Raw genomic sequence first — 50,001 nt, forward strand, 5'->3', positions numbered from 1 at the left:
TTTCGGTGTCGGGATGTCGACCAGCGCGTAACCGCCCGTGGTCATTTCGCCCAGACGTGCGCCTACCACGATCAACAGGTCAGATTGCTTCACTGCATCGACCAATACCGGGCCGGCAGCCAGGCCAAGGTCGCCGGCATAGTGCGGGTCGGTGTTGTCGAACAGGTCCTGGCAGCGGAATGACGCCGCCAGCGGCAAATGCTGCGCCTGCACGAAGCGCTTCAGGTCGGCCACCGCCTGGTCGTTCCAGCCACCGCCACCGGCAATCACCAATGGCCGCTGGGCCTTGGCCAGAAGCGCCTGCAGTTCGCCCAGCGCCTGCGGCGCCGGGGCAGCTTCGACACGCTGGGCCGGGCGGGCATCGGCCACTTGTACCAAGTCCGTCAGCATGTCTTCCGGCAAGGCGATCACCACCGGCCCGGGGCGGCCGCTGATGGCGCGCTGGAAGGCCTGGTTGACCAGTTCGGGAATGCGTGCGGCATCGTCGATCTGCACAACCCACTTGGCCATCTGGCCGAACATGCGCCGGTAATCCACTTCCTGGAAGGCTTCGCGCTCGATCTGGTCGCGGGCCACCTGGCCAATGAACAGCAGCATCGGCGTGGAGTCCTGGAAGGCGGTGTGCACACCCACCGAGGCGTTGGTGGCGCCCGGGCCACGGGTGACAAAGCAGATGCCCGGCTTGCCGGTCAACTTGCCGTAGGCCTCGGCCATGTAGGCGGCACCACCCTCCTGGCGGCAGACGATGAGGTCGATTTCATCTTGCAGATCATGCAGTGCATCGAGCACCGCCAGGTAGCTTTCACCCGGTACACAGAACGCACGCTCGACACCATTCACCCGCAGAGCATCGACCAGCACCTGGCCACCACTGCGCTTCACTTCGGAGTTGCTCATTGTTGTTCTCCCTCAGGCGCTGCGGTCAGATGACCGAATCTTCCAGGAACGGCTTGTTGTCGATCACCCGCTGGTAGCCCAGCGCGCCCAGGTCGAGCGAGCGGTAGCCGCCATAGGTGATCAGCTCGGACAGCCCGCGGCCAATGGCCGGTGCCTGCTGCAGGCCGTGCCCGCTGAAGCCGTTGCAGAACAGGAAGTTGTTCACTTCGTTATGCGGGCCAACGATGGCGTTGTGGTCGAGCACGCAGAAGTCGTAGTGCCCGGCCCAGTAGTTGACCACTTTGATGCCCTCGAAGGCTGGCACCCGCTCGGCAAGAATCGGCCATACCTCTTCGTCGAACTCTTCGTGCAGCACGTCGAAGTCTTCAAAGTCCACTTCCGGGTCGTTCTTCGGGTACGTGCCGCCCAGGTAGAACTTGCCCTCCGGGCGGAAGAACACCCCGGTGGGATCGATGGTCAGTGGCACGGTGCCTTCCAGCGGGGTGCGGCAGTCGAACACGAACAGCGAGCGGCGCCGTGGCTCGACCGGAATATCCAAGCCCGCCATGCGCGCGACCTTGGTGCCCCGAGTACCGGCACAGTTCACCAACAGGCCGCAGCCGATGCGCTCGCCGCTGGCCAGTTGAACGCCGGTAATGCGGTCACCTTCACGCTGGATACCCGCCACCTCGTTCTCGATGTACTCGATACCCATCGAGCGCGCCTTGCGGCGGAAGCCGTTGAGCATGCCAAGGCTGTCGAACCAGCCTTCTCCACTCTGGCCATAACTGGCGCCAGCGAGGCTGTCGATGTTCACCCAGGGAAACTTGCGCTGGAGCTGCTCGGGGTCGAGCAGGTGCACATCCGCGCCGTGAGACACCTGGGTATCGTGCAGGCGGCGCAGCACTTCATAGCCCTTGTCGTCGCCAAGGAACAGGTAGCCATTCTCGTGGAAGGCCAAGTCCGGACGGTCGCCCTCCACCTCCATCACGTCGGGGAAGTTGCGCACGAACTCGGCGCCGAACCTGGAGATTTCAATGTTGATCGGGTTGGAGAACTGCTGACGGATGGAGCTGCTGGACAATGCGGTAGCCGACTTGTTGTAGGTCCAGTCGCGCTCGATGACCAGCACCGAGCCCTTGAAGTCCGGGTTGTTGGCCAGGAAGTAGGCGGTGGCGCTGCCGTTGACCGCGCCGCCGACGATCACCACATCGTAGTTCTGTTGTTTAGCGGTGGAAGCCATGGAATTAGCTCTCTTCTGATGTGGGCGTTATTTCGGGTCTTCGAAATGGCCGGCGCCGGCGAAGTTGCCGCCGTGGTAGCGTGCAGCCGGTTCATTCGGGTGCAGTGGCGGGTGCTCGGCCAGGACCTTGTCGCGGTAGTCGTCGGCGCTGTCCTTGGGTACGTAGCCGATCGACGAAGCCAGCCGGTTGTCCCACAGGCTTTCACGGTTGGCCGACATGCCGTAGACGATCATGTGCCCCACCCGTGGCGCCAACAACGAGCGCTCGGTGAGCTGGGCAAAGTCGTCGAACGACAGCCAGGTGGCGAGCATGCGCCGGTCCAGCGGCTCGGGGAACGACGACCCAATGCGCAGGTTGACCGACTCGATGGCGAACTTGTCCCAGTAGTAGCGGCCCAGGTCTTCGGCAAAGCACTTGCTGACGCCATACAGGCTGTCGGGGCGATGCGCGGCGGTGGCATCGATGGTCTCGGTACGGTCATAGAAGCCGATGGCGTGATTGGAGCTGGTATACACCACACGCTTCACACCGTTGCGCCGCGCCGCTTCATAGATGTTGTAGGTGCCGACAATGTTGCCGTTGAGGATCTTCTCGAAGGTGTCCTCCACCGGCACGCCACCAGCATGCACGATGGCATCGACGCCTTCGGTCAGCGGCAGCACATCGTTGAAGTTTGCCAGGTCGCAGCGCACCAACTGTTCATGGGGCGCGGCCTGGCCCATGTCGGCGATGTCGGTCAGGCGCAGCTCATCGGCGAAGGCGGCCAGGTGCTTGCGCAGCACGCTGCCCAGGCGCCCGGCGGCGCCGGTGATCAGCAGGCGTTTGAAAGGCTTGCTCATGTGTTACCTCGATTGCTTGATGGGCTCAGGACAGCGCCGCGAACGCGTCGCGCAACTGCCCCAGGGCTTGTTCCAGTTCCTGCCGCGACGTGGCGAACGACAGACGAATGTAGGGCTCCTGGCCAAACGCCGAACCCGGCACGGTCGCGACTTTGCCGACACGCAGCAGGTAGGTCGACAGGTCGGCATCGTTGCCAATGACCTGGCCATCCGGGGTGCGCTTGCCGATGAAGGCACTGACCTCAGGGAACGCATAGAACGCGCCCTGCGGCATCTGCAGCTGCAAGCCCGGCATCTGCGCCAAGCCTTGCACCACCAGCGCGCCGCGCGCCTTGTATTCACGGTTGGCCTCTCGCACGAAGTCCTGCGGCCCGTTCAGCGCCGCCACGGCGGCCAGCTGCGAAATGCTCGACGGGCAGGTGGTGGTTTGTGACTGGGTCTTGTTCATGGCCACGACCAGGTCTTTCGGCCCGGCGGCGTAACCCAGGCGGTAGCCGGTCATGGCATAGGCCTTGGACACGCCGTTGATCAGCAAGGTGCGCTCGCGCAGTTGCGGGCAAGCAGTGACGAACGACACGAACGGCTCATCGCCCAGCACGATGTGCTCGTAGATTTCGTCGGAGATGATCAGCACGTTCGGGTGGCGCTCCAATACCTGGCCCAACGCCGCGAACTCTTCACGGGTGAAGATCGCCCCGCTCGGGTTGTTCGGCGAGTTGAGCATCACCCAGCGCGTGCGCGGGGTAATGGCCGCGTCCAGCTGCTCGGGCGTGAGCTTGAACCGCTGCTCGGCGCCGCAAGGGATGACCTTGGGCACACCACCGTTGAGCATGGCCATGTCGGTGTACGACACCCAGTACGGCGCCGGGGTGATGACCTCGTCGCCCGGTTCGAGCGTGGCCAGAAAGGCGTTGAACAACAGCTGCTTGGCACCGTTGCCTACGCAGATTTCGTCCAGGCCATAGACCAGATCGTTTTCCCGGGCAAACTTGTCGACGATGGCCTGGCGCAACACCTCCAGGCCATTGGGCCCGGTGTAGTGGTTGTTGCCCGCCAGCATGGCCTGATAGGCCGCCTCGATCACGTGGGCCGGCACGTTGTAGTCTGGCTCACCGAGTGCCAGGTTGATGACCGGTTCGCCCTTGGCCAGCATCTGCTTGGCCAGTACCGACACGGCCATGCTTGGCGAGCTTTTTACCGCGCGCACGCGGCTGCTTTGCACGTCCATCGTCTAGCGCTCCTGAGCGGCGTCAAAGCCGTAGTCGATACGTGCCTGTTCGGCGCTGATGTAACCCGCACGCACATCGCGCTCAACCTGCTTGCGGTCGCGCTGGCGCGGGTCGCCATAACCACCGCCACCGGGCAGGCGCAGCACCAGGCGGCGCTCAGCGGGTACGAATTGCTGGCCTTTGCCGCGCAGCAAGCTGCCGTCATCCAGGCCAACGAAACCTTGGGCGCCCTCCTGGCCGCCCTCCAGGCCGCGTGCCGGGTACTGGATACGGTCGAACATGGCACTGAAGCGGAAGCTGTAGCCTTCGGCCGCCGAGACTTCGATTTCCTGGCCCAGGCCACCGCGCAACTGTCCGGCACCGCCAGAGCCTTCGCGCAGTTCCTTGCGCCAGACCACTACCGGGCCGGCATGCTCGGTGGCTTCCACCGGCATGGTGTGCACGCCGCTGGGGAACGCCGTGGCGCTCAGGCCATCCATCGCCGAGCGGGCACCCATGCCGCCGCTGTTGAACATCAGCATCTCGGCGTTGCGGCCGTTGGGGTTGCTCTCCAGCGGGCGCACGCTCAGGTGCAGGTTCCACAGGGCGCTGGCACCCTCGGCCGGCACTTTGCCTGGCAGGCACTTGTGCAGCGCGCCGAGCACCAGGTCGGGTACGAAATGGCCCAGCACATGGCGCACCGATACCGGCGCCGGGTGCTTGGCATTGAGGATGCAGCCTTCGGGCGCGGTGACGTCGAACGGCGCCAGCGAAGCGGTGTTGTTCGGGATTTCCGGCGCGACGATGCACTTGAGGCCATAGCAGGCATAAGCCTTGGCGTAGCCCAGCGGCACGTTGATGCCGAACTGGCTCATGCCCGAGGTGCCGGTAAAGTCGCTCTTGATACCATCGGGGCCAACCGTGATGGTCACCGCCAGGGTTACCGGCACATCGTAGCCGTCGAGGGTCATGCTGTTGCTGAAGGTGCCGTGGGGGAGCGACTTGAAGCATTCCAGGGTAGCGCGACGGCTGTGTTCGAGGATGAACCCGCCAATGTGCTCCAGGTCGTCCAGCTTGAACTCTTCGAGCATGTCCAGCAGGCGCTTGTGGCCGGTTTCGTTGCACGCCGACAGCGCATAGAAGTCGCCCACTACCCGGTCGCTCTCACGCACGTTGTTGCGCAGGATGTTGATCAGGTCGCGGTTGACCTTGCCGCGCTCGAACAACTTCATGATCGGGATGAACAAGCCTTCTTCGTACACTTCGCGGGCATCGGGGCCGAAGCCCCGGCCACCGATATCGACCACGTGCGCAGTACTGGCGAAATAGCCGATCAGCTTGCCCTTGTAGAAGGACGGCGAAACGATGGTGATGTCGTGCAGGTGGCCAGTGCCCTTCCACGGGTCGTTGGTCACGTAGACATCGCCTTCGAAAATGTTGTCCTCGCCGATGTCATTGATGAAGTGCACCACCGCCTCGGCCATGGTGTTCACATGGCCAGGGGTGCCAGTGACGGCCTGGGCCAGCATGTTGCCGGCTCGGTCGAACACCCCGGCGGACAGGTCGCCGGCTTCGCGCACACTGGTGGAGAAGGCAGTACGGATCAGGGTCAGGGCCTGCTCTTCGACCACCGAGACCAGGCGGTTCCACATCACCTGCATTTGAATGTCGATCAACGTATCGCTCATGGTTCTGGCTTCCGAATTCAGGCGTTAGCGGCGCACGACCAGCAGGCAGCCGTCTGGCTGGACCGTGGCGGTGAAGTTGGAGGTGACGAAGGTCGAGGTTTCGCGCTCGACGATGATCGCCGGGCCGTCGACACGGGCACCGACTTGCAGCTCTTCGCGCGGGTGGATGCCGGCTTCGACAAAACCACCGGCGGCCACGTCGAACACCTGGCGGCGGGAAATCTCATGGGCGCGGTAGGCGGCGCCCACCTCTTCAACCTGCGTGACAGGTGGCAGGGGCGAACTGGCCTTGACCGACCAGCTGACGATCTCGATGTCCGGCCCTTCGATGGGGCGGCCAAAGAAGCGGGTGTAGGCTTCTTCGAAACGGGCTTTGAACGCTAGCGTGTCGGCAGCGCTGAAGGCTTTGAATGGCAAGGCAACCGGGATTTCCCAGCCTTGGCCCACGTAGCGCATGAACGCCGTGCAGTCCATTTCCGGCTCACCGATCGGCATGCCCTGGCGCAGAAAGCCCAGCGATTCGGCTTTCATCTCGTCGATCAGATCATTGACCTGCGCGGCCTCGAACTCGGACAAGCGTACGAACGCACTGCGTACGGCCTCGTAGCCGAATGGCGCACGCAGGAAGCCGATCGCCGAACCCACGCCGGCACCCGCCGGGACGATGAAGCGTGCCACACCCATTTTCTCGCACAGCCGTGCAGCGTGCAGCGGGCCGCCACCGCCAAAGGTGATCATGGTGTAGTCGGCAATGTCCTTGCCGCTTTCCACCGCATGCACACGGCCGGCGTTGGCCATGTTCTCGTCAACCACTTCGCACACGCCAAACGCTGCGGTGTCGGCCAGCATGCCCAACGGCTGGCCGATGACCCGGGCCATGGCGTTGGCCGCGTTGTCGGTGGACAAACGCAGCGCGCCACCGGCGAAGTTGTCTGCATCCAGGCGGCCGAGCAGCAGGTTGGCGTCGGTGATGGTCGGCTCCAGGCCCCCACGGCCGTAACAGGCAGGGCCAGGCTCGGAGGCCGCACTGTGCGGGCCCACGCGAATCTGGCGCATGCTGTCGATGCTGGCGATGGAGCCGCCGCCAGCACCGATTTCGACCATTTCCACCACCGGGATGGAAATCGGCATGCCGCTGCCCTTCTTGAAGCGGTAGGTGCGGGCAACCTCGAAGGTTTTCGCGGTTTTCGGTACTTGGTGTTCGATCAGGCAGATTTTCGCCGTGGTGCCCCCCATGTCGAACGACAGCACGTTCTCCAGCTGGTAGCGGCGGGCGATGTCGGCCGCAAAGATGGCGCCACCGGCCGGGCCGGACTCCACCAGACGGACCGGGAACTCAGCGGCGCTTTGCACCGAGATGATGCCGCCGCCGGAGTGGATCATGAATACCGGGCAATGGGCGCCTTCCTGCTTGAGGGTCACCACCAGGCGGTCCAGGTAAGACTTGATCAGCGGCTTGACGTAAGCGTTGGCACACACGGTATTGAAGCGCTCGAACTCGCGCATCTGCGGCGAGACTTCGCTGGAAATGGAAATCGACAACTGCGGCAGTCGCGCCTGCAGGGCATCGCGCAACTGGCGTTCGTGGGCACCGTTGACGTAGCTGTGAATGAAGCCGATGGCAACGCTTTCGTAGTTGCCTTCGGCAATGCGCTCGACCAGGGCATCGACCTCGGCCTGCGCAGGAGCGATCAGCACCTGGCCTTTGACATTCAGGCGCTCACGCAAGGTGTAGCGGTGTTCACGATCGATCAGTGGCGGCGGCAGGGCGATGTTGATGTCGTATTGCTCGAAACGGTTTTCGGTGCGCATTTCCAGTGTGTCCCGGAAGCCTTCGGTGGTGATGAAGGCGGTGCGCGCGCCACGGCGCTCGATCAGGGCGTTGGTGGCCAGGGTGGTGCCGTGGATCAACTGGTCGATGTCCGACAAGGCCAAGCCCGCCTGCTCCACCACCTGGCGCACGCCGGTGAGGATGGCCCGTTCAGGCAACTCGTAGTCGGTCAGGATCTTGGTCGAATGCAGCACGCCGTTCACGTCCAGCGCGATATCGGTGAAGGTGCCGCCTATGTCCACGCCGACCCGGCATGATGTCGCAGTCATCGTCATATCCCCTGCAATGCTTTGTAGTTGTCTCGACCGGTTGGGGCGGTCTTCATGTAAGTTATATGTTGTCTTACAGGTGGTCAAGCACCTATTTGCTCAAATCTGCATTGCCTGCGCTGGCCTCTTAGCGGGCACAGGCAACACAACTGCCAGATCAACCCGCCGTCTTGACCATCCGCCCGCCACCCACCGCCTGCGCTGTGGGGAACACTTCTAACCGCGACACATCCACTTGCCGCGGCATCTTCAGCGCCGCTAGCAACAGCTGGGCGATATCTACCGGCTGGATCGATTCATAACCGTCATACAGCTCACTGCCTGCCGCCTGCAAGCCCATGGCAGTCTTGTACAGCTGGGTCTGCACCCGGCCCGGGGCTATCTCGGTCACCCGAACGCCGCTGCCCAACAGGTCACAGCGCAAGGCATCGCAGAACAGGCTAACCCCGGCCTTGGACGCACCGTACACCGCTGCGCCCGGGTGCGGCGCTCGGCCAGCACTGGAACCTATGAAGAACAGGTGCCCCCTGCCCCGCCCGACCATGCCTGGCAGCACCTGGCGCGCCAGGTGCAACGGCGCCTTGAGGTTGATGTCGAGCATGTTGTCGATTTCGGCTTCGTCGATGTCCTGGAATGCCGCCCGGGTGGACAGAATGCCCGCGTTGTTGACCAGCACATCCACCGCTTGCCCTTCCAGCGTGGCAGCCAGCGAACGGTAATCACGCACATCCGCCTGCAAGGTGGTCACACCCGGCTCGCAAGCAAGCTCGGCCAACGCCTCAGGGCTGCGGCCCACGGCAATCACTTGCAGGCCGGCATCACGCAGCGCCAGTACGATGGCCTTGCCGATACCGCTGGTAGCCCCGGTCACCAGCGCGCGCTGATAGCCCTCGGGGAATGCGACTTCAGGCATAGATGTAACCCCCGCTGACAATCACGTTTTCACCGGTGGCATAGCTGTTGCGGCTGCTGCCCATCATCACGATCCACTCGGCGATTTCTGCCGGTTCCGCAGCACGGCCCAGCGGGTTGGCTGCCGCCAGCTCGCCGAGGAAGCCCAGCTGTTTGGCGCGCTCGGTGGCAAAACCGGCCGGGGCTACCGAGTTGACCAGGATCTGGTCCTTGGCACAGGCCTGGGCGAACGACTTGGTCAGGCTTACCACCGCAGCCTTGGTGGCGGCATAGTGGGCGTTTTGCGGGTGGGCCTTGAAGGCGTCCACCGACGTCACGTTGACAATACGCCCGGTCACCGCCGGGGCCGCCACGTACTGCTGCATGTGGCGCACCGCGGCGACCATCATGTGGTAGGTGCCCTTGATGTTGACGGCGTTCTCCAGGTCCCACTCGTCGTCAGTGATCTCGAAGATGTCCTTGCGCGGATAGATGGCCGCACTGTTGACCAGGCAATGCACCCGCCCCAAGCCTTCGACGATCTGGGCGAAGGCCGCATGGGCGGTGTCCTTGCGGGCAATGTCGCCTACTGCGATTGCCACTTCTACACCCTGCCCGCGCAGTTCTTCTGCAGCGTGTACCAGCAATTGCTCGTTGCGGTCGATCAGGCCGATTTTGCCGGCACCACGTTTTACCATCAGCCGGGCTGTTTCCAGGCCCAGCCCCGAGGCACCACCTACAATCACCACCGTTTGATTTTCCACAAAACACCTCCGCGATTGAGTCTTTACGTAAGATGCCTGTTGTCTTACATTTGGTCAAACATCAATTCGCCGACAGGTGCTTGCATGCCCGCTTCCAGCCTCTCGCCCGTCCCCACCCCGCACGCTCGGGACCGCTTGCTGGATGCGGCCAGCGCCTTGTTTGCCAGCCATGGCTACCAGGCCATCGGCCTGCGTGACCTGGCCAGCCACCTGGGCCTGCGCGCCGGCTCGCTGTACCACCACATCGAGAGCAAACAGGCGCTGCTGTTCGAGCTGATCGAGTCGAGCCTGACCGACCTGCTGTATGAAACCCGACAATGCCTCAAAGGTGCCCGTACCACCCGTGAACGCTTGCCGTGCTTTGTGCAGGCCTTCGTGACGTATAGCCAGGCCAACCCCGACAAACTGGTGTTGCTGACGCGGGAAGCCATGAACCTGAACACAGAGCAACTGTTGCAAATCGAACAGTTGAAACTGCAATACAGCGGGCTGCTTAGTGACATTGTCGCCGCAGAATGCGGGCTGCCGGCTCGCCGAGCGCGGTCGATTGCCCATGCCGTGCTGGGTTTGCTGTGCGGGCAGGCGCAATGGGGAAGCGTGACCACCGCGAGGGATCAACTGGTGACGTTCGTACAGGGCATTGTCGGTACCGGCAAGACCGCGGCCTATCGATAAAAAATGCATAACAATATGAATTCTTATTCTTTTTTTAATAAAAGATAATCCTCTATAACTCTCTCCACTGCACAGCCGCCAACACCTGGCCAACTGTTCGCAGCGCAACACCCAATCAACACGAAACGCCCGCCCGGCAACAGCGACGCAAACCTGCTAACGCGATAACGTGTTGATTTAGAAGAACATTAGAACCCGGCACGACGATTGCTCAAGCAAAGTCCCCCGCTCAACCCGAACCGGAGACCTGCCCATGAGCACCCCACTGAACGTCGTAGCCCTGTCCGGCGGCACTTCCCGCCCGTCACGCACCCTGGCCCTGACCGAGGCGATCCTCGCCGAACTGGCCGAGCACCTGCACATCAAGCCGCACCTGATCGAACTGGGCGACATCGCCCGCCCACTGGGCAGCGCCCTGTGGCGCAGCGAACTGCCCGACACCGTCGAGCAGCAACTGCGCCTGGTGGAAAAGGCCGACCTGCTGGTCGTGACCACCCCCGTGTACCGCGGCAGCTTTACCGGCCACTTCAAGCACCTGTTCGACCTGATCGGCCAGGACGCTCTGGTCGACACCCCGGTTCTGCTCGCCGCCACCGGCGGCAGCGAGCGCCATGCGCTGGTGCTCGACCACCAGTTGCGCCCGCTGTTCAGCTTCCTGCAAGCCCTGACCCTGCCCATCGGCGTGTTCGCCAGCCAGGCAGAACTGGCCGACTACCGCGTGTCCAGCGATGCCCTCGCCGCCCGTATCCGCCTGGCTGCAGAGCGTGCCGTGCCGCTGTTCGGCGCCCACCACGCACTGCGTAAAAGCGCCTGAGGAGCGGCCATGAATGCACCTGTGAATACCCCGCTGCGTCCGGCCTTGGCGATTGCCCGCGAACTGGCCGGGCAGTTTGCCCAGACCGCCGTCGAACGCGACGAGCGCGGCGGCACGCCGAAAGCCGAGCGCGATGCCCTGCGTGACAGCGGCCTGCTGTCGCTGGTGATCCCGCAGGCCTTCGGTGGCCAGGGCGCCAACTGGCACGACACGTTCGCGGTGGTGCGCGAGTTCGCGCGGGTCGACAGCTCCATTGCCCATGTGTTCGGCTTTCACCACCTGATGCTGGCTACCGTGCGCCTGTTCTCACGCCCCGACCAATGGCAGCCCTGGTTCGAACAGACCGCCCGCAAACAGTGGTTCTGGGGCAATGCCCTGAACCCGCTGGACACCCGCACCGTGGTCAAGCACCTCGATGGCTGGTGCGAGTTCTCGGGCAAGAAAAGCTTCTGCTCCGGTGCCAGCGACTCGGAAATGCTCATCGCCTCGGCGGTGGACGAACGTGCCGGCGGCAAGCTGCTGATTGCCGCCATCCCCAGTGGCCGCACCGGCATCAGCCTGCACAGCGACTGGAACAACATCGGTCAACGCCAGACCGACAGCGGCAGCGCCACGTTCGAGCGGGTACGGGTAGAGCACAACGAACTGCTGCTTGAACCAGGCCCGCTGAGCACTCCGTTCGCCGCCCTGCGCCCGCTGATTGCCCAGCTGCACTTCGCCAACCTGTTCCTCGGCATTGCCGAAGGCGCCTTCGAAGAAGCCCGCCAGTACACCCTCAAGGAAAGCCGGCCGTGGTTCCGCTCCCGCGCCTCCAGCACTGCCGAAGACCCTTACGTGCTGCGCCATTACGGCGAGTTCTGGGTTGGCCTTGAAAGCGTGCGTCTGCTGATCGAACGGGCCGCACGCCAGCTGGATGCCGCCTGGGCCAAGGAACATGCCCTCACGGCAGAAGAGCGCGGCGACCTGGCCCTGGCCATCGGCACCGCCAAGGTCGCCGCCAGCCGCCACGGCCTGGACATCTGCAACCGCCTGTTCGAAGTCACCGGCGCGCGCGCCACCCATGCCGCGCTGCGCTTCGACCGCCATTGGCGCAACCTTCGCACACAAACCCTGCACGATCCGGTGGACTACCGCATCCACGAACTCGGCGAGTGGGCCCTCAACGACAAGCGCCCTGCTCCATCCTTCTATTCCTGAGGATTGCCCATGCAACTGCTGACCCTCCCCCCGTCACCGACACTGGCTACCTCGATCAGGGCGACCGCACAGGTCTTCGAAGACCCCAGATCGCAGGCGCTGCTCGCCCACTTGCAACAGGTCGCCCCCAGCGAGGCCAGCGTCCTGATCATCGGCGAAACCGGTACGGGCAAGGAGCTGGTCGCACGCCACATCCACAACCTCAGCGGCCGGCGCAACGGCCCGTTCGTCGCAGTCAACTGTGGGGCGTTCTCCGAGTCGCTGGTGGAGGCGGAACTGTTCGGCCATGAAAAAGGCGCCTTCACCGGCGCCCTGGCGGCCAAGGCCGGCTGGTTCGAGGAAGCCAATGGCGGCACGCTGTTCCTCGACGAAATCGGCGACCTGCCCCTGCCGATCCAGGTCAAGCTGCTGCGCGTGCTGCAAGAGCGCGAGGTCGTACGGCTTGGGTCGCGCAAGAGCATCCCAATCAACGTGCGGGTACTGGCTGCGACCAACGTGCAGCTGGAAAAGGCCATCAACGCCGGGCATTTCCGTGAAGATCTGTACTATCGCCTGAACGTGGTGACCTTGCAGTTGCACCCGCTGCGCGACCGCCCGGGTGACATCCTGCCGCTGGCCCGGCACTTCATCCGCAGCTACAGCGACCGGCTGGGGTACGGACCGGTAGAGCTGAGCGCCAAGGCCCAGGCCAAGCTGGTGGAGTACAGTTGGCCGGGCAACATCCGCGAGTTGGAGAACGTGATTCATCACAGTTTGCTCACCTGCGGCGACGGCACGGTGCAGGCGCAGGACCTGCGCCTGTCCAACTTGCGCATCGAGCGACAAGAGGAAGAACCGGCTGGCAATGGTGTGGACGATTTGTTGCAGCGGGCGTTCAGCCGGCTGTACGAGGAGCAGCCGGGCGACCTGTACGAAAAGGTGGAAAATGCCCTGCTGCGCTCGGCCTATCGGTTCTGCCATTACAACCAAGTGCATACCGCGCAGTTACTGGGGTTGTCACGAAACATCACGCGGACGCGCCTGATTGCGATTGGTGAGCTGGTTGTGAACAAGCGGCGGGGGCAGGAACAGCAGGTGCTGGATAATCGGGTGGTGCGGTTGTCGATCTGAATCTAGCAGTGCCTGCGCTGGCCTCTTCGCGGCAAATGCCGCTCCTACAGGTACTGCACAAGACCCAAGCATTGTGAAGCCCCTGTGGGAGCGGCTTTAGCCGCGAAAGCGTTAGGATGCCGTACGCGGCATCAGCTCATACGGATGCTTCCACCCCGGCAGCGCCTGGATCCGCGCCTTCCAAGCCTCGATATGGGTGAACTCTGCCAGCGGGATCCCGGTATCTTCAGGCATGAACACATACCCCGCCAACGACAGGTCAGCAATGGTCAGCCGGCCGCCAACCATGAACGGCGTCTTCGCCAGGTGCGCGTCGACAATGCGGTAAGCCGCCGTGGCACGCTCACGCAGGAACCGCGTCACGTCCGTTTCCCCGGTTTTCTTCAGGCAAAACAGAAAGCGCAGCGCGGCGTAGTAGCTGGTGAACTTGTGGTTGTCGAACAGCATCCAGCGCCAGATCTCGCGTTTTTCGTCTTCATCACGCGGGCCGAACTGGCCGGTCTGTTCGGCAAGGTATTCCAGGATCAGTGCCGACTGGGTGAAGGTTTTGCCCGCGTGCTCTAGCACCGGCACCTCACCCTGCTCGTTCACCTCATCGCGCCAACTTTGCTCACGGGTCTGGCCGTTGAAGAAATCGACGAACACCGGCTGCCAGGCTTGGCCAGTGAGTTCAAGCATGAGCGCGGCTTTGTAGGCGTTGCCGGATTCGGCGAAGCAATGCAGTGTGTAGACGGACATGGCGGGACCTTCAGTTTCCATTGAATGATCGTGTCGGGCCCTTCGCGGGCAAACCCGCACCTACAGGCGACGCTATACCTGTGGGAGCGGGCTTGCCCGCGAAGAGGCCCTGGAGCCGAGCAAATCACGCCCGGCCCAACGCGGTCAACCCATGCCCTCAGGCAATCTGGAACCCATGCGCCAACGGATCACGATCATCCACGATAATCGTGTTATACCCGATCACCCGCGCCCATCCCGCCACGCTTGGCCTTACCGCCGGGTAATCACCCGCACGCGTCAGCGCCTCGGCCCGGCAGTTGAACGTGGTACCGGTAATGCTTTCGTGCACAAACGTCTCCCCCACCTGCAACCGCCCACGCGCCACCAGCTCGATGTGACACCGGCGCGGCTGCGTGAGGTGCATGTCCAGATTGGCTTGTTGTGACTAGGCTGTGCCGGCCCCAGCCAGAACATCCTATTACCCGTCGCTCCCGTCATAGTCTCCGCACAAACGCCAATGCCATAGTGCAGAAAACAACACGGATAAAAACCATGTACAGAAACACCTCTACCCCCGCGGACGACAACGGTTGCGGCTGGTTCCACCTCAGCCCCCCGCGCCAGCCACGCGTCGCGCACCGGGGGCGGAGCGAGGCGCGCTGGGTGGTGCTTGGCGCGGGCTTTACCGGCCTTGCCGCCGCACGGCAACTGGCCCTGCACCACCCGGACGACGAGGTGATCCTGGTAGAGGCCCAGGAAGTCGGCTTCGGTGCCTCCGGGCGCAACTCCGGCTTTGCCATCGACCTGCCCCACGACATCGGTGCCGCCGACTACATCGGCGACCTGCCCACCGCGCGGATGAACCTCAAGCTCAACCTGCGTGCGCAGGCGATCCTTCGCGGGCTGATCACCCAGCACGGCATCGACTGCCAGATCCGCCCGGACGGCAAGTACCAGGCCGCCGTCGAAGACAAAGGCCTGGCCGTGCTCGAAGCCTACCGCACCGGCCTGGAAAAGCTCGGCCAGCCCTACCAGATGATCGACGCCCGCGACCTGCCCGAGCACTTCGGCACCGGCTTCTACCGCAAGGCGCTGTACACCCCTGGCACCCAACTGCTGCAACCGGCGGCCCTGGCCAAAGGCCTGGCCGAAAGCCTGCCCGCCAATGTGACCCTGCACGAGCGCACCACCATCACCCACATCGAGCAGGGCCGGCGCATCACCCTCAAGCACAGCAACGGTGAGATCGTCGCCGACCAGTTGCTGCTGACCAACAACGCCTTCGCCTCATACTTCGGCTTCCTGGCCGGTCGCCTGCTGCCAATCTTCACCTACGCCAGCATGACTCGCCCGCTGACCGAAGACGAACAGGCCCGCCTGGGCGGCAAGGCCAGTTGGGGCATCATCCCGGCCGACCCGTTCGGCAGCACCCTGCGGCGCACCCCGGACCAGCGCCTGCTGGTGCGCAACAGCTTCAGCTTCAATGCCGACGGCCGTGCCAACCCCCGCCACATCGCCCGCGCCGGGCGCCAGCATCGCGGGTCGTTCGAACGGCGCTTCCCGATGTTGTCGGGCATGCCGTTCGAATTCACCTGGGGCGGCTCGATGTGCCTGTCACGCAACCACCTATCGCACTTCGGCACCCTGGCGCCCAACGTACACGCGGCCTTGTGCTGCAATGGCCTGGGCATTACCCGTGGCACAGCCACGGGCACCCTGCTGGCTGACTGGCTGAGCGGCGAACGCGACGAGTTGATCGACTTCTTGCTCGGCAGCGAAGGCCCTAACCGCAACCCGCCTGAGCCGCTGCTCAGCGTGGGCGTGAACCTGAACCTGCACTGGGGCCAGCGCCGCGCCGGCCTGGAAAGCTGAAAAGGAGGCACCATGGATAGCCTGGGCATTCTCGGGGTGGGCGAACTCACCGAAAAAGTGGTCATAGGCCTGCGCCGCAGCGGTTTTGACGGCCCCATCCTGCTCTCACCGCGCAATGCTCAACGGGCCGCCGTGCTTGCCCGTGACCACGGTTGCCAGGTGCTGGCCAGCAACCAGGCGGTAGTCGACCAGGCAGAACTGCTGATACTTGGCGTACGCCCGCATTCGCTTGCCGAACTGGCCGATGAGGTACAACTGCGCCCCGGCCAGCGCCTGGTTTCGCTGGCTGCCGGGATCGGCCTTGCGCAACTGGCCAGCGCCTTCCCCGGCGCCCTTTGTGTACGTGCGATGCTGTCGTATGCGGCGCAGTACAACCAATCGACGGTTGTCGTCTGCCCGCCCGATGCGCTCACCACGCAGTACCTGGGGCCGCTGGGCAAACTGGTGGTCCTGCACGGCGAGCCTGAATTCGAACTGGCCACCGTTGCAGCCTGTATGAATGGCTGGTTCTACTTCCTGCTGCACGACTTGCAGCAGTGGCTGATGGACAAAGGCCTGCCCGCAGGCGAGGCACGTGCGCTGGTGCTAGGCAACCTGCAAGACTGCGTGGCCAGCGCCGGGCAGCAGCCGGAATACACACTCAAGGCCCTGGGCCAAGCCATTGCCACGCCGGGTACCTTTACCGCAGACGGGCTGGCGGTACTGATGCATCAGCCGGTCAGTGCCACCTGGGGTGCAGCGTGCGAAGTGGTACTGGACGGGTTGCTGACCCGCGCCGGGCTGACCGGGCGATAAGCGCCACAGGGCCGACGAGCGCATCGTCAGCCCCGCCTGCCGCTACAGCTGCCGATACACCCGCGCCGTGTCCTCCTCGAAATGCTTCAGCTCCGCCTGCCGCCGTGCCTCCGACCAGCCCAGCACCGCCGCTACCTGCCGCGACAGCTGCTCTACCCGCGCCCGCCCCAGGTCAGGGTCCAACCCACAGGGCAGGCGCCTGCGCACCACATCCACCAGCCGCACCACATGCTCGCGCCGCACCACTGCCGCGATGTCGTCACTGTCGACCCGACCGCGTTCCAGCATGCCTTCAGGCGCCTTGCCACGCTTGCCCAGCCGCGCCTCCACGGCACCGCCCCTAGAACATCCATGACAACTTGCATAAGGCCTCCGCTCACCCGGTCAGCACATTCCATGACTCGTCCGAGCCGTTATAGGGCGCCCTCACAAGCCGGTGCGATAGTGCCGGGCGCTAGTGCAGCGAATAACAACAAGAGGTAAGTCGCATGTCCGTTTCCACACGCTCCGTCGAAGATGCGCCGCTCAACGCGTTCCACCGCAAGCTGACGGTGTATTCCGCTGGCGGGCCTTTTCTCGATGGCTATGTACTGAGCATCATCGGCGTCGCCATGCTGCAAATCACCAACGCCCTGCAGCTGTCGGCCTTCTGGGAAGGACTGATCGCCGCATCGGCCCTGATCGGGGTTTTCCTGGGTGGTTTTCTCGGTGGCTGGTTCACCGACAAGTACGGACGCAAGGTGCTGTACCTGGTCGATCTGATTGCAATCGTCGGTTTTTCGGTGGCGCAGTTCTGGGTGGAGTCGGCCTGGGCACTGTTTGTCTGGCGGCTGCTGATCGGTATCGCAGTAGGCGCCGACTACCCGATCGCCACCTCGCTGCTGGCCGAGTTCCTGCCACGCAAACAACGTGGGCCACTGCTGGCCGCCATGGTGCTGATGTGGTTTGCCGGTGCCTCCGTGGCCTACATGGCCGGCGAACTGCTGCTGCGTGTGGGCGGTGAAGACGGCTGGCGCTATGTACTGGCCAGTGCCCTGATACCGGGCGCGCTGTTCCTGGTCGCCCGCAGTGGTACGCCGGAGTCGCCCCGCTGGCTGCTGAGCAAAGGCCGCACCGCCGAAGCCGACGCCGTAATCAAGAAAGTCTACGGCCCCGACTACTCGATTGCCGATCTGCCAGAGCAGGCCACCGACAAGCCGGTTTCGGTGTGGTCGCTGTTCCACTCCGGTTACGGCAAGCGCATGGCCTTCGTCACCCTGTTCTGGACCTGCGCCATCGTGCCGCTGTTCGCTATCTACTCGTTTGCCCCCAAAGTGTTGCAGGCACTGCAGTTGACCGGTGACTGGGCGGCCTTCGGCTCCATCGCCATCACCTTGCTGTTCACCCTGGGCTGCCTACTTGCCACCAAGCTGATCAACCGCCTGGGGCGGCGCAACATGCTGATCCACAGCTTCCTCTGGTCAGGCATGTCGCTGGTCATGCTGGGCGTGTTCCCGGATGCCTCGCCCACGACCATTCTGGTGCTGTTCGGTGCCTATGCCGTGCTGATTGGCGGCGCCCAGGTGCTTGAATACGTCTACCCCAACGAGCTGTTCCCCACCGAAATCCGTGCGTCAGCCGTAGGCCTTGCCACTTCGCTATCGCGCATTGGCGCCGCCGTGGGCACGTACCTGGTCCCGATTTCCCTGGCCAGCTTCGGCATTGCCAACACCATGTTCGCTGCCGCCTTGGTCTCGCTGTTCGGCGCCCTGATTTCCTGGTGGCTGGCCCCCGAGACTAGCAGGCTCGACCTGCAGCAGGCAGCCGCGCTGGGTAACCACACCAGCACTGCCTCCACCGCCAAACCTATTGTTCGTAAAGCCTGAAGGAGCCTGTTCGTGAGCCAAGTACTGACTGTCGTGCGCAATGCCCCCGTCTCGCCGCTGGGCGCCCCCGCCGCGGCCCGCCTGCCGATCGGTGAACCCATCGCCCAGGCCGCCAGCGCCCAGGACCAGACCGACGGGGCCGTCGGCGCCAGCATCGGTGTATGGGAAAGCAGCTCGGGGGTGTTCCGCCGCTACCTGAAAAACCGCGAGTTCAGCCACATTGTCAGCGGCTGGTGCACCTTCACGCCCGACGGTGGCGAGCCGGTGGAGCTGCGCGCTGGCGATGCGGTGCTGTTCCCGGAGAACTGCGAGGGGGTGTGGGACATCCGCGAAACCCTGCGCAAGACCTACGTGCTGTTCTAAGGACCCAGTCGATGATCGAACGTATCAACCCAGGCAAACGCGCCAGCCAGCTGGTGCTGGTAGACGGCCGTATCGAAACCTCTGGCATCGTTGCCCTGCAACCGGGCGACATCGCTGCGCAAACCCGCTGCGTGCTGGCGCAACTGGAGCAGTGGCTGGCGCGGGTCGGCGCGGGCAAGGGCAACCTCACCCGCATGCAGATCTGGCTGGCTGACATGGGCGAGTTTGCGGCGATGAATGAAGTGTATGACGCCTGGGTGGATGAACAGCCACCGGTGCGGGCCTGTGTAGGGGCTGCGCTAGCAGCCCCTGAATACCGCATCGAGATCCAGGCCTTCGGCCAGCTCTGAATGCCACACGGCCGCTGAGGGAGCGGCCTTGTCTCGCGATGGCTTGTTAGAGCTCCGGATCCAGCCCCACCTTGTCGCCATGCCAGTCAAACCGCTCCACCTCATGCCGGCGCTTGCGGAAGCTGTAAGGTGTCTCGCCATACTGCTTGCGGAACCACAGGATAAAGTGCGAAGCGTCGGAAAACCCGCACGCCAGGGCGATTGTGGTGATGTTCTGGCTGGTGTTCACCAGAAGCCGCCGGGCATGGTCCAGGCGCAACTTGCGCCAGTAGTTGGCCGGCGGTTCCTGGGTATTGGCGACGAACTCGCGGTGCAACTGCCGGGGGTGGGTACCCACCGCCTCGGCCACGGCCTTGAGGGTCATCGACGCATCCAGGTTGGCACGCATGAAGCTGATCGCCCGCTGCACCCGGTCGTTCTGGTACACACATTCGCTGGCCGCCTTGTCTTGCGGCTCATCAGCGCGCTCATCCACCAACAGGTATTCCAGGCCCTTCTGCGCCCGCACCGCACCGCAATGCCGGCGAATCAGGTTAGCCGCCAAATCAATGGCCGTACCGCCCGGGCAGGTGATGATGCCGCGGTCGTCCACATAGCTCTTGTCGATCACCGCCGTGGTAAAGGGAAAGCGTTCCTTGAACTCATCGCGCAAGGTGAAATGCAGCGCGCAGCGCCGGCCATCGAGCAGCCCGGCCTTGCCCAGCACGAACGACCCAGAGCACAGCGCGATGATCGGGATATTCGCCGCATGCACCTCACGCAATGCGTCCAACAGCCAGGCCGGCGGATTGCGGGTTTCGTCCAGCAAGCCGCCTGCAAGCACGATGTAGTCGTACTGGGCGAACAGGTTCAGGGGCTTGGTCGGCGAAATGGGCATGCCGCAACTGGCGGTGATCGGCTGGTCGTCCAGGGTCATCCAGTCCCACTGGCAATACACCTGCTGGCTACGGAACGACTTGTCCGCCGCAAAACGCAGCGAGTCCACCAGCCCCGCCACCGGCACCAGGGTGAAGTGGTTCATCAGCACGAAGCCCACCCGCAATTCGGGCTTGACCTGCACGCTGTCAACGGAGGCTTGCAATGGTTGTTCTTGTTGTTCGGCAAACATCGACACGGGCCTCATGACATCTGCAATGGCGCCATTCTAAAGCGCGCCCTGCGTCCGTCATATCATATGCATCCCCACAAATAGGAAGTCCATGACAAAAGGCGGCGCCGTTCTATCAATTGTCATGGCTGTAATATCAGCCCCCCTGCCCGGCTGAGCATCATGTAGGCACAAGACAAACATGCTCAGAGGCACCCCTCATGTACCGTGGATTCTGGTATGCCCAGGCACTTGACCTGGACAGCGACCTGGCCCCTGCCCTGCAGGACTCGATTGATGCTGACGTGTGCATCGTCGGCGGTGGCTTCCTTGGCCTGTGGTCGGCCATCCGCCTGAAGCAGGCGCACCCGGAAAAAACCATCGTCATCGTCGAGCGCGACCGCTGCGGCTCGGGCGCCAGCGGGCGCAACGGTGGCGTGGCCACCAACTGGTGGGGCAAGTACCTGTCAGTACGCACCATCTGCGGCGATATCGAGGCACGGCGTATCTGCGAGGCGGCCGAGTCAGCCATTGACGAGATCGGCAGCTTCTGCCAGCAGCACGGCATCGACGCCCAGTACCGCAAGGACGGTTGGCTGTGGACGGCCACCAACCAGCGCCAGATGAACGCTTGGCGCGTGCTCACCGACGGCCTGCAGAAGCTCGACGTCAACCCGTTCCAGGCGCTGGACCGCCAGACCATTCGTGGCCGTGTTGGCTCACCCTTGGTACTGGGCGGCATCTTCGACCCCAACGCCGCCACCGTGCAGCCCGCCATACTGGCCCGCGGCCTGCGCCGGGTGGCGCTGAAGCTGGGCGTGCACATTTTCGAGAAATCGCCCTTCACCCACCTGGTGCGCGGCAAGCGCCCGGTGGTGCACACCGCCAAGGGCCATGTAAAAGCCAACCACGTGGTGCTGGCGCTCAATGCCTGGGGCGCGCAGTTCCCCGAGCTGCGGCGGATGATCGCGATCATGTCCAGCGACATGGTCGCCACCGCACCCGTCAAGGCCAGGCTCGACGCTATCGGCTTCAGTGGCGGCGAGTGCATGACCGACTCGCGCACCGTGCTCAACTACTGGCGCAACACCCCGGACGGGCGCGTGGTGTTCGGCAAGCCGCTGGGCCAGTTCGCCTTTGCCGGGCGTATCGGCAACCTGTATGAGAAACCCTCGCCGGCCGCCGACAAGGTCGCCGCCGAACTGCGCCGCCTGTACCCACAGCTGCAGGATGTACCGGTGGTCAGCAGCTGGACCGGGCCGATCGACCGGGCCATGAAAGGCCTGCCTAACTTCGGCTACCTCGACCAACACCAGACCGTCAGCTACGGCATCGGTTTTTCCGGCAACGGCGTGGCCACCACGGTGTTCGCCAGCCGCATTATCAAGTCGCTGGCCACCCATGCCAACGACGAGTGGGCCAATTGCGGCCTGGTCAACCAGAAGATGAAGCTGCTGCCGCCAGAGCCGTTGCGCTTCTTTGGCGCACACCTGGTACGCGATGCACTGGTGCGCAAGGAATCGCTGGAGGACCACGACCAGGATGCCGGCTTCATCACCCGCCAGCTGGTGGGCATGGCGCCTGCCGGCTACGTGCCCGCGCAGAAAAAACAAGGACAATAACGTGAGCGAACACATCGTCCTCCTCGACGACGAAGGCCTGGCGCCTTCCACCCGCCTGAAGCGCCCTGACTGCGAGCACAGCTGGCAGCAGTTCGCCTACACCCACCCAGAGCAGATACTGGAGCACCTGAAAAACGCGACGGTGGCGCTGACGTTCAGCGTGCCGCTGCGCGAAGAGCACCTGCGCCAGTTGCCCAAGCTGAAGATGATTTCGCTGGCCCTGACCGGCCGCGACATCGTCGATGTCGACTACTGCGAAGCCCATGGCATCGAAGTATCCAGCGTACCGGGCTATGCCGCCAACACCGTGGCCGAGCACAGCCTGGCCATGATCCTGGAGCTGTTCCGCCGCCCGGCCGCCTTCACCCGCCTGATGCGCCAGGTGCATGCCGGCGAAAAGCCGTTCCAGAACATCTACTTCAACCACCGTATCCGCGACGTGCGCGACAAGCAGCTGGCGATCATCGGCAGCGGCCCGATCGCCCTGCGCCTGGCGCACCTGGCGCGAGCGTTCGGCATGCGCGTGTGGTTCGAGGACCGAGGCGGCAAACGCCAAGGCCCGGACTGCCGCCCCTTGGCCGAGCTGCTGAAAAGCTGCGACGTGCTGTCGATCAACTGCCCACTCACGCCAGAAACCCACAACCTGATCGATGCCGCGCAACTGGCGTTGATGAAGCCTGACGCCATGGTGGTCAACACCGGCCGTGGCGGCGTGGTCAACGAAGCCGCGTTGATCCAGGCGCTGCAACAAGGCCGCCTGGGCGGCGTGGCGCTGGACGTGGTGGAAGTGGAGCCTTTGCACCCCAGCAACCCACTGTTCCAGCTGATCGACCGCGATGACTTTCTGCTTAACCCACACATCGCCTGGAGCAGCGAAGACGCCATGCAGCAGTTGATGGACAGCGCCGTGGACAACATCAGCCATTTCGTCGCCCACCAAGTTTCTGAACAAAGGATTCGCAGCGCATGACCCCTGTCACCAAAAGCAGCTACGTCGATGGCACCTTGCGTCGGTGACACACCCATCCATTCGCCGCTGATCGACAGCGCCAACTGGAGCAGAACCTCTCCTTACCCGGGTCAAAACAACCTACCCTTTGGCTTGATCGCTCCATTTCGTGAAGCCCCGAGGGAACTACCAGCTCCTCCGTGCTTTCTTAAACACTGAGTGGTTTATTCCCTTGGGCTTCACGCTACTGGAGAACACGACATGCGCCACCTACTCCTCGCTCCTGCGCTGCTGCTCCTGCTGCCTGCCGGTGCTGCCCTGGCCCGCGTCGATGCGGGCGACGTCGCCACCTCGGCCGGTGTTTCCGCTTCGCTTTACTCGACCTTCAAGGACGATAAACGGATCATCCCGGCACGCGATGAACTTTCTGCCTTCGTCGCAAGCGGTGGGGCTATCCGTGGCGCCTATGTGGAGTCGGCGCTGGAACAGGCCCGCAAGGACCACCCTGGGTTGCAAGCCAGTGATGAAGAACTGGCCCGGGCCATTCTGTCGCAGGATGACCGTATAGCTGACCATTGAGATAAGCCTGCACCGGCCCTTTCGCGGGCAAGCCCGCGAAGAGGCCGGCACAGGATTAGATCATCCCCACCCATCCATACGCATGGTCGCCCTGACCAACCGTTGTTCTTCCTGCTCGATCTCCCGCAAACTGTCGCGTATTCCGTTGATATGCTCGCGCGCCGCCCGCTGCGCCTGCTCCGGCAACTGCTCCATCACCGCCTGATACAACCGTGCATGCTGGCGGTCGATCTGGCGCTTTTGCGCCGGCCTGCAATACAGGTTGTTGACCGAGGCAAACACCGTGCTCAAGGTCAGGTCGCTGAGCGATTGCAAGGTATGCACCAGCACCGGGTTGTGTGACGCCTCACTGATCGCCCGGTGGAACGCGTGGTCGCGACGGGCATGTTCACGGGCATCGATCGCGTCGGGTACCTCGTGCGCGGCCAGCATTTCTTCGTAGCGCCGGCGAATTAGCAAGCGGTCAACCTCAGTGGCGCGTAACGCCGCCAGCCGCGCCGATTCGGCCTCCAGCAACGCCCGCACTTCCAGCAAGTCGAACAGCGTACGCGGCTGCGAGCCAAACAAATGCATCAACGGTGTGGCACCCGATTGCCCTGTCAGGTCGGCGACGAACGAACCCCGCCCTTGTTCGGTATCGATGATGCCGCGCCCCCGCAAAATGCGTAGCCCTTCGCGCAGTGCCGAGCGTGAACACCCCAGTTTCTCCACCAACCGCCGCTCCGAAGGCAAGGCCTGGCCCACCTTGAGTACGCCGTCAACGATCAGCCGTTCCACCCGCTCGGCCACCTGGTCAGCGACCTTGGCTTTGCCTTCAGCACCCATCACGCCCTCTCCCACTGGTAGGACCACTTCGACCGATGGTTCCAATCTAGCCAGTCAAAGCCGTCAATAACCAGCCCTTTACAGAAAAACTGGTAGGACCAGTGAACGACGTACTCGACCCGGGCCGCTGGCACGCGCAGGCTGCAACGGTGACCGCTTTGCCAACAACAACAAAAACGTTGCCGAGTGAGCCGATGAATATCCTGTACGACGAACGCGTCGATGGCGCGCTGCCCACCGTAGACCAGGCGGACCTGTTGCATGCGCTGCGCAAGGCCCTGCCAGACATCGATATCCTGTACCGCGAAGAAGACCTCAAACCCTACGAATGCGACGGCCTCTCGGCCTACCGCACGGTACCGCTGCTGGTGGTGCTGCCCGAGCGCCTGGAGCAGGTGCAGGCCTTGCTCAGGCTCTGCCATCAGCGCGGTGTACCCGTGGTGGCCCGTGGTGCCGGCACCGGCCTGTCGGGTGGCGCTCTGCCGCTGGCCAAGGGGATCCTGCTGGTAATGGCGCGTTTCAACCGTATTCTGGAGGTCAATCCACAGGGCCGTTACGCCCGTGTGCAACCCGGCGTGCGCAACCTGGCCATCTCCCAAGCGGCGGCACCCCACGGTATGTACTACGCACCAGACCCGTCCTCGCAAATTGCCTGTTCCATCGGTGGCAACGTCGCGGAAAACGCCGGTGGCGTGCACTGCCTGAAATACGGCCTGACCGTGCACAACCTGCTCAAGGTGGAAATCCTCACGGTGGAAGGAGAACGCCTGACCCTCGGCAGCGATGCCCTGGACAGCCCGGGCTTCGACCTGCTGGCACTGTTCACGGGCTCCGAAGGCATGCTCGGCATCGTCACGGAAGTTACCGTCAAGCTGCTCCCCAAGCCCCAGGTGGCGCGGGTGCTGCTGGCCAGTTTCGACAGTGTCGAGGACGCCGGCCGGGCAGTCGCCGAAATCATCGCTGCCGGTATCATTCCCGGCGGCCTGGAGATGATGGACAACCTGGCCATCCGCGCCGCCGAAGACTTCATTCATGCCGGCTACCCGGTGGACGCAGCGGCCATCCTGCTGTGCGAGCTGGATGGGGTCGAGGCCGATGTGCATGACGATTGTGAACGGGTGGCCGCCGTGCTGGCGCAAACCGGGGCCCGCGAGGTACGGCTGGCCCGCGACGAAGCCGAGCGCGTGCGTTTCTGGGCCGGGCGCAAGAACGCCTTCCCGGCGGTAGGGCGCATCTCGCCGGATTACTACTGCATGGACGGCACCATCCCGCGTCGCGAACTGCCACGGGTACTCAAGGGCATCAGTGACCTGTCCGCGGAATACGGCCTGCGCGTGGCCAACGTGTTCCATGCCGGCGACGGCAACATGCACCCGCTGATCCTGTTCGATGCCAACCTGCCAGGTGAGCTGGAGCGCGCCGAAGCCATCGGCGGCAAGATCCTCGAACTGTGCGTGGCGGTAGGCGGCAGCATCACGGGCGAGCACGGCGTAGGCCGCGAAAAAATCAACCAGATGTGCGCGCAGTTCAACAGCGACGAAATCACCCTGTTCCACGCGGTGAAGGCCGCCTTCGACCCGCAGGGCCTGCTCAACCCCGGCAAGAACATCCCCACCCTGCACCGCTGCGCCGAGTTCGGCGCCATGCATGTGCACCATGGGCAACTGCCCTTCCCCGAGCTGGAGCGCTTCTGATGAGCATGGACCGCGACAACAGCCAGGCCCTGCTGGAGCAGGTCGGCCAGGCGCTGAACCAAGGCACACCGCTGCGTATCCAGGGCAGTAACAGCAAAGCCATGCTGGGTAACCTTGTCGCTGGCGAAGTACTCGACACCCGCAGCCACCGTGGCATCGTCAGCTACGACCCGACCGAACTGGTGCTCACCGCCCGCGCCGGCACACCGCTGCGCGAGATCGAAGCGGCGCTGCACGAAGCCGGCCAGATGCTTCCCTGTGAACCGCCACACCTGGGCCCGGACGCCACCTTGGGCGGCATGGTCGCTGCCGGCTTGTCTGGCCCCCGGCGGCCATGGGCCGGGTCGGTACGTGACTACGTGCTCGGCACGCGGGTGATCACCGGCCACGGCAAGTTGCTGCGCTTTGGTGGCGAAGTGATGAAGAACGTGGCCGGTTACGATGTATCACGGCTGATGGCGGGCAGCTTCGGTTGCCTGGGGTTGCTGACCGAGGTTTCGTTGAAAGTACTGCCCCGGCCGCGCCAATGCCTGAGCCTGCGCCTGCCAATGGGCAGGCATGAGGCGCTGGCCGAGTTGGCCGAATGGGGCCAGCAGCCGCTGCCGATCAGCGCGGCTTGCCATGACGGCGAAGCACTGTACCTGCGCCTGGAAGGCGGTGAAGGTTCGGTACAGTCGGCACGCCAGCGACTGGGCGGCGCAACCCTCGACAGCCGGTTCTGGAGCGACCTGCGCGAGCAGCGCCTGGCATTCTTCAACAGCCCTGCACCGCTGTGGCGCCTGTCACTGCCCAACGCCACTGGCGAGCTGGACCTGCCCGGCCAGCAATTGATCGACTGGGGTGGAGCGCAGCGCTGGCTCACGTCCAGCGCACCGGCCCAGGCCATTCGCGACCTGGTCGCCAACGTTGGCGGCCACGCCACCTGCTACGCCGCCAGCGCAGACAGCAGCCCGCCGCTGCCCACGGCACTGATGCGCTACCACCAGACGCTGAAGCAACAGCTCGACCCCCAGGGCGTGTTCAACCCTGGCCGCCTGTACCCGAACCTGTGAGGCCAGACCATGCAAACCAACCTGAGTGAAGCATCCCGACGCCTGGCCCGCGCCGACGAGGCTGAAAGCATCCTGCGGTCCTGCGTACACTGCGGTTTCTGCACCGCCACCTGCCCGACCTACCAGTTGCTGGGCGATGAACTGGACGGCCCGCGCGGGCGCATCTACCTGATCAAGCAACTGCTCGAAGGCGAGCCGATCACGGCCAGCACGCAACTGCACCTGGACCGTTGCCTGACATGCCGCAACTGCGAAACCACTTGCCCCTCAGGGGTGAAGTACCACGACCTGCTGGACATCGGCCGCGCCGTGGTCGAACAACAGGTGCCGCGCCCGCTCGGTCAGCGCCTGCTGCGCCAGGGCCTACGAGCCGTGGTGCCACGCCCGGCGCTGTTCAAGGCCCTGACCCGTGGCGGCCAGGCCCTGCGCCCGCTGCTGCCGGCCACACTCAAACGCAAACTGCCGGCACGGGTAGTCGCACCCGGCCAGCGCCCGGCACCACGCCATGCACGGCGGGTGTTGATGCTCGAAGGCTGCGTGCAGCCGGCCTTGTCGCCCAACACCAACGCCGCCGCCGCGCGCCTGCTGGACCGCCTGGGCATCAGCGTGCAGCCGATCCACCAGGCCGGCTGCTGTGGCGCGGTGGACTACCACCTCAATGCCCAAGAGCAAGGCTTGCAGCGTGCGCGGCGCAATATCGACGCGTGGTGGCCCGCCATCGAAGCGGGGGCCGAGGCCATTGTGCAAACCGCCAGCGGCTGCGGCGCATTCGTGCGTGATTACGGCCACCTGCTGGAAAACGACCCCCGTTACGCCGCCAAGGCCGCGCGGGTCAGCGCCCTGTCCCGCGATCTGGTAGAAGTACTGCGCGATGAGCCGGTCGAGCAACTGGGCCTGTGCGCCGAACAGCGCCTGGCCTTCCATTGCCCTTGTACCTTGCAACATGCCCTCAAGCTGGGCGGCGCGGTAGAAGCACTGCTGACGCGCCTGGGCTTTACCCTCACCAATGTGCCGGACGGCCATTTATGCTGCGGCTCGGCGGGTACCTATTCGCTGACCCAGCCCGAATTGTCGCTGCAACTGCGTGACAACCGCCTCAACGCACTGGAAAGCGGCAAACCGCACGTCATCGCCACCGCCAACATCGGCTGTCAGGCCCACCTCGACGGGGCCGGGCGTACGCCGGTACGCCACTGGATAGAAATTGTCGAAGCAGCCTTGAACCCGGAGAACCCCCATGCATAGCAAGTTCGTGATCGGCCAGGCCGAAGTCGCCCGCGTATTGGCCGCCGCCCGCCAGGAAGCCTTGGTCCAGCACTGGAACGTGACCATCGCCGTGGTTGACGACGGAGGTCACCCGCTGGCCCTGGAGCGCATGGACGGCTGTGCGCCAGCCAGTGCTTACATCGCCGTGGAAAAGGCCCGGACCTCTGCGCTGGGGCGCAAGGAAACACGGGATTACGAAGAGATGGTCAATAGTGGCCGTACTGCATTTGTCACTGCACCGCTGCTCACCAGCCTGGAAGGTGGCGTGCCGTTGCGGGTGGAGGGCCAGGTGGTGGGTGCGATTGGGGTGTCCGGGGTCAAGTCCGAGCAGGATGCCCAGGTCGCCAAGGTCGGGGCGGCGGCCCTCTGAGCCCTGTACCTGCCTCTTCGCGGGCAACACATATCGAGCAGACTGAACACCGAGCGGACAGACAATGCCAAACCATCAACTCCAGATCGCCCCCATCCTCCAGCGCTTCATCGAAAACGAAGTCCTCCCCGGCACCGGCATCGAAGCCGCCTCCTTCTGGCAAGGCTTCAGCACCCTGGTCCACGACCTGGCCCCGCAAAACCGTGCCCTGCTCGCCGAACGCGAGCGCCTGCAGGCCGAACTGGACAACTGGCACCGCCAGCACCCCGGCCCGATCCGCGACATGGCCGCCTACCGGCACTTCCTGCAAGGCATCGGCTACCTCGTGGATGCCCCCGAAAACGTGCAAATCAGCACCCACAACGTCGACCGCGAGATCGCCGTACAAGCCGGCCCGCAACTGGTCGTGCCACTGAGCAATGCCCGCTACGCCCTCAACGCCGCCAACGCCCGCTGGGGCTCACTGTACGATGCCCTCTATGGCACCGATGCCATCGCCGAAACCGCGGGTGCCGAGCGCGGCCAAGGCTACAACCCGGTGCGCGGCGCCAAGGTGATTGCCTATGGCCGGCAATTCCTCGATACCTCAGCCCCGCTTGCCGGCGCCTCACACAGCGACGCCAAGGCCTACGCGATCAACCAGGGCGCACTGCAGGTCACCTTGGCCGATGGCCGCCAGGTTGGCTTGCAAAACCCCGCACAAATGCGTGGCTACCAAGGCGAGCCGAACACGCCAACGGCGATCCTGCTGCAGCACCACCAACTGCATTTCGAAATCCGGATCGACCCGGCCAACGTCATCGGCCAGCAAGACCTGGCCGGGGTCAAGGACATCCTGCTGGAAGCCGCACTGACCACCATCATCGACTGCGAAGATTCAGTGGCAGCCGTCGATGCCGACGACAAGGTCAATGTCTATCGCAACTGGCTGGGCCTGATGAAAGGCGATCTCAGCGAACAGGTCAGCAAGGACGGCAAAACCTTCAGCCGCACCTTGGCCGCCGACCGCCAGTATCACGGGGCAAACGGCCAGCCGCTGACCTTGCCGGGCCGTTCGCTGCTGTTCATCCGCAATGTCGGCCACCTGATGACCAACCCGGCGATCCACGACCGCGATGGCCGGGAAATTCCGGAAGGCATCCTCGATGCCGTGGTCACCAGCCTGATTGGCCTGCACGACCTCAAGCGCCGAGGCAACTCGCGCGAAGGCAGCCTGTACATCGTCAAGCCGAAAATGCACGGGCCGGCCGAAGTGGCCTTTGCCGACCAGCTGTTCGGTCGCGTCGAGGCCCTGTTGGGCCTGCCCGCGAATACCCTGAAGATGGGCATCATGGACGAAGAGCGGCGCACCAGCGTCAACCTCAAAGCCTGCATCGCCAGTGCGGCATCACGGGTGGTGTTCATCAACACCGGCTTCCTCGACCGCACCGGGGACGAGATGCACAGCGCCATGGAAGCCGGTGCCATGTTGCGCAAGGGCGACATGAAAAGCAGTGCCTGGATCCAGGCCTACGAGCGCAGCAACGTGCGGGTGGGGCTGGCCTGCGGCTTGCGCGGCAAGGCGCAGATCGGTAAGGGCATGTGGGCCATGCCCGACCTGATGGCGGCCATGCTCGAACAGAAGATTGCCCAGCCCAAGGCCGGTGCCAACACCGCCTGGGTGCCCTCGCCGACGGCCGCAACGCTGCACGCGCTGCATTACCACCAGGTAGACGTGGCAGGGGTACAGCAGGCGCTGGAAGCAGCCAACCGGAACGCCCAGCGCGACGCATTGCTGAACGACCTTCTCAGCGTACCGGTCAGCCCCGAGCGGCCCTGGAGTGCCGACGATATCCAGGCTGAACTGGACAACAACTGCCAAGGCATCCTCGGTTACGTGGTGCGCTGGGTCGAACAAGGGGTCGGCTGCTCCAAGGTACCGGACATCCACGATGTGGGCCTGATGGAGGACCGCGCCACCCTGCGCATTTCAGCGCAGCACATCGCCAACTGGCTGCACCATGGCGTGGTGGGTGCCGAGCAGGTCGAGGCCACGCTGCAACGCATGGCCAAGGTGGTAGACCAACAGAATGCCGGGGACCCGGCGTACCGGCCAATGGCGGCCAACTTCGAGGCATCGCATGCGTTTCGCGCCGCCCGAGCGCTGGTGTTCAAGGGGCGCGAGCAGCCCAGTGGCTATACCGAGCCGTTGCTGCATGGCTGGCGGTTGAGGTTCAAGCAGCAGGTTCAACGCTAGCCCAAGCTGCGCGGTGTTGCTGGCGCGGCCTTGTGTCGCGCCGGCAGCAAACATCTGCCACCGGCCAGTCAGGGGTGGCATTCCGGCGTCTTCAGAAATTTCCCACAACGTTTCCGGAAGCGTCCTACTTGCTGCCTCTGCACGCAAAAAACAAGATCGGCACTGGAAAACGCAAGGTCGCGATCCAGAGGAGGCTCCGTATGCACCTTTACGCCCGCTCCATTGCCGAACTGCGCAGCAGCTTGTGCGAAATGCTGGCCCATGACATCCGCAACCCCGAAGAGGATCCGCACCTGTCGGGGGTGATGTTCTTCTGCGCCACCGACGAACACTCCCGGCAACTGATCGAGCGTATCGAGTTGCTGGCCAGCGAAGTGTTCTTCGACCCGAACGGGCGGGCCATTGCGGAACACCTGAAAGCGGCCGCAGTCGATGGCGTGCGCATCAAGCGCAACCGCAAGGCGCCAGCGGATGAAACGGTGATACGCATCGCAGTGGCCGACAAGGGCTATATCACGGTGAGTACAGCCCGGCTCTGAGATTATGGGGCTGCTTTGCAGCCCCATGCCCTTCCCTGGCCAATCCGCTATCCTGAGCACTCCCCCGCTCCGGACCGCCCCATGGAACTGCACATTCGCCTGGAGGGCCGCAAAGGCTTGGCCGACCAGCTCTATCAGCAACTGCGCGCCGGTATCGACAGTGGCCACCTGACCGCCGGCACCCAGTTGCCACCCACCCGCCTGCTGGCCGAGCAACTGGGCGTGTCGCGCAAGACGGTGGCCGAGGCCTATTCGCGGCTTACCTACGACAACCTGCTCAGCGGTGTGGTCGGCCGTGGCACTTTCATCACGCCGCGCCAACCGCTGCGTAGCCATGAATCCACCACCATCCCCCTGGCCGGCGCCGCGTCCCTCGAGCGCTGGCAGCAGCGCGCCACCGTGCTCGGCCAACGCCAGCTGCAAGCGCCCTCCCGCTATGACTTTATCGGTGGTGCTTCAAGCAAGGCACAGTTCCCCTTCGACCCGTGGCGCAGCTGCCTGAACTACGCCCTGCGCCGCAGCCAGCGCCACCCCGAGCGGCAGTTTCCGGCCCAGGGCCTGCCGGAGCTGCGCGAGGCCATTGCCCACCACATCGCCTACGCCCGCGGCGTGCACTGCAGCGCAGCCGACCTGCTGGTGTGCAACGGCGCCCAGCAAGCGCTGGACATGATCGCCCGGGTATTGGTGGAACCCGGTTGCCAAGTGGCCATGGAAGACCCCGGCTACCCACCCGCCCGGCAACTGTTCCTGGCCCTTGGTGCGCGCGTGCAGTCCGTTCCGGTGGATGATGAAGGCCTGCGCGTCGAGCACATCGCCGATGGCACCCGGTTGATCTATGTAACGCCGTCACACCAGTTCCCGCTGGGCATGCCCATGAGCGAGCCACGTCGGCACGCCCTGCTGGCCCGGGCGGCTGAGCTGGGCGCGCTGATCATCGAAGACGACTACGATTGCGAGTTCCGTTACCACGGGCCGGCAGCGGACGCATTGCAGCGCCTCGACCGCCATGGCCTGGTGGCCTATGTGGGGACCTTTTCCAAGACGTTGCTGCCCGAGCTGCGGCTGGGCTATGCCGTGTTGCCGCCTGCCGTGCTGCAGGCGGCCTGCGTGGCCAAGCACCTCAGTGACTGGCACAGCCCGACCTTGCTGCAGTGGGCGCTGGCGCGCTTTTTGGGCGAAGGCCACCTGAACAAGCACATCCGCCGCTGCCATGAGGTTTACAGCGCCCGCCGCGAACGTATCCTGGCGCGCCTGGGCGGCGACCTGTCACCGTGGTTCAGCGCCATACCTGCCAGCGCGGGCTTCCACCTCAGCGCGCTGGCCAAGCCTGGGGTCGATGTCGAGTTGCTGGCCAACCTGGCGCGCAAGGTGGAGGTGGGCCTGTATTCGCTGGCGCCGTTCTTCAGCGAAACACCGGTACGCCCGGGGCTTTTGCTGGGCTTTGGCGCTATCGAGCTGCTGGACATCGACCCGGCACTGGACCGGGTGCGCGATACCCTGCAACGCCTCAGCTGACCGGCGCGGCCCTGCCCGCCGCGGGCGGGCGCGCGATGGCCGCAGCATAGCCACGCGGGTTGAAACAGGCGGTTACCAGCAGCATCGCCATCACGGTCACGGTCAGCAGCATCCACGATGCCTGGAAGTCGCCACTCACGTCACGCAACCAGCCGGTGATGTACGGCACGATACCGGTGATGATAAAGCCGATCCCCTGTACGAATGCCGCCAGGCTGCCGGCTTCGGCAGGCGTCTTGAGGTGTTCCAGGGTCAGCGTCAGGCTCTGGCTGAAGCAGGCGCCCAGGCCAAAGCCGATCATGGCGACCCACAGTCCTGCAGCCACCGTGGGGGCCAGTAGCAGGCCGAGGAAACCCGCCAGCTGAATCGCCAGCGCCAGCCAGAGGCCTGGACGCCGATCTGCCCAGCGCCGCAGCAGCAGTGGCAGGCCGAGCGCGCCAGCCACCTGGAAAATGGTCATCAGGCCGACCAGGTCGGCGCCACCCTGGGCACTGCCGCCGTGCTCGATATGGTAGGCCGGCAACCAGGCCACCATGCTGGTGTAACCGCCATTGATCAGGCCGAAGTACAAGGCCAGCAACCACGCCCGGCGGGTGCCGAACCAGTGTCCACCCGCAGCGCCCGCCAGCTTCGGTGCTTCCTGACGTGGGCGCAGCACGACCCAGGCCAGCACCGCCAGCACTGCCGGGGCTGCCCACAGGCCCAGGCCGGCCTGCCAGTGGCCGAAGTGGCCACTGATATGTGGCCCAAGCACGGCCGCCAGGCCGCCGCCCGTCATCAGTGCCGCCGAATACAGGCCCATCGCCCCGGCCAGCCGCCCAGGGAACCATCGATTGACCAACCCTGGCATCATGCCTTGCACCACCGCCACGCCCAGGCCCGCGACCACCGCACTGGCAATCAACGCCCAGGCGCTGTCCAGTTGCAGGCGCCACAGGCAGGCCAGGGCGATCGCAGCCAGGCCACCGAGCATGCCGCCATGCTCGCTGATCCAGCGCCGCAGCCAGGGTTGCAGCAACGGTACCAGCCCCATGCACAGCACCGGCAACGCCGTCAGCAAGGCGGCCTGCTGGTAGCCCAGGCCAGTGCTGGCACGCATAGGTTCGAGTAACGGGCCGATACTGGTCAGGATCGGCCGCAAGTTCAGCGCCAGCAGACTCACCAGCAACAGGTTCAACGCAGCTCTCATTGTGAATCGGTTCTCTTGTAGCAAGACCCGGCCATTATCCCGGCTCGGTCAGCCTGGCAGAAATGAAGAGATTGGATGCCTGTCAGTGGCCACCTGAATGGTCGATTGGCCTCCTGCATATGCGCGGGATTGGCTATCGCGGGTGGCCAAAGGGCGGCGCTACAGTAGTGCCATTCCCACCCCATATCCTTTGGAGACAGCCATGCACAACCGTATCGAATGGGCCAAGCACGCCCCCGAAGCCTACAAAGCCATGGTCGGCCTGGAACAGGCCCTGGCCAAGAGCGGCCTGGAGAGTTCCCTGCTGGAGCTGGTGCGCCTGCGGGCATCGCAGATCAACGGCTGCGCCTACTGCGTGAACCTGCATGCCAACGATGCACGCAAGGCCGGCGAGACTGAGGCGCGCTTGCAGACGTTGAGCGTATGGCGTGAGACCACCTACTTCACCCCACGTGAACGTGCGGCACTGGCCTGGGTCGAGAGCCTGACCCGCTTGCCTGAGCATGGGGCGCCGCAGGGGGAATATGAAGCCTTGCAGGCACATTTCGAACCGGCCGAGGTGGCCAACCTGACCTTGGCGATTGCCACCATCAATGCCTGGAACCGGTTTGGTGTCGGGTTTGCCATGGTGCCGTCCTGATCATTAACCGGTAGCCCGCGAAGAGGCCACCACAGGTGACACATCAACGCCCAGTCAACCGCGCCCGATAGCTCCCGGGGCTCTGCCCGGTCCACTTCTTGAACGCACGGTGGAACGCACTGGGCTCCTGGAACCCCGCCTGCTCGGCGATTTCGGCGATGCTCAACACCCCTTCGCGCAAGCGCTCGAAGGCCATCGCCCGGCGTACTTCGTCTTTGATCTGCTGATACGAACGCCCCTCCCGGTCCAACTGCCTGCGGAAGGTACTGGCGCTGACCCCCTGCTGCTGCGCCAGCGCCGCCAATGTCGGCCACTGGCCATAACGCAGTGCGCGCAAACGCCGGTACACCTCGGCCACCAGCCCGTTCTGGTTACGAAAGCGAATCACCAGCCCCTGTGGCGCAGTGCGCAGAAAGGTTTTCAAGGCTGGCAGGTCCTGTACCACCGGCAACCGCAGGTAGGCACTGTCGAATTCCACCTCGGTACGGCCGCTGCCCAGGCGCAAGTCTGGCCCCCACAGCAGCAGGTCGTCCTCCTGGGCCGGGCGCGACACCGCCAGCTCGGTACGGTCGATGGCAATGCGCCGCCCGGCCAGCCAGCACAGCATGCCGATCATCAGCACCAAATAGGTTTCCTCGGCATACACCCGGGTCAGCGGGTCGGCGATGTTCGACTGCACGCTGATCAGCGCCCGCCCGCCACGGACCGTCAGGCTGCCACGCAGGTCGCGCAGAAACAGGCCGAAGCCGCCCATGCATTGGCGCAAGGCCTTTTCCAGGTTCGGTTCAAGTATCAAGCCCCGGCAGATCAGGGCGAAGCTGCCCAACGGCATGCCATGGCTGTCGAGGCAGAAAAACTCGTCGTCCAGCCGTTGAATCATCGCCAGCCAGAGCTGGGCGAAGGCCCTGGCCGGCACGCGGGCCTGGGGCTGTTCCAGCAGCTGTGGGTCGATGCCCACGGCACGCAGCTGTGCATCACGCTCGGCGGGGTTGTCGCGCAGGGCATGGAGCATGGCGTTGAGAAAGTACACGGCGACCGAATCGCTATCGCGCATGGCGGTTTTCGCTGTCTATGCTGAGTGGCAAAAAGTGCCAGGTTGTTTGAACAGTTCCGGCATAGGCTGCAACAGAGCCTTTGCCTAGACTCGATCCCACTCCGGGACCGCCGGCCATTCTCGCAGAGCCTGGCCCGGTCCCGCCATGCCTTCGCAATCGGAGCCCCTATGAGCAACGCAGAAATCTACGTCGTCAGTGCCGTCCGTTCAGCCATTGGTGGCTTTGGCGGCTCCCTGAAGGACCTGCCGCTGGCCGACCTGGCCAGCACCATTACCCGTGCTGCCATCGAGCGTTCGGGCCTGGCCGCCGATCACGTTGGCCATCTGGTGATGGGCACGGTAATCCCCACTGAGCCGCGTGACGCCTACCTGGCCCGTGTGGCAGCAATGAACGCCGGCATCCCCAAGGAAACCCCGGCGTTCAACGTCAACCGCCTGTGCGGCTCGGGCCTGCAGGCCATCGTTTCGGCAGCCCAGGGGCTGTTGCTGGGGGACACCGACGTGGCCGTTGCAGCCGGTGCCGAATCCATGAGCCGTGGCCCATACCTGCTGCCACAGGCACGCTGGGGCGCGCGCATGGGTGACCTGCAAGGCATCGACTACACCGTCGGCGTGCTGCAGGACCCGTTCCAGCACTTCCACATGGGCATCACCGCCGAAAACGTCTCGGCCAAACACGGCATCACCCGCGAAATGCAGGACGAACTGGCCCTGACCAGCCAGCGCCGCGCCGCCCGCGCCATTGCCGAAGGCCGCTTCGACAGCCAGATCGTGCCGCTGGAGCTGAAAACCCGTAAAGGCAGCGTGCAGTTCAGTGTCGACGAGCATGTGCGTGGCGAAGTGACCGCTGAACAACTGGCCGGCATGAAGCCGGTGTTCAAGAAAGACGGCACCGTCACCGCCGGCAACGCCAGCGGCATCAACGACGGCGCCGCCAGCCTGGTGCTGGCGACGGGCGACGCCGTACGCCGCCTGGGCCTGAAGCCGCTGGCCCGCTTGGTGGGTTACGCCCACGCCGGTGTCGAACCTGAGCTGATGGGCCTGGGCCCGATCCCGGCCACCCGCAAGGTGCTGGAAAAGACCGGCCTGAAGGTGCAGGACCTGGACGTGATCGAGTCCAACGAAGCGTTCGCCGCCCAGGCCTGCGCCGTGGCCCGCGAGCTGGGCTTCGACCCGGAAAAGGTCAACCCCAACGGTTCGGGCATTTCCCTGGGCCACCCGGTGGGCGCCACGGGCGCGATCATCGCCACCAAAGCCATCCATGAACTGCAGCGCATCCAGGGCCGCTACGCGCTGGCCACCATGTGCATCGGTGGCGGCCAAGGCATTGCCGTGGTCTTCGAACGCGTCTGAGGGAGGCTGACACATGAGCATTGAACAAATCGCCGTGATCGGCGCCGGCACCATGGGCAACGGCATTGCCCAGGTGTGCGCAGTGGCCGGCTACCAGGTGCTGCTGGTGGACGTGTCCGACGCAGCACTGGAGCGTGGTGTGGCCACCTTGAGCAAAAACCTCGAGCGCCAGGTCAACAAAGGCACCCTGGATGCGGACAACGCCGCAGCCGCCAAAGCCCGCATTCGCACCAGCACCGACTATAGCCAGCTCAACGGTGCACAGCTGGTGATCGAAGCCGCGACCGAGAACCTGCAGCTCAAGCAACGCATCCTGCAGCAGGTGGCGGCCAACGTCGCTGCCGACTGCCTGATTGCCACCAACACCTCGTCGCTGTCGGTCACCCAGCTGGCTGCCAGCATCGATCACCCCGAGCGTTTCATTGGTGTGCATTTCTTCAACCCGGTGCCGATGATGGCGCTGGTGGAGATCATTCGCGGCCTGCAGACCAGCGACAGCACCTATGCCCAGGCGCTGGTGGTGACCGAAAAGGTCGGCAAGACACCGATCACCGCCGGCAACCGCCCGGGCTTCGTGGTCAACCGCATCCTGGTGCCGATGATCAACGAAGCGATCTTCGTGCGCCAGGAGGGTCTGGCCAGTGCCGAGGACATCGACACCGGCATGCGCCTGGGCTGCAACCAGCCCATCGGCCCACTGGCCCTGGCCGATCTGATTGGCCTGGACACGCTGCTGGCGATCATGGAGGCCTTCCATGAGGGCTTCAACGACAGCAAATACCGCCCTGCCCCGCTGCTCAAGGAAATGGTCGCGGCCGGTTGGCTGGGGCGCAAGAGCGGTCGCGGCTTCTTCACCTATTGAGGGCCCTGCGCCATGCCCCCGGTCAATGCCGCAATGCGCTGTGCCAATTTTGAAGAGCGACGTGACCGGGCCATGGCGCTGTTTGCCGAAAAGGGCTTTGGCCAGGTCAGCATGCGCGAGCTGGCGGCCCATGTGGGGCTGACCGCAGGCTCGCTGTACCATCACTTCCCGAGCAAGCAGGACTTGCTGTACGACCTGATCGAGGAGTTGTACGAGGAACTGCAGGCCACCCTGGACCAGGGCCGCCGGGCCATGGCGCGTGGGGCCTCGGCGTTGAGCTGCCTGATTGCGGCGCACTGGCAGTTGCATGCCGAGCGGCCCATGCAGTTTCGGCTGGCCGAGCGGGATTTGTGCTGCCTGAGTGACGAACAGCGGGCGCGTTTGGCGTTGTTGCGTTCGCGTTATGAAGCGGGGCTGCTGAGGCTGATTGCACCGCAGGCGAAGCTGCAAGGGGAAGCCCTGGTGGCGACGGCGCATGTGGTGGCGACGCTGCTTAACCAGTTGCCGGGGATGTTGAAGGCGCTGCCTGAGGAGCAGGGGCTGGGGTTGATGGAGAGTATGTTGGTAGGGGGTATTGAGCGAACCTTGCAGTAGCCTGTGCCGGCCTCTTCGCGGGCAAGCCCACTCCCACAGGACCTCCACTGTGCTTGAAATCTGTGGCGTACCTGTGGGAGCGGGCTTGCCCGCGAAAAAGCCAACTCAGTTATCGCAGGAGTGCCTGGATCTGCTCGTGCAAGGTATCCAGGTCAAACGGCTTGGCCAAGATCGGTGCCTTGCGAGTGATCGGGCTGCCCGATTCGAGAATCTCCGCCGGGTAGCCACTGATGAAGATCACCTTCAGGTCCGGCCGCAACTTCACCGCAGGCTCGGCAATCTCCACCCCGGAGATACCACCCGGCAGGCGGAAATCCGTCACCATCAGGTCCAGGTGCGGCTTGCTGGCCAGGATGGCAAACGCCTGCTCGCCATCTTCGGCCACCAGCACGTGATACCCCTCGCCCGCCAGGTAATCCCGCAGAATCATGCGAATCGCCGGTTCATCCTCGACGATCAGCACTACATCTTGTGCATCTTCACTCATGTTAACGCCTTGAAATGCTTACAGTTGGCCATCAGACCCCAGGCTCATGCAGAGGTTGCCCGCGCCTGGTCGTTTTGTTGTTCGTAGGTTGCCAGCGGCAGTTGCAAGGTAAACGTGGCCCCCTTGCCCTCTTCACTGTCGACCCGGATGCACCCGCCATGGGCCTGCACGATCTGTTCCGATATAAACAACCCCAAGCCCAATCCGCCGCTGGCTTGCTGGGTAGCCACCCGCTCGAACTGCTGGAAAATGCGCTGCTGGTTGGCCGCACCAATGCCGATACCCTGGTCCTGCACTTGCACGCACGCCAGGCCGTCCTGTTCGAACACCCGCACCTGCACCGGCTTGCGCTCACCATATCGCAAGGCATTGGACAACAGGTTGACCACCACTTGTTCAATGCGAAATTCGTCCCACTCACCGTGCAGCGGTTCGCAACGTTGTAGCTCGATACGCGTGTCCAAAGCAGTGGCCTGGGCAGCGAAATTCTCCACCAGGCCACCTACCAGTTGGCTCAAGTCGAAGGTCTTGGGCCGTAGCGACAGCTTGCCGGTGCGGATACGCGACACATCGAGCATGTCTTCGATCAGGCGAATCAGGCTATTGATCTGCCGTTCATCGCGCTCGACCATCGCCTGCAGCTTCTCGCCACTGAACGCTGCAAGGTTGCCGCGTGCCAGGTGCATCTTGCGCAGCTGGGTTTCCAGGATCAACCCATTGAGCGGCGTGCGAACCTCGTGGGCGACGATCGACATGAAGTCATCCCGCATTCGCACGGCATGCTCCAGCTCGCCTCGCGCCGTCTGCAACTGGGCCAACAACAGTTCCTGCTCCTGGCGGCTGCGCTCCAGCGCCTGCAACTGGCGGTCCAGCACCTTGCGCTGGCGGTACACGTCGACGAACACCGACACCTTGCTCTTCACCGCCAGGGTATCGAGCGGCTTGTGCAGGAAGTCCACCGCCCCGCTTTCGTAGCCCTTGAAGGCATAGTTCATCTCACGCCCGGCTGCGGTGACGAAGACGATGGGAATGTTGCGGGTCTTTTCCGTGCCACGCATCAGCTCAGCCAGCTCGAAGCCGTTCATGCCTGGCATTTGCACATCGAGGATGGCCAGGGCGAACTCGTGTTCGAGCAGCAGCGACAATGCGGCCTCTGCAGACTGGGCTTGATGCACCTCGCGGCCTTCGCCCTGAATCAGGGCGTCGAGGGCCAGCAGGTTCTCCGGCAGATCGTCGACAATCAACAGTTTGGCGATGGTGTGGCTTAGCATGCGCTGGATTCCAGGGCGGCGAGCAACTGCTCGATGCCACTCAGAGAAAGTATATGGTCAGGCTGGTGCAGGGCCAGGGCGGCCTCAGGCATCAGCGCAACCTGTGCGTCACGGGGGTCCTGGACGATGGTCCGCCCCCCGCTGTTCTTGATGTAGGCAAGCCCTTCGGCGCCATCTTCATTGGCACCGGTAAGCAACACGCCAAGCAGGCCGTCACCGTAGGCGTCAGCCGCCGACATGAACAGGAAATCGATCGATGGCCGGGAAAAATGCCGCGGTGGCTCCTGGCTCAGCGACAGGGTGAAGTCGCGCTCCACCGACAAGTGGTAGCCAGGCCCTGCCACATACACCTGCCCGGGCTTCAGCGGTTGCTTGTCGCGAGCCTCGCACACCGGGCGCTGCAAACGCCGTTGCAGCACCTCGGCCAACTGGCTGTCGCGGTCATCCGGCAGGTGCAGCACGCACACCACCGGGATGCCGTAGCCGGCGGGCAACGCGCCGAGCACGGTGAACAACGCCGTCACGCCGCCCGCCGAGGCGCCGATCACCACCGCGCGTACGCCGTTCATGATTTGCGGTAGATCCGTTCAGGCTTGACCAGCGGCTCGAACCGGTCGCTGTAGGCCGAAAAGTCCACCGACTCCTTGCTGCCCAGCACCAGGAAGCCGCGGTGGCACAGGGATTCATGGAATAGGCCCAGGGCGCGGTCTTGCAGTTCCTTGTTGAAATAGATGAGCACGTTGCGGCACGACACCAGCTGGGTTTCGGAAAACACGCTGTCGGTGGCCAGGCTATGGTCGGCGAAGGTCACGTTGTCACGCAGGGTGCTGTCCATGATGGCGTTGCCGTAGGCCGACGTGTAGTACTCGGAAAAGTCCCTGCGACCGCCCGCGATGCGGTAGTTTTCCGCGTACTCGCGCATGCTCTGCATCGAGTAGATACCCTGCTTGGCCTTGTCCAGCGAATGCGGGTTGATGTCGGTGGCGTAGATGATGGTGCGCTCCAACAGGCCTTCCTCGCGCAGCAGGATGGCCATGGAGTACACCTCCTCACCCGTGCTGCAGCCCGCAATCCACACCTTGATCGAAGGCCAGGTGCGCAGCAACGGCACCACTTCGTTGCGCAGCGCCAGGAAGTGCCCCGGGTCGCGGAACATTTCGCTAACCGGGATCGTCAGGTACTGCAGCAACTGCATGAACATGCCCGGGTCGTGCAGCACGCGCTCCTGCAGCGCCGACACCGTCAGGCAGTCGAACTGGCGCAGCGCGTGAAGGATCCGGCGCTTGATCGAAGCGCCGGAATAGTTGCGGAAATCGTAGCTGTACTTGAGGTAGATGGCCTCGATCAGCAAGCGGATCTCGATGTCGGTGTTACGTTCGCTAGTCAAATTCGCTCCAGTTGCGGCAGCCATACACGGATCAGCGAGAACAGGCGGTCCAGGTCGATCGGTTTGGCCAGGTAATCATTGGCCCCGGCCTGCAGGCAACGCTGCTGGTCATCCTTCATGGCCTTGGCGGTCACGGCGATGATCGGCAGCTTGCGCCAGCGCGGTTGCTGGCGGATCAGGCGGGTGGCTTCGAAGCCGTCCATTTCCGGCATCATCACGTCCATCAGCACCAGGTCGATGTCGTCATGCTGCTCCAGGCGCTCGATGGCTTCACGCCCGTTGCGGCCGATTTCCACAATCGCGCCCTTGTGCTCCAGGGCACTGGTGAGGGCAAAAATGTTACGCACATCATCGTCCACCAGCAGTATCTTGCGGCCTTCGAACACCTTGTCGCGGCTGCGTGCGGTCTTGAGCATGCGCTGGCGTTCATTGGACAACTGCGACTCGACCTTGTGCAGGAACAGCGTGACTTCGTCCAGCAGGCGCTCCGGCGAGCGAGCGCCCTTGATGATGATCGAACGCGAATACTTGAGCAGGTCGGCTTCTTCTTCGCGGGTCAGGTTGCGACCGGTATACACGATCACCGGCGGGAAGGAACGGATATCTTCGGCGGTCATGCGCTTGAGCAGCTCGTTACCGAGCATGTCGGGCAACTTGAGGTCGATGATCATACAGTCGTAGATGTTCTCGCGCAGCAGTTCCAGGGCGTCCTGGGCCATGGCCACGGCCGTGATTTCGACGTCGTCGTCGCCAATCAGGCGGGCAATGCTTTCGCGCTGTAGGTCGTCGTCTTCCACCAGCAGGATGTGCTTGAGCTTCTGGGTCAGCTTGGCCTCCAGGCGGGCGAACACTTCTTTGAGCTCGTCGCGACTGGTGGGCTTGACCGCGTAGCCGACAGCGCCCATGTGCATGGCGGCCTCGACCCGGTCTTCGACAGAAATGATATGCACCGGGATGTGCCGGGTGCAGGCCTGCTCCTTGAGGCGCTGCAATACCGTCAGGCCCGAATGGTCGGGCAGGCGCATGTCCAGCAGGATCGCATCGGGGATGTACTGGGCGGCCAGCTCGAACCCTGCGTCGGCGCCCTGCGCCACCAGGCAGCTGTAACCCAGTTCATGGGCCAGGTCGAAGAGGATGCGGGCGAAGTTGGGTTCGTCTTCGATCACCAGGATGCAGCGGTTGCCGAACGGCGCGCGCTCACGGTCGTCGTCAAACGCCGGCAACGGGCGTTTTGGCGCTGCCGCCACCGGCACCTGAGGGGCAGGCGGCAGGGTGTCGACCGCCGGGCGCAGGCTGAGGGGCTCCACGCTGTGCCCCACGCTTTCGTAGTGCTCTGGCAGGATCAGGCTGAACACACTGCCTTTGCCAGGGCTGCTGTCAACGCTGATCTGCCCGCCCAGCAAATGCGCCAGGTCGCGCGAGATCGAAAGCCCCAGGCCGGTGCCACCGTAACGGCGGTTGCTGGTACCGTCGACCTGATGGAAGGCACCGAAAATGGCCTGCTGCTGGTCGGCGGCAATGCCGATGCCAGTATCGCGCACAGCGAAGACAATGCCAGTGCCAGCCTGGTAACCGATGTTCAGGCTCACCTGGCCACGCTCGGTGAACTTGATGGCATTGGACAGCAGGTTCTTGAGGATCTGCTCCAGGCGCTGGCGGTCGGTGAACAGGGTGGCGGGTACATTCGGTTCAGCGTTTACTTCGAAGGCCAGCCCCTTGTGCCCGGCCAGCGGTTCGAACATGCCGCGCAGGCCCTCGACCAGGCGTTCCACCTGAGTGCTTTCAGGGCGCACCTCGAGCTTGCCGGCCTCGACCTTGGCAATGTCGAGAATGTCGTTGATCAGGTTGAGCAGGTCATTGCCGGCCGAGTAGATCGAATCTGCGAACTTGACCTGTTCATCGCTCAGGTTGCCTTCGGCGTTTTCCGACAGCAGTTTGGCCAGGATCAGCGAGCTGTTCAGCGGCGTGCGCAGCTCGTGGGACATATTGGCCAGGAACTCGGACTTGTACTTGCTCGAGCGCTGCAGCTCGTCGGCGCGCGCCTGCAGCTCGTCCTGAGCCTGCATCAGCTCGTCGTTCTTCAGGTCCAGCGCCTCTGTGCGTTCGGACAACTGCTCGTTGGTCTGCTCCAGCTCCGCCTGCTGGATTTCAAGGTGGGCCTGAGACTCCTTGAGCACGCGGGATTGTTCTTCCAGCTCTTCGTTGGCGGTTTTCAGCTCTTCCTGCTGCACTTGCAGCTCTTCGTTCAGCTGTTGGGTTTCGGCCAGCACTTCCTGCAGGCGTTGGCGGTAGCGGGCACTTTCAATGGAAATGCCGAGGTTGCCGCCCAGGCGTTCCATCATTTCGTGATCACGCGCCTCCAGGGGGCGCAGAAAGCCAAGCTCGACCACACCGTTGATATGGCCGCCATCAATCGCCGGCATCAGCAAGGCATTGCGTGGCAGGCCGCTGCCCAGGCCGGAACTCAAGCGGTAATAGTCTTCAGGCAGTTCCTCAAGGCAAAGCAGTCGGCCTTCACGTACGGCCTGAGCCAGCAGGCCGTCATGATCGCCTTTCACCTGTTCCCGGGCTTGCTCTTCAGCGTCCAGGCCATAGGTGGCCACACGCACCAGGCGCCCGTGTTCGTCACGCACATACACCGCCCCCACCACGCTGCCCAGGTAGCGGGCAAAGAAGCGTAGGATGTTGTCACCGAGCATGGGCAGGGTCAGTTGGCCCAGCACCTGTTCGGCCAGTTGGGTCTGGCCATTGCGCAGCCAGGCCTGGTGTTCCAGGCGCTCGGCTGCACGTTGCTGGGCCTTGAAGTTCTCTTCGTAGCTGTTCGACAACGCCAGCAGGTCGCGCCGCCCCAGATAAGCCAACAAGGCGCTGAGGCCGACGATGAACAGCAAAAAGGCTGAAATGGCGGTGACGGTAACGCTGCTGACCTTTTCGTTGCGTGCCATGCGCAGTTGCTGCTCGGTGCCGATCAGGCCATCGAATTCCTTACGGATCTCGTCGGTCAGGCGCTTGCCCCGACCATTGCCGATCGACCCCTGGTAATCGCCCTGGTTGCGGCGCAGGTTGATCATCTCACTGCCGAAGGTATTCCACGCTTGCTGCAGGGCAATCAGCCGATCAATGCGGTCGACCTGCTGCGGGTTGTCCTCGACCATGCCGCGCAGGCTCTGCAAGCTGGCCAGAATACGCGGCTTGGCCACCTCGTAGGGGTCGAGGAAACGCTCGTCTCCAGTGATCAGAAAGCCGCGCATGCCGGTTTCCATGTCGATCGACAGCTTGACCGTTTCGTTGGCATTACCGATCACCCGGTCGGTATGCTCAACCCACTGCATGGCCGACAGCAGGTAGTTGATCACCGCGACAAAGGCCACGGCACCCAGCAGGCCCACCCCCAGCGGGAGACCGATGTTGCGGCTCAACAGCTTGCGAAAGCTTCGTTGGTCCATCAAGGCTGATTGCATCATGTGAAAGGGCCCAAGCAAGAAAAGTCCATTGAAAAGCGTGGCTGATCAATCGTTATAGTTGTCTGCCACTGCGCCGTCCTGTTAAGCGAGTCTAACCAGCTTTGGCAGGTCTGGCAGGGCATTTAGCCAGTATTTGAAGGTGGCGTGCGCCAATCGTTCCATCTGATTGCATGGATCGGTATCCTCGGGAACTTCTGGTGCCGCCCGGTGCACAGATTAAAGACATTCATTGCACAGGACCCGTACCATGCACCTTCTGGTAGTCGAAGACGACGACATCGTTCGTATGCTGATGGTCGAAGTGCTCGATGAGTTGGGCTACGAAGTGATCGAGGCAGAAGACGCCGCAGCCGCCCTGCGGGTGCTCGAAGACGCGAGCCAGGCGCTGGCACTGATGATGACCGATGTGGGTTTGCCGGACATGCGTGGCGAAGAGCTCGCCGGCAAGGCGCGCGAATTGCGCCCTCTACTGCCTGTACTGTTCGCCAGCGGTTATGCAGACAGCCTCAATGTGCCCGAGGGCATGCACATGATCGGCAAGCCGTTCAGTATCGATCAGTTGCGGGACAAGGTGGTGGCCATCCTCGGCCCGGTTTGAGATAGGGTTGCCTGTACCGGCTTATTCGCGGGCACAGGCAATACACCTCACAACTACCTGCGCAACAGGTAGGTATCCATGATCCACCCCTTGCGCCGCCGTTCCCGCTCACGCACTTCCAGAATCTGCGCCTTCACCGCCTGTAACGGCCCAGCAATCAGCACTTCATCCTCGGTCCCCAGGTAAGCGCCCCAGTAGATGACCAACGCTGGATCATCCAGCTGGGCAAACGCGCACTGCCCGTCGAGCATCACCACCACGTTGTCGATTGGCCCCTGCCCGGTGAGGCGCCGCCCTGGTAGCACGGTCAGCGGCTCGCCAATGCGGTTGAGTGGCACCTGATGACGCGCAGCCAGCGCCTGCACACTGCTGATGCCAGGGACTATCTGCAGGCGTAGCGCCAGGCCACGTTCTCGGACCAGATCGAGTACGCGCAGGGTGCTGTCGTACAGGGTCGGCTCGCCCCACAGCAAAAAAGCGCCGGTTTCGCCGTCGTCAATTTCCTGTTCGATCAACTGCGCATACAGCGCAGCCCGCTGCCGGTGCCAGCCCTGTACCGCAGCCAGATAATCGTCCGCCCGGGCATCGCGCAAAGGGTCGGCTACTTGTAGCAGGCGATAGCCGCCCTCGGGCCGGTAGCGCTGCAGAATGCCCTTGCGCAGACGCACCAGTTCATCCTTGTCGCTACCTTTTTCGAGCACGAAGAACACACTGGCTTTTCGCAACGCATCGACGGCCTCATAGGTAACCTGGCGCGGGTCACCCGGGCCGATGCCGATCAACAACAGGTTTTTCATTGCCCTGCCCTTTGCGGGAACCAGCCGCCATTGTCAGTTGGCAGCTGGTATTTGGCAAAGCGATCGCTTAGAACATCGAGAAGTTATAACTGACAATTACCCGTGTTTCGTCCATGTCACGCGCCCACTTCTCGTAGTTACTGCGGTAAGTGGAATTACGCAGGCGTACGCTGACATCCTTGAACGTGCCACTTTGCACCTGGTACTTGAACTCGGTGTCGCGTTCCCATTCCTTACCTTCGGCCGTGCTGCCCGGCACCTTAATGTTGTCGCCGTTGATGTAACGGGTGAAGAAGGTCAGGCCGGGCACGCCCAGCGCCTTGAAGTCATAGTCATAGCGTACTTGCCAGGAACGCTCCTGGGCGGCAGCGAAGTCGTTGACCTGGGCATAGTTGACCAGGTACGGGTTGCTGCCATCCAGGTACGGCATGGCGCTGTCGCCATACATGCGCTGCCAGCCGGCGCTGAGCTTGTGGCCACCCAGGCTGTAGCCGAGCATACCGCTGAAGGCGCGGTGGTCGATTGCGCCAGCGCGGGCATTGCCGATGTCGTCACTCTTGATCAGGCGCAGATCGGCCGACAGGCTGCCGACTGCCAGCGGCTGGCTGACCACCAGGCCGAGGAAGTGCTGGCGGTAGATGTTTTCCAGCTTGGCCACTTGGTACTGGGCGCTGAAGCGCTCGTTGAAACGGTAATCGACACCGGCCAGGTCGAAGTGGTCGGCTTCGATATCGCAGGCATAGCGCTTGTTCTTGCAGTGCACGCGAATGTCCTGGCGGTCGGTGGAATCCCGGGCGGTGTATTTGTTCAGGCGAGCCAGGGTGAACTTCAGGTCGTGCAGTTCTTCAGAGGTGAGCATGGCGCCATGGAACATGGTCGGCAGCAGGCGACCATCGTTGTACTTGAGCAACGGCATATCCGGCATCATCGAACCGTACTTGAGCACGGTGTTGGAGACCTTGACCTTTGCCGCCAGGCCCATCTTCGCGTACTGGTCGGCCGAGTGCCGTGGGTCGTGGCCGGAAGACGGCAGCAAACCACTGTTACTGTCGGCCGGGCTGGAATCCAGTTTGAAGCCGAACATGCCCAGTGCATCCACACCAAAACCTACCGGGCCTTGGGTATAACCCGACTGCACATTGAGGATGAAGCCTTGTGCCCACTCTTCGCGCTTGGACGCACCTTGGCTGGAACTGCTGTGGCCGTCACGAAAATCCCGGTTGAAATAGACATTGCGTGCTTCAAGCTTGGCACTGCTGTCTTCCAGAAAACCGGCGGCCTGGGCATTGACGCCGGCACACAACAGGAACAGGCCGGCAACACGGCGCCCGGGGGCGAGGGGGAAAGGGGCAAACATGCGAGGAAACATCCAGAATAAAAACGGGTTAACAACCTGTGGCACGCGTTGGTCACGGTACTGCGACAGGCCAGAACAATAGCCGACCATCATCTGAAATGATCGCGCAAAGGCTCTGGCACGGGCCATTGGACCATGGTCTAAGCGTCCCGGCAGGTCGCCGCAGAAAACCGGCGAAATAACGCGCGCAAAACTAGGAAAGTTCCCAAATTACTTACAAAAAGTTAGCAGTTTACCCAGTACCCATGAATGACTACACTCGATATCAGCGAACAGCAGAACCCACCCGCGTGGCCGGCGTTTTCATTCTTCCTCAATGTTCGTCACGCCCTCCCACGACCGACGTACAGGAGTGATTACAGTGTCCAGACTTGCAGAGTTTCGTGCTGCCGAAAAAGCGCTCCAGGAACAGATGGCGCAACTGGAAGCGTTGAAAAAGGATGCCGGCCTAAAACGCGAAATCGAATTCGAGCAGAAACTAGTCGGCCTGATGAAAAGCTATGATAAGAGCCTGCGCGATATCATCGCCATCCTCGACCCGAAAGCCGTGACCCGGGTATCTGGCGCCGCGCCCAAGCAACAGCGCCGCCCACGCGTGGTGAAGGTGTATCAAAACCCGCACACCGGCGAGCGAATCGAGACCAAAGGCGGCAACCACCGCGGGCTCAAGGCCTGGAAAGAACAGTACGGCGCCGCGACGGTAGACAGCTGGGTACGCTGATGAAACGTCCACGCGCACTTCACACTTTTTTCACAAGGACTGGCTCAGTATCGAGACAGCTAAAGGACTAGCGACCCCATCACGCGCCCGCACATGCGGGCCTCTAATTCCAGCGCCCTGCCTTGTGCAGGGCGCTTTCATTTGCGCTATCGGCGCACTGCCGTATCATGGCCAGCCTGTCCGTTTTGCCGGTGCCCTTGCCCCGGCCCCGTCTCAGGAGTTCCCATGAGCCTGCACGATCTGCAAACCCTGCCTGGCGTCACCGCCCAGCCAGACACCGCCACCGCCCAGTTCGTCTTCAACCACACCATGCTGCGGGTCAAGGACATCGAGAAATCGCTGGACTTCTACACCCGCGTGCTGGGCTTTCGCCTGGTGGACAAGCGCGACTTCCCCGAAGCCGCTTTCAGCCTGTACTTCCTGGCCCTGGTCGACCCGGCGCAGATCCCTGCCGATGACGCCGCACGCCATCAGTGGATGAAGTCGATCCCTGGCGTACTGGAGCTGACCCACAACCACGGCACCGAAAACGATGCCGGGTTTACCTACCACAACGGCAACACCGACCCGCGCGGGTTTGGCCACATCTGCATTTCGGTGCCGGACGTGCGCGCCGCCTGTGCACGCTTCGAAGCGCTGGACGTACCGTTCCAGAAACGCCTGCAGGACGGGCGCATGAACTACCTGGCCTTCGTCAAGGACCCGGACGGTTACTGGGTGGAAGTGATCCAGCCAACCGAACTCGAAGGCTAAGCGTTCATCGCCGTGCGCTCGTCGGGCCGGGAACTCCCGGCCCCTTGCTGTGGTATATGAAGGTAACTGCTTCACATGCCACAGCGAGGTAAGGACGATGCAATCTCTTCACTGTGAATACCGCAAGCACACCATCACCGCCAGCGTGATGCCCCACCCCGACTCTCCCCTGCCCTATGCCGCCGGCTGCCTGATCACCGCCCCTGACGGGCATACCAGCAGGCGCATGTCGATGCCAATGAAGTTTTTCTCGGACCTTGAGAATGCGCAGCATGTGTCGCTGGCTCACGGCCGGGCCCTGGTTGACCAGCAGCTGGATGAGGGGCACAAGGTGTTTTGATCCCTTGATTGCCTGTACTGGCCTCTTCG

49 protein-coding genes (1 of these 49 cut by a window edge) are annotated in these 50,001 nt (G+C 63.5%); 27 read left to right on the plus strand and 22 right to left on the minus strand.

Features of this window, described 5'->3' with window-relative positions; genetic code table 11:
- The 8 genes from APH36_RS14840 to APH36_RS14875 all read right to left on the minus strand — a co-directional run.
- On the minus strand, positions 1 to 897 hold the 5' portion of the coding sequence (locus APH36_RS14840; protein ID WP_060499246.1) for a thiamine pyrophosphate-binding protein. 789 nt of this gene lie to the left of the window's left edge; 897 of the gene's 1,686 nt are visible here — the first part of the coding sequence; its start codon is at positions 895 to 897; its stop codon lies beyond the left edge, outside the window.
- 25 nt (positions 898 to 922) lie between these two features.
- Positions 923 to 2,119 (minus strand): FAD-binding oxidoreductase, encoded by a 1,197-nt coding sequence (locus tag APH36_RS14845; protein WP_060499247.1) that lies wholly within the window; start codon positions 2,117 to 2,119, stop codon positions 923 to 925.
- A gap of 27 nt (positions 2,120 to 2,146) precedes the next feature.
- Positions 2,147 to 2,959, minus strand: coding sequence for an NAD(P)-dependent oxidoreductase (locus tag APH36_RS14850; protein WP_060499248.1), 813 nt, complete (start codon positions 2,957 to 2,959; stop codon positions 2,147 to 2,149).
- Between the two features lie 25 nt (positions 2,960 to 2,984).
- Complete coding sequence (locus tag APH36_RS14855; RefSeq protein WP_060499249.1) at positions 2,985 to 4,187, minus strand: pyridoxal phosphate-dependent aminotransferase; 1,203 nt, start codon at positions 4,185 to 4,187, stop codon at positions 2,985 to 2,987.
- Positions 4,188 to 4,190: 3 nt separating this feature from the next.
- Positions 4,191 to 5,855: a hydantoinase B/oxoprolinase family protein gene (locus APH36_RS14860; protein ID WP_060499250.1), complete on the minus strand. Its 1,665-nt coding sequence runs from the start codon at positions 5,853 to 5,855 to the stop codon at positions 4,191 to 4,193.
- Positions 5,856 to 5,879: 24 nt separating this feature from the next.
- The gene (locus APH36_RS14865; protein WP_104835052.1) at positions 5,880 to 7,955 is read right to left on the minus strand and encodes a hydantoinase/oxoprolinase family protein; all 2,076 of its coding nucleotides are present in this window, start codon (positions 7,953 to 7,955) and stop codon (positions 5,880 to 5,882) included.
- A gap of 157 nt (positions 7,956 to 8,112) precedes the next feature.
- Positions 8,113 to 8,868, minus strand: coding sequence for an SDR family oxidoreductase (locus APH36_RS14870; RefSeq protein ID WP_060499252.1), 756 nt, complete (start codon positions 8,866 to 8,868; stop codon positions 8,113 to 8,115).
- Complete coding sequence (locus tag APH36_RS14875) at positions 8,861 to 9,610, minus strand: SDR family NAD(P)-dependent oxidoreductase (RefSeq protein WP_060499253.1); 750 nt, start codon at positions 9,608 to 9,610, stop codon at positions 8,861 to 8,863. The genes APH36_RS14870 and APH36_RS14875 overlap by 8 nt, the downstream gene beginning before the upstream one ends.
- 84 nt (positions 9,611 to 9,694) lie before the next feature.
- Between APH36_RS14875 and APH36_RS14880 the strand changes: the two genes are divergently transcribed.
- The 4 genes from APH36_RS14880 to sfnR all read left to right on the plus strand — a co-directional run bounded on the left by APH36_RS14880 (position 9,695) and on the right by sfnR (position 13,406).
- On the plus strand, positions 9,695 to 10,285 hold the full coding sequence (locus APH36_RS14880; RefSeq protein ID WP_060499254.1) for a TetR/AcrR family transcriptional regulator: 591 nt from the start codon (positions 9,695 to 9,697) through the stop codon (positions 10,283 to 10,285).
- A gap of 253 nt (positions 10,286 to 10,538) precedes the next feature.
- On the plus strand, positions 10,539 to 11,099 hold the full coding sequence (gene msuE / locus APH36_RS14885) for an FMN reductase (RefSeq protein ID WP_016711107.1): 561 nt from the start codon (positions 10,539 to 10,541) through the stop codon (positions 11,097 to 11,099).
- A 9-nt stretch (positions 11,100 to 11,108) separates the two neighbouring features.
- On the plus strand, positions 11,109 to 12,296 hold the full coding sequence (locus APH36_RS14890; RefSeq protein ID WP_060499255.1) for an acyl-CoA dehydrogenase family protein: 1,188 nt from the start codon (positions 11,109 to 11,111) through the stop codon (positions 12,294 to 12,296).
- Positions 12,297 to 12,305: 9 nt separating this feature from the next.
- Complete coding sequence (sfnR, locus tag APH36_RS14895; RefSeq protein WP_060499256.1) at positions 12,306 to 13,406, plus strand: sigma54-dependent transcriptional activator SfnR; 1,101 nt, start codon at positions 12,306 to 12,308, stop codon at positions 13,404 to 13,406.
- Positions 13,407 to 13,517: 111 nt separating this feature from the next.
- Here the strand turns inward: sfnR and APH36_RS14900 are convergent, their stop codons facing one another.
- Together APH36_RS14900 and APH36_RS14905 are read right to left on the minus strand one after the other, a co-directional pair.
- The gene (locus APH36_RS14900; protein WP_060499296.1) at positions 13,518 to 14,144 is read right to left on the minus strand and encodes a glutathione S-transferase family protein; all 627 of its coding nucleotides are present in this window, start codon (positions 14,142 to 14,144) and stop codon (positions 13,518 to 13,520) included.
- A gap of 157 nt (positions 14,145 to 14,301) precedes the next feature.
- Positions 14,302 to 14,550, minus strand: coding sequence for a proline racemase family protein (locus APH36_RS14905; RefSeq protein ID WP_060499257.1), 249 nt, complete (start codon positions 14,548 to 14,550; stop codon positions 14,302 to 14,304).
- Positions 14,551 to 14,678: 128 nt separating this feature from the next.
- Between APH36_RS14905 and APH36_RS14910 the strand changes: the two genes are divergently transcribed.
- Positions 14,679 to 15,998, plus strand: a complete 1,320-nt coding sequence (locus tag APH36_RS14910; RefSeq protein ID WP_060499258.1) for an FAD-binding oxidoreductase — start codon at positions 14,679 to 14,681, stop codon at positions 15,996 to 15,998.
- A 12-nt stretch (positions 15,999 to 16,010) separates the two neighbouring features.
- Positions 16,011 to 16,793, plus strand: a complete 783-nt coding sequence (locus APH36_RS14915; protein ID WP_060499259.1) for an NAD(P)-binding domain-containing protein — start codon at positions 16,011 to 16,013, stop codon at positions 16,791 to 16,793.
- A 42-nt stretch (positions 16,794 to 16,835) separates the two neighbouring features.
- Here APH36_RS14915 and APH36_RS14920 read toward each other — a convergent pair whose 3' ends face one another.
- On the minus strand, positions 16,836 to 17,123 hold the full coding sequence (locus APH36_RS14920; protein ID WP_060499260.1) for a hypothetical protein: 288 nt from the start codon (positions 17,121 to 17,123) through the stop codon (positions 16,836 to 16,838).
- A 158-nt stretch (positions 17,124 to 17,281) separates the two neighbouring features.
- Here APH36_RS14920 and APH36_RS14925 point away from each other — a divergent pair, with 158 nt between their 5' ends.
- From APH36_RS14925 to APH36_RS14935, 3 genes are read left to right on the plus strand one after another with little or no spacing between them, the layout of a single operon-like run.
- The gene (locus APH36_RS14925) at positions 17,282 to 18,658 is read left to right on the plus strand and encodes an MFS transporter (protein WP_060499261.1); all 1,377 of its coding nucleotides are present in this window, start codon (positions 17,282 to 17,284) and stop codon (positions 18,656 to 18,658) included.
- Positions 18,659 to 18,670: 12 nt separating this feature from the next.
- Positions 18,671 to 19,021, plus strand: coding sequence for a cupin domain-containing protein (locus tag APH36_RS14930; RefSeq protein ID WP_060499262.1), 351 nt, complete (start codon positions 18,671 to 18,673; stop codon positions 19,019 to 19,021).
- A gap of 11 nt (positions 19,022 to 19,032) precedes the next feature.
- Positions 19,033 to 19,371, plus strand: a complete 339-nt coding sequence (locus APH36_RS14935; RefSeq protein ID WP_060499263.1) for a RidA family protein — start codon at positions 19,033 to 19,035, stop codon at positions 19,369 to 19,371.
- 46 nt (positions 19,372 to 19,417) lie between these two features.
- Here the strand turns inward: APH36_RS14935 and APH36_RS14940 are convergent, their stop codons facing one another.
- Entirely contained in the window at positions 19,418 to 20,452 is a 1,035-nt protein-coding gene (locus tag APH36_RS14940) for a GlxA family transcriptional regulator (protein ID WP_232333214.1), read from the minus strand.
- Positions 20,453 to 20,679: 227 nt separating this feature from the next.
- Between APH36_RS14940 and APH36_RS14945 the strand changes: the two genes are divergently transcribed.
- The 3 genes from APH36_RS14945 (at position 20,680) to APH36_RS14955 (ending at position 23,608) form a co-directional block, all read left to right on the plus strand.
- Entirely contained in the window at positions 20,680 to 22,080 is a 1,401-nt protein-coding gene (locus APH36_RS14945) for an FAD-binding oxidoreductase (protein ID WP_060499265.1), read from the plus strand.
- A gap of 1 nt (position 22,081) precedes the next feature.
- Positions 22,082 to 23,050 carry an NAD(P)-dependent oxidoreductase gene (locus tag APH36_RS14950; protein WP_060499266.1) on the plus strand — a complete coding sequence of 323 codons (969 nt, stop codon included), beginning with the start codon at positions 22,082 to 22,084 and terminating at the stop codon, positions 23,048 to 23,050.
- 240 nt (positions 23,051 to 23,290) lie between these two features.
- Complete coding sequence (locus APH36_RS14955) at positions 23,291 to 23,608, plus strand: DUF2388 domain-containing protein (RefSeq protein WP_060499267.1); 318 nt, start codon at positions 23,291 to 23,293, stop codon at positions 23,606 to 23,608.
- Positions 23,609 to 23,668: 60 nt separating this feature from the next.
- Here APH36_RS14955 and glcC read toward each other — a convergent pair whose 3' ends face one another.
- On the minus strand, positions 23,669 to 24,433 hold the full coding sequence (glcC, locus tag APH36_RS14960) for a transcriptional regulator GlcC (protein ID WP_060499268.1): 765 nt from the start codon (positions 24,431 to 24,433) through the stop codon (positions 23,669 to 23,671).
- Between the two features lie 194 nt (positions 24,434 to 24,627).
- Between glcC and glcD the strand changes: the two genes are divergently transcribed.
- The 7 genes from glcD (at position 24,628) to APH36_RS14995 (ending at position 33,105) form a co-directional block, all read left to right on the plus strand.
- Positions 24,628 to 26,127, plus strand: coding sequence for a glycolate oxidase subunit GlcD (glcD, locus tag APH36_RS14965; protein ID WP_060499269.1), 1,500 nt, complete (start codon positions 24,628 to 24,630; stop codon positions 26,125 to 26,127).
- Positions 26,127 to 27,179, plus strand: a complete 1,053-nt coding sequence (gene glcE, locus APH36_RS14970; protein ID WP_060499270.1) for a glycolate oxidase subunit GlcE — start codon at positions 26,127 to 26,129, stop codon at positions 27,177 to 27,179. The genes glcD and glcE overlap by 1 nt, the downstream gene beginning before the upstream one ends.
- 9 nt (positions 27,180 to 27,188) lie before the next feature.
- Positions 27,189 to 28,424: a glycolate oxidase subunit GlcF gene (glcF, locus tag APH36_RS14975; protein WP_060499271.1), complete on the plus strand. Its 1,236-nt coding sequence runs from the start codon at positions 27,189 to 27,191 to the stop codon at positions 28,422 to 28,424.
- Entirely contained in the window at positions 28,417 to 28,815 is a 399-nt protein-coding gene (locus tag APH36_RS14980) for a heme-binding protein (RefSeq protein ID WP_060499272.1), read from the plus strand. The genes glcF and APH36_RS14980 overlap by 8 nt, the downstream gene beginning before the upstream one ends.
- Before the next feature lie 64 nt (positions 28,816 to 28,879).
- Positions 28,880 to 31,051, plus strand: a complete 2,172-nt coding sequence (locus APH36_RS14985) for a malate synthase G (RefSeq protein WP_060499273.1) — start codon at positions 28,880 to 28,882, stop codon at positions 31,049 to 31,051.
- A gap of 200 nt (positions 31,052 to 31,251) precedes the next feature.
- Positions 31,252 to 31,590 carry a hypothetical protein gene (locus APH36_RS14990; protein ID WP_060499274.1) on the plus strand — a complete coding sequence of 113 codons (339 nt, stop codon included), beginning with the start codon at positions 31,252 to 31,254 and terminating at the stop codon, positions 31,588 to 31,590.
- An 81-nt stretch (positions 31,591 to 31,671) separates the two neighbouring features.
- Positions 31,672 to 33,105 carry a PLP-dependent aminotransferase family protein gene (locus APH36_RS14995; protein ID WP_060499275.1) on the plus strand — a complete coding sequence of 478 codons (1,434 nt, stop codon included), beginning with the start codon at positions 31,672 to 31,674 and terminating at the stop codon, positions 33,103 to 33,105.
- On the opposite strand, the gene APH36_RS15000 is transcribed toward APH36_RS14995, so the two are convergent.
- Positions 33,098 to 34,294 carry a cyanate transporter gene (locus APH36_RS15000; RefSeq protein WP_060499276.1) on the minus strand — a complete coding sequence of 399 codons (1,197 nt, stop codon included), beginning with the start codon at positions 34,292 to 34,294 and terminating at the stop codon, positions 33,098 to 33,100. The two genes, APH36_RS14995 and APH36_RS15000, sit on opposite strands and share 8 nt — an antisense overlap.
- Positions 34,295 to 34,496: 202 nt before the next feature.
- Here APH36_RS15000 and APH36_RS15005 point away from each other — a divergent pair, with 202 nt between their 5' ends.
- Positions 34,497 to 34,934 (plus strand): carboxymuconolactone decarboxylase family protein, encoded by a 438-nt coding sequence (locus APH36_RS15005; RefSeq protein WP_060499277.1) that lies wholly within the window; start codon positions 34,497 to 34,499, stop codon positions 34,932 to 34,934.
- 43 nt (positions 34,935 to 34,977) lie between these two features.
- On the opposite strand, the gene APH36_RS15010 is transcribed toward APH36_RS15005, so the two are convergent.
- The gene (locus tag APH36_RS15010) at positions 34,978 to 35,988 is read right to left on the minus strand and encodes an AraC family transcriptional regulator (RefSeq protein WP_060499278.1); all 1,011 of its coding nucleotides are present in this window, start codon (positions 35,986 to 35,988) and stop codon (positions 34,978 to 34,980) included.
- A 168-nt stretch (positions 35,989 to 36,156) separates the two neighbouring features.
- On the opposite strand from APH36_RS15010, the gene APH36_RS15015 reads away from it, so the two are divergent.
- Genes APH36_RS15015 through APH36_RS15025 form a run of 3 tightly spaced genes read left to right on the plus strand, consistent with a single transcriptional unit; the run spans position 36,157 to position 38,797 of the window.
- The gene (locus tag APH36_RS15015) at positions 36,157 to 37,341 is read left to right on the plus strand and encodes an acetyl-CoA C-acyltransferase family protein (protein WP_060499279.1); all 1,185 of its coding nucleotides are present in this window, start codon (positions 36,157 to 36,159) and stop codon (positions 37,339 to 37,341) included.
- Positions 37,342 to 37,354: 13 nt separating this feature from the next.
- Entirely contained in the window at positions 37,355 to 38,203 is an 849-nt protein-coding gene (locus tag APH36_RS15020) for a 3-hydroxybutyryl-CoA dehydrogenase (protein WP_060499280.1), read from the plus strand.
- A gap of 12 nt (positions 38,204 to 38,215) precedes the next feature.
- Entirely contained in the window at positions 38,216 to 38,797 is a 582-nt protein-coding gene (locus APH36_RS15025) for a TetR/AcrR family transcriptional regulator (RefSeq protein WP_060499281.1), read from the plus strand.
- Positions 38,798 to 38,906: 109 nt separating this feature from the next.
- Here APH36_RS15025 and APH36_RS15030 read toward each other — a convergent pair whose 3' ends face one another.
- The 5 genes from APH36_RS15030 to APH36_RS15050 are packed head-to-tail and all read right to left on the minus strand — an operon-like array spanning position 38,907 to position 45,406.
- The gene (locus APH36_RS15030) at positions 38,907 to 39,284 is read right to left on the minus strand and encodes a response regulator (protein ID WP_060499282.1); all 378 of its coding nucleotides are present in this window, start codon (positions 39,282 to 39,284) and stop codon (positions 38,907 to 38,909) included.
- A gap of 44 nt (positions 39,285 to 39,328) precedes the next feature.
- The gene (locus tag APH36_RS15035) at positions 39,329 to 40,555 is read right to left on the minus strand and encodes a hybrid sensor histidine kinase/response regulator (protein WP_060499283.1); all 1,227 of its coding nucleotides are present in this window, start codon (positions 40,553 to 40,555) and stop codon (positions 39,329 to 39,331) included.
- On the minus strand, positions 40,549 to 41,124 hold the full coding sequence (locus APH36_RS15040) for a chemotaxis protein CheB (RefSeq protein WP_060499284.1): 576 nt from the start codon (positions 41,122 to 41,124) through the stop codon (positions 40,549 to 40,551). The genes APH36_RS15035 and APH36_RS15040 overlap by 7 nt, the downstream gene beginning before the upstream one ends.
- Complete coding sequence (locus APH36_RS15045; RefSeq protein WP_019099468.1) at positions 41,121 to 41,942, minus strand: protein-glutamate O-methyltransferase CheR; 822 nt, start codon at positions 41,940 to 41,942, stop codon at positions 41,121 to 41,123. Before APH36_RS15045 ends, APH36_RS15040 begins: the two co-directional genes overlap by 4 nt.
- On the minus strand, positions 41,939 to 45,406 hold the full coding sequence (locus APH36_RS15050) for a response regulator (protein WP_060499285.1): 3,468 nt from the start codon (positions 45,404 to 45,406) through the stop codon (positions 41,939 to 41,941). The genes APH36_RS15045 and APH36_RS15050 overlap by 4 nt, the downstream gene beginning before the upstream one ends.
- A 247-nt stretch (positions 45,407 to 45,653) precedes the next feature.
- Between APH36_RS15050 and APH36_RS15055 the strand changes: the two genes are divergently transcribed.
- A complete protein-coding gene (locus APH36_RS15055) occupies positions 45,654 to 46,004 on the plus strand; it encodes a response regulator (RefSeq protein WP_060499286.1) in 351 nt (116 codons plus the stop codon).
- A 53-nt stretch (positions 46,005 to 46,057) separates the two neighbouring features.
- Here APH36_RS15055 and cobF read toward each other — a convergent pair whose 3' ends face one another.
- Positions 46,058 to 46,801 (minus strand): precorrin-6A synthase (deacetylating), encoded by a 744-nt coding sequence (gene cobF / locus APH36_RS15060; protein ID WP_060499287.1) that lies wholly within the window; start codon positions 46,799 to 46,801, stop codon positions 46,058 to 46,060.
- A gap of 67 nt (positions 46,802 to 46,868) precedes the next feature.
- A complete protein-coding gene (locus APH36_RS15065; RefSeq protein WP_060499288.1) occupies positions 46,869 to 48,158 on the minus strand; it encodes an OprD family porin in 1,290 nt (429 codons plus the stop codon).
- 361 nt (positions 48,159 to 48,519) lie between these two features.
- Between APH36_RS15065 and APH36_RS15070 the strand changes: the two genes are divergently transcribed.
- The 3 genes from APH36_RS15070 (at position 48,520) to APH36_RS15080 (ending at position 49,972) form a co-directional block, all read left to right on the plus strand.
- Positions 48,520 to 48,879, plus strand: a complete 360-nt coding sequence (locus tag APH36_RS15070) for a histone-like nucleoid-structuring protein, MvaT/MvaU family (protein ID WP_060499289.1) — start codon at positions 48,520 to 48,522, stop codon at positions 48,877 to 48,879.
- A gap of 225 nt (positions 48,880 to 49,104) precedes the next feature.
- A complete protein-coding gene (gene gloA / locus APH36_RS15075) occupies positions 49,105 to 49,632 on the plus strand; it encodes a lactoylglutathione lyase (protein WP_060499290.1) in 528 nt (175 codons plus the stop codon).
- A 97-nt stretch (positions 49,633 to 49,729) separates the two neighbouring features.
- Positions 49,730 to 49,972, plus strand: a complete 243-nt coding sequence (locus tag APH36_RS15080; RefSeq protein ID WP_019099472.1) for a hypothetical protein — start codon at positions 49,730 to 49,732, stop codon at positions 49,970 to 49,972.
- Positions 49,973 to 50,001: the final 29 nt, after the last annotated feature.

This window comes from Pseudomonas sp. NBRC 111133 (genome assembly GCF_001320605.1).
Taxonomy (GTDB): domain Bacteria; phylum Pseudomonadota; class Gammaproteobacteria; order Pseudomonadales; family Pseudomonadaceae; genus Aquipseudomonas; species Aquipseudomonas monteilii.

Bases quoted from the DNA above. Each gene is read 5' to 3' on its own strand.
- APH36_RS15040 (WP_060499284.1), bottom strand. From the start codon at position 41,124: ATGAACGGCGTACGCGCGGTGGTGATCGGCGCCTCGGCGGGCGGCGTG.
- APH36_RS14905 (WP_060499257.1), bottom strand. From the start codon at position 14,550: ATGCACCTCACGCAGCCGCGCCGGTGTCACATCGAGCTGGTGGCGCGT.
- APH36_RS14925 (WP_060499261.1), top strand. From the start codon at position 17,282: ATGTCCGTTTCCACACGCTCCGTCGAAGATGCGCCGCTCAACGCGTTC.
- APH36_RS14880 (WP_060499254.1), top strand. From the start codon at position 9,695: ATGCCCGCTTCCAGCCTCTCGCCCGTCCCCACCCCGCACGCTCGGGAC.
- APH36_RS14900 (WP_060499296.1), bottom strand. From the start codon at position 14,144: ATGTCCGTCTACACACTGCATTGCTTCGCCGAATCCGGCAACGCCTAC.
- APH36_RS14985 (WP_060499273.1), top strand. From the start codon at position 28,880: ATGCCAAACCATCAACTCCAGATCGCCCCCATCCTCCAGCGCTTCATC.
- APH36_RS15050 (WP_060499285.1), bottom strand. From the start codon at position 45,406: ATGATGCAATCAGCCTTGATGGACCAACGAAGCTTTCGCAAGCTGTTG.
- APH36_RS14890 (WP_060499255.1), top strand. From the start codon at position 11,109: ATGAATGCACCTGTGAATACCCCGCTGCGTCCGGCCTTGGCGATTGCC.
- APH36_RS14860 (WP_060499250.1), bottom strand. From the start codon at position 5,855: ATGAGCGATACGTTGATCGACATTCAAATGCAGGTGATGTGGAACCGC.
- cobF (WP_060499287.1), bottom strand. From the start codon at position 46,801: ATGAAAAACCTGTTGTTGATCGGCATCGGCCCGGGTGACCCGCGCCAG.
- APH36_RS14945 (WP_060499265.1), top strand. From the start codon at position 20,680: ATGTACCGTGGATTCTGGTATGCCCAGGCACTTGACCTGGACAGCGAC.
- APH36_RS15055 (WP_060499286.1), top strand. From the start codon at position 45,654: ATGCACCTTCTGGTAGTCGAAGACGACGACATCGTTCGTATGCTGATG.
- APH36_RS15030 (WP_060499282.1), bottom strand. From the start codon at position 39,284: ATGAGTGAAGATGCACAAGATGTAGTGCTGATCGTCGAGGATGAACCG.
- APH36_RS14955 (WP_060499267.1), top strand. From the start codon at position 23,291: ATGCGCCACCTACTCCTCGCTCCTGCGCTGCTGCTCCTGCTGCCTGCC.
- msuE (WP_016711107.1), top strand. From the start codon at position 10,539: ATGAGCACCCCACTGAACGTCGTAGCCCTGTCCGGCGGCACTTCCCGC.
- glcC (WP_060499268.1), bottom strand. From the start codon at position 24,433: ATGGGTGCTGAAGGCAAAGCCAAGGTCGCTGACCAGGTGGCCGAGCGG.
- APH36_RS14915 (WP_060499259.1), top strand. From the start codon at position 16,011: ATGGATAGCCTGGGCATTCTCGGGGTGGGCGAACTCACCGAAAAAGTG.
- APH36_RS15065 (WP_060499288.1), bottom strand. From the start codon at position 48,158: ATGTTTGCCCCTTTCCCCCTCGCCCCCGGGCGCCGTGTTGCCGGCCTG.
- APH36_RS14995 (WP_060499275.1), top strand. From the start codon at position 31,672: ATGGAACTGCACATTCGCCTGGAGGGCCGCAAAGGCTTGGCCGACCAG.
- APH36_RS15025 (WP_060499281.1), top strand. From the start codon at position 38,216: ATGCCCCCGGTCAATGCCGCAATGCGCTGTGCCAATTTTGAAGAGCGA.
- glcE (WP_060499270.1), top strand. From the start codon at position 26,127: ATGAGCATGGACCGCGACAACAGCCAGGCCCTGCTGGAGCAGGTCGGC.
- sfnR (WP_060499256.1), top strand. From the start codon at position 12,306: ATGCAACTGCTGACCCTCCCCCCGTCACCGACACTGGCTACCTCGATC.
- APH36_RS15000 (WP_060499276.1), bottom strand. From the start codon at position 34,294: ATGAGAGCTGCGTTGAACCTGTTGCTGGTGAGTCTGCTGGCGCTGAAC.
- APH36_RS15005 (WP_060499277.1), top strand. From the start codon at position 34,497: ATGCACAACCGTATCGAATGGGCCAAGCACGCCCCCGAAGCCTACAAA.
- APH36_RS14855 (WP_060499249.1), bottom strand. From the start codon at position 4,187: ATGGACGTGCAAAGCAGCCGCGTGCGCGCGGTAAAAAGCTCGCCAAGC.
- APH36_RS15020 (WP_060499280.1), top strand. From the start codon at position 37,355: ATGAGCATTGAACAAATCGCCGTGATCGGCGCCGGCACCATGGGCAAC.
- APH36_RS15080 (WP_019099472.1), top strand. From the start codon at position 49,730: ATGCAATCTCTTCACTGTGAATACCGCAAGCACACCATCACCGCCAGC.
- APH36_RS15015 (WP_060499279.1), top strand. From the start codon at position 36,157: ATGAGCAACGCAGAAATCTACGTCGTCAGTGCCGTCCGTTCAGCCATT.
- APH36_RS14980 (WP_060499272.1), top strand. From the start codon at position 28,417: ATGCATAGCAAGTTCGTGATCGGCCAGGCCGAAGTCGCCCGCGTATTG.
- APH36_RS15035 (WP_060499283.1), bottom strand. From the start codon at position 40,555: ATGCTAAGCCACACCATCGCCAAACTGTTGATTGTCGACGATCTGCCG.
- glcD (WP_060499269.1), top strand. From the start codon at position 24,628: ATGAATATCCTGTACGACGAACGCGTCGATGGCGCGCTGCCCACCGTA.
- APH36_RS14850 (WP_060499248.1), bottom strand. From the start codon at position 2,959: ATGAGCAAGCCTTTCAAACGCCTGCTGATCACCGGCGCCGCCGGGCGC.
- APH36_RS14865 (WP_104835052.1), bottom strand. From the start codon at position 7,955: ATGACTGCGACATCATGCCGGGTCGGCGTGGACATAGGCGGCACCTTC.
- APH36_RS14990 (WP_060499274.1), top strand. From the start codon at position 31,252: ATGCACCTTTACGCCCGCTCCATTGCCGAACTGCGCAGCAGCTTGTGC.
- glcF (WP_060499271.1), top strand. From the start codon at position 27,189: ATGCAAACCAACCTGAGTGAAGCATCCCGACGCCTGGCCCGCGCCGAC.
- APH36_RS14910 (WP_060499258.1), top strand. From the start codon at position 14,679: ATGTACAGAAACACCTCTACCCCCGCGGACGACAACGGTTGCGGCTGG.
- APH36_RS14870 (WP_060499252.1), bottom strand. From the start codon at position 8,868: ATGCCTGAAGTCGCATTCCCCGAGGGCTATCAGCGCGCGCTGGTGACC.
- gloA (WP_060499290.1), top strand. From the start codon at position 49,105: ATGAGCCTGCACGATCTGCAAACCCTGCCTGGCGTCACCGCCCAGCCA.
- APH36_RS14845 (WP_060499247.1), bottom strand. From the start codon at position 2,119: ATGGCTTCCACCGCTAAACAACAGAACTACGATGTGGTGATCGTCGGC.
- APH36_RS15010 (WP_060499278.1), bottom strand. From the start codon at position 35,988: ATGCGCGATAGCGATTCGGTCGCCGTGTACTTTCTCAACGCCATGCTC.
- APH36_RS14935 (WP_060499263.1), top strand. From the start codon at position 19,033: ATGATCGAACGTATCAACCCAGGCAAACGCGCCAGCCAGCTGGTGCTG.